Source organism: Massilia sp. CCM 8734, from assembly GCF_011682155.1.
Classification (GTDB): Bacteria; Pseudomonadota; Gammaproteobacteria; order Burkholderiales; family Burkholderiaceae_D; genus Telluria_A; species Telluria_A rubra.
Window position 1 is genome coordinate 55,926 of record NZ_WHJI01000028.1, and the last position, 48,195, is coordinate 104,120.

General features: G+C 62.1%; 43 protein-coding genes and 1 pseudogene (1 of these 44 cut by a window edge). 28 read left to right on the forward strand and 16 right to left on the reverse strand.

All coding sequences use genetic code 11. The annotated features are described in order from the left end of the window. Positions 1 to 311, reverse strand: partial view of an acylase gene (locus F2P46_RS23130; protein ID WP_166894584.1) — the 5' end (the start) only. The gene continues 2,119 nt to the left of window position 1, outside the view; 311 of the gene's 2,430 nt are visible here — the first part of the coding sequence; it begins with the start codon at positions 309 to 311; its stop codon lies beyond the left edge, outside the window. 355 nt (positions 312 to 666) lie between these two features. Between F2P46_RS23130 and F2P46_RS23135 the strand changes: the two genes are divergently transcribed. Beyond that, the gene (locus F2P46_RS23135) at positions 667 to 1,014 is read left to right on the forward strand and encodes a T6SS amidase immunity protein Tai4 family protein (RefSeq protein ID WP_166894586.1); all 348 of its coding nucleotides are present in this window, start codon (positions 667 to 669) and stop codon (positions 1,012 to 1,014) included. Positions 1,015 to 1,337: 323 nt separating this feature from the next. Here F2P46_RS23135 and F2P46_RS23140 read toward each other — a convergent pair whose 3' ends face one another. The 9 genes from F2P46_RS23140 to F2P46_RS23180 form a co-directional block, all read right to left on the reverse strand. Continuing rightward, entirely contained in the window at positions 1,338 to 2,555 is a 1,218-nt protein-coding gene (locus tag F2P46_RS23140) for a 6-phosphofructokinase (RefSeq protein WP_166894588.1), read from the reverse strand. Between the two features lie 92 nt (positions 2,556 to 2,647). Beyond that, positions 2,648 to 5,089 (reverse strand): acylase, encoded by a 2,442-nt coding sequence (locus F2P46_RS23145; protein WP_166894590.1) that lies wholly within the window; start codon positions 5,087 to 5,089, stop codon positions 2,648 to 2,650. Positions 5,090 to 5,243: 154 nt separating this feature from the next. Further along, entirely contained in the window at positions 5,244 to 5,609 is a 366-nt protein-coding gene (locus F2P46_RS23150; RefSeq protein WP_166894592.1) for an MmcQ/YjbR family DNA-binding protein, read from the reverse strand. 15 nt (positions 5,610 to 5,624) lie between these two features. Then, positions 5,625 to 7,658: an alpha/beta fold hydrolase gene (locus F2P46_RS23155; protein WP_166894594.1), complete on the reverse strand. Its 2,034-nt coding sequence runs from the start codon at positions 7,656 to 7,658 to the stop codon at positions 5,625 to 5,627. 83 nt (positions 7,659 to 7,741) lie between these two features. Continuing rightward, positions 7,742 to 9,820 carry a S9 family peptidase gene (locus F2P46_RS23160; protein ID WP_166894596.1) on the reverse strand — a complete coding sequence of 693 codons (2,079 nt, stop codon included), beginning with the start codon at positions 9,818 to 9,820 and terminating at the stop codon, positions 7,742 to 7,744. Positions 9,821 to 9,942: 122 nt separating this feature from the next. Next, positions 9,943 to 11,982: a sodium:solute symporter family protein gene (locus tag F2P46_RS23165; protein ID WP_166894598.1), complete on the reverse strand. Its 2,040-nt coding sequence runs from the start codon at positions 11,980 to 11,982 to the stop codon at positions 9,943 to 9,945. Then, a complete protein-coding gene (locus F2P46_RS23170) occupies positions 11,979 to 12,293 on the reverse strand; it encodes a sodium/substrate symporter small subunit (protein ID WP_166894600.1) in 315 nt (104 codons plus the stop codon). The genes F2P46_RS23165 and F2P46_RS23170 overlap by 4 nt, the downstream gene beginning before the upstream one ends. Beyond that, entirely contained in the window at positions 12,293 to 13,762 is a 1,470-nt protein-coding gene (locus F2P46_RS23175; protein ID WP_229509421.1) for a sensor histidine kinase, read from the reverse strand. The genes F2P46_RS23170 and F2P46_RS23175 overlap by 1 nt, the downstream gene beginning before the upstream one ends. Positions 13,763 to 13,824: 62 nt before the next feature. After that, positions 13,825 to 14,535: a response regulator transcription factor gene (locus F2P46_RS23180; RefSeq protein ID WP_166894605.1), complete on the reverse strand. Its 711-nt coding sequence runs from the start codon at positions 14,533 to 14,535 to the stop codon at positions 13,825 to 13,827. 174 nt (positions 14,536 to 14,709) lie between these two features. On the opposite strand from F2P46_RS23180, the gene recA reads away from it, so the two are divergent. The 13 genes and pseudogenes from recA (at position 14,710) to F2P46_RS37900 (ending at position 28,758) form a co-directional block, all read left to right on the forward strand. Next, a complete protein-coding gene (recA, locus tag F2P46_RS23185) occupies positions 14,710 to 15,792 on the forward strand; it encodes a recombinase RecA (protein WP_166877971.1) in 1,083 nt (360 codons plus the stop codon). 15 nt (positions 15,793 to 15,807) lie between these two features. After that, positions 15,808 to 16,263 (forward strand): recombination regulator RecX, encoded by a 456-nt coding sequence (gene recX, locus F2P46_RS23190; protein ID WP_166894607.1) that lies wholly within the window; start codon positions 15,808 to 15,810, stop codon positions 16,261 to 16,263. Between the two features lie 830 nt (positions 16,264 to 17,093). Beyond that, positions 17,094 to 19,487, forward strand: coding sequence for a DUF6531 domain-containing protein (locus F2P46_RS23195; RefSeq protein WP_208296741.1), 2,394 nt, complete (start codon positions 17,094 to 17,096; stop codon positions 19,485 to 19,487). Continuing rightward, entirely contained in the window at positions 19,484 to 21,835 is a 2,352-nt protein-coding gene (locus tag F2P46_RS38590; RefSeq protein WP_166894611.1) for an RHS repeat protein, read from the forward strand. The genes F2P46_RS23195 and F2P46_RS38590 overlap by 4 nt, the downstream gene beginning before the upstream one ends. A gap of 2 nt (positions 21,836 to 21,837) precedes the next feature. Beyond that, complete coding sequence (locus tag F2P46_RS23205; protein WP_166894613.1) at positions 21,838 to 22,452, forward strand: hypothetical protein; 615 nt, start codon at positions 21,838 to 21,840, stop codon at positions 22,450 to 22,452. Positions 22,453 to 22,842: 390 nt separating this feature from the next. Beyond that, a complete protein-coding gene (locus tag F2P46_RS23210; RefSeq protein ID WP_166894666.1) occupies positions 22,843 to 23,409 on the forward strand; it encodes a DUF2889 domain-containing protein in 567 nt (188 codons plus the stop codon). 72 nt (positions 23,410 to 23,481) lie between these two features. Then, positions 23,482 to 24,654, forward strand: a complete 1,173-nt coding sequence (sucC, locus tag F2P46_RS23215; protein ID WP_166894615.1) for an ADP-forming succinate--CoA ligase subunit beta — start codon at positions 23,482 to 23,484, stop codon at positions 24,652 to 24,654. 25 nt (positions 24,655 to 24,679) lie between these two features. Beyond that, entirely contained in the window at positions 24,680 to 25,561 is an 882-nt protein-coding gene (gene sucD, locus F2P46_RS23220; RefSeq protein ID WP_166894617.1) for a succinate--CoA ligase subunit alpha, read from the forward strand. A gap of 87 nt (positions 25,562 to 25,648) precedes the next feature. Beyond that, positions 25,649 to 26,242 carry an FHA domain-containing protein gene (locus F2P46_RS23225; RefSeq protein WP_166894618.1) on the forward strand — a complete coding sequence of 198 codons (594 nt, stop codon included), beginning with the start codon at positions 25,649 to 25,651 and terminating at the stop codon, positions 26,240 to 26,242. A gap of 216 nt (positions 26,243 to 26,458) precedes the next feature. Continuing rightward, positions 26,459 to 26,902: a pilin gene (locus tag F2P46_RS23230; protein ID WP_166894620.1), complete on the forward strand. Its 444-nt coding sequence runs from the start codon at positions 26,459 to 26,461 to the stop codon at positions 26,900 to 26,902. Between the two features lie 505 nt (positions 26,903 to 27,407). Continuing rightward, positions 27,408 to 27,542: pseudogene (locus F2P46_RS37890) on the forward strand (prepilin-type N-terminal cleavage/methylation domain-containing protein); the annotation flags it as partial. After that, positions 27,528 to 27,869, forward strand: coding sequence for a pilin (locus tag F2P46_RS23235; RefSeq protein WP_368737947.1), 342 nt, complete (start codon positions 27,528 to 27,530; stop codon positions 27,867 to 27,869). The pseudogene F2P46_RS37890 and the gene F2P46_RS23235, both read left to right, overlap by 15 nt. A 445-nt stretch (positions 27,870 to 28,314) precedes the next feature. Continuing rightward, positions 28,315 to 28,758 (forward strand): pilin, encoded by a 444-nt coding sequence (locus tag F2P46_RS37900; protein ID WP_166894622.1) that lies wholly within the window; start codon positions 28,315 to 28,317, stop codon positions 28,756 to 28,758. A gap of 241 nt (positions 28,759 to 28,999) precedes the next feature. On the opposite strand, the gene moaC is transcribed toward F2P46_RS37900, so the two are convergent. Further along, positions 29,000 to 29,500, reverse strand: coding sequence for a cyclic pyranopterin monophosphate synthase MoaC (moaC, locus tag F2P46_RS23245; RefSeq protein WP_166894624.1), 501 nt, complete (start codon positions 29,498 to 29,500; stop codon positions 29,000 to 29,002). Between the two features lie 172 nt (positions 29,501 to 29,672). On the opposite strand from moaC, the gene F2P46_RS23250 reads away from it, so the two are divergent. Continuing rightward, entirely contained in the window at positions 29,673 to 31,178 is a 1,506-nt protein-coding gene (locus F2P46_RS23250) for a M48 family metalloprotease (RefSeq protein ID WP_229509425.1), read from the forward strand. 103 nt (positions 31,179 to 31,281) lie between these two features. Here the strand turns inward: F2P46_RS23250 and F2P46_RS23255 are convergent, their stop codons facing one another. The 5 genes from F2P46_RS23255 to F2P46_RS23275 all read right to left on the reverse strand — a co-directional run bounded on the left by F2P46_RS23255 (position 31,282) and on the right by F2P46_RS23275 (position 34,681). Then, the gene (locus F2P46_RS23255) at positions 31,282 to 32,307 is read right to left on the reverse strand and encodes an Rpn family recombination-promoting nuclease/putative transposase (protein WP_166894626.1); all 1,026 of its coding nucleotides are present in this window, start codon (positions 32,305 to 32,307) and stop codon (positions 31,282 to 31,284) included. A 65-nt stretch (positions 32,308 to 32,372) separates the two neighbouring features. Continuing rightward, positions 32,373 to 32,999 carry a DUF2946 family protein gene (locus tag F2P46_RS23260; RefSeq protein ID WP_166894628.1) on the reverse strand — a complete coding sequence of 209 codons (627 nt, stop codon included), beginning with the start codon at positions 32,997 to 32,999 and terminating at the stop codon, positions 32,373 to 32,375. Then, entirely contained in the window at positions 32,992 to 34,005 is a 1,014-nt protein-coding gene (locus tag F2P46_RS23265) for a YheT family hydrolase (RefSeq protein ID WP_166894671.1), read from the reverse strand. Before F2P46_RS23265 ends, F2P46_RS23260 begins: the two co-directional genes overlap by 8 nt. Before the next feature lie 22 nt (positions 34,006 to 34,027). Next, entirely contained in the window at positions 34,028 to 34,453 is a 426-nt protein-coding gene (locus tag F2P46_RS23270; RefSeq protein ID WP_166894630.1) for a nuclear transport factor 2 family protein, read from the reverse strand. A 33-nt stretch (positions 34,454 to 34,486) separates the two neighbouring features. Beyond that, entirely contained in the window at positions 34,487 to 34,681 is a 195-nt protein-coding gene (locus F2P46_RS23275; RefSeq protein WP_099874977.1) for a zinc-finger domain-containing protein, read from the reverse strand. Positions 34,682 to 34,892: 211 nt separating this feature from the next. Between F2P46_RS23275 and F2P46_RS23280 the strand changes: the two genes are divergently transcribed. From F2P46_RS23280 to F2P46_RS23340, 13 genes are all read left to right on the forward strand, one after another. Continuing rightward, positions 34,893 to 35,669 (forward strand): AzlC family ABC transporter permease, encoded by a 777-nt coding sequence (locus tag F2P46_RS23280; protein ID WP_166894632.1) that lies wholly within the window; start codon positions 34,893 to 34,895, stop codon positions 35,667 to 35,669. Then, positions 35,662 to 35,991, forward strand: a complete 330-nt coding sequence (locus tag F2P46_RS23285) for an AzlD domain-containing protein (protein ID WP_166894634.1) — start codon at positions 35,662 to 35,664, stop codon at positions 35,989 to 35,991. The genes F2P46_RS23280 and F2P46_RS23285 overlap by 8 nt, the downstream gene beginning before the upstream one ends. A gap of 62 nt (positions 35,992 to 36,053) precedes the next feature. Beyond that, entirely contained in the window at positions 36,054 to 37,259 is a 1,206-nt protein-coding gene (locus tag F2P46_RS23290; protein WP_166894637.1) for a phosphoglycerate kinase, read from the forward strand. Positions 37,260 to 37,307: 48 nt separating this feature from the next. Then, positions 37,308 to 38,756: a pyruvate kinase gene (gene pyk / locus F2P46_RS23295; protein ID WP_166894639.1), complete on the forward strand. Its 1,449-nt coding sequence runs from the start codon at positions 37,308 to 37,310 to the stop codon at positions 38,754 to 38,756. A 170-nt stretch (positions 38,757 to 38,926) separates the two neighbouring features. Beyond that, complete coding sequence (fba, locus tag F2P46_RS23300; protein ID WP_166877905.1) at positions 38,927 to 39,991, forward strand: class II fructose-bisphosphate aldolase; 1,065 nt, start codon at positions 38,927 to 38,929, stop codon at positions 39,989 to 39,991. Between the two features lie 104 nt (positions 39,992 to 40,095). Then, the gene (locus tag F2P46_RS23305; RefSeq protein WP_166894641.1) at positions 40,096 to 40,455 is read left to right on the forward strand and encodes a GFA family protein; all 360 of its coding nucleotides are present in this window, start codon (positions 40,096 to 40,098) and stop codon (positions 40,453 to 40,455) included. A 17-nt stretch (positions 40,456 to 40,472) separates the two neighbouring features. Continuing rightward, positions 40,473 to 41,369: a phosphoribosylaminoimidazolesuccinocarboxamide synthase gene (locus tag F2P46_RS23310; RefSeq protein ID WP_166894643.1), complete on the forward strand. Its 897-nt coding sequence runs from the start codon at positions 40,473 to 40,475 to the stop codon at positions 41,367 to 41,369. 2 nt (positions 41,370 to 41,371) lie between these two features. Beyond that, positions 41,372 to 41,872, forward strand: coding sequence for a 5-(carboxyamino)imidazole ribonucleotide mutase (gene purE / locus F2P46_RS23315; RefSeq protein ID WP_166894645.1), 501 nt, complete (start codon positions 41,372 to 41,374; stop codon positions 41,870 to 41,872). Beyond that, positions 41,869 to 43,050, forward strand: a complete 1,182-nt coding sequence (locus tag F2P46_RS23320) for a 5-(carboxyamino)imidazole ribonucleotide synthase (protein ID WP_166894647.1) — start codon at positions 41,869 to 41,871, stop codon at positions 43,048 to 43,050. Before purE ends, F2P46_RS23320 begins: the two co-directional genes overlap by 4 nt. After that, the gene (locus tag F2P46_RS23325; protein WP_166894649.1) at positions 43,047 to 44,078 is read left to right on the forward strand and encodes an L-threonylcarbamoyladenylate synthase; all 1,032 of its coding nucleotides are present in this window, start codon (positions 43,047 to 43,049) and stop codon (positions 44,076 to 44,078) included. The genes F2P46_RS23320 and F2P46_RS23325 overlap by 4 nt, the downstream gene beginning before the upstream one ends. Before the next feature lie 12 nt (positions 44,079 to 44,090). Further along, positions 44,091 to 45,629: a prolyl oligopeptidase family serine peptidase gene (locus tag F2P46_RS23330; protein WP_166894652.1), complete on the forward strand. Its 1,539-nt coding sequence runs from the start codon at positions 44,091 to 44,093 to the stop codon at positions 45,627 to 45,629. Positions 45,630 to 45,842: 213 nt separating this feature from the next. Beyond that, positions 45,843 to 47,189 carry an SGNH/GDSL hydrolase family protein gene (locus F2P46_RS23335; protein ID WP_166894654.1) on the forward strand — a complete coding sequence of 449 codons (1,347 nt, stop codon included), beginning with the start codon at positions 45,843 to 45,845 and terminating at the stop codon, positions 47,187 to 47,189. 35 nt (positions 47,190 to 47,224) lie between these two features. After that, entirely contained in the window at positions 47,225 to 47,905 is a 681-nt protein-coding gene (locus F2P46_RS23340; protein ID WP_208296743.1) for an OmpW family outer membrane protein, read from the forward strand. The last annotated feature ends 290 nt before the right edge of the window (positions 47,906 to 48,195 follow it).

Consider the following 48,195-nt stretch of genomic DNA (forward strand, 5'->3'; position numbering starts at 1 on the left):
GCATCCTCGGTGATGCCGCGCGCCTCCGGACCGAAGTACTTGGCGCGTTCGCCGTTGGCGGTGACGATGCGCTCGGCCAGCAGGCACACATTGTCTTGCGCGTAGGCGTAGCCGATGCCGTAGCCGAGGCCGCCGTCATCATCGGCCTTGATGTGCGGGATGCCGTAGGCGGTGCGGCGGATTTCGGCGCTGTATTTGGGGGCCGGTTCGGCGGGCTTGCCGTCCTTGTCGCCGCAGGCGGCGAGCGCCAGCAGGATGGCGGCGCTGCTGGCGCGCAGCAGAGGGACTTGGGAACGAGGTAACAGGGTCATGGCGGTCCGGGCTTGGGAAGTTGACGGGACCGCAGTGTTGCGTTGTTGGCGTTGCTAAAACAATCAAAATGCGAAAAGGACAAGCGGGCGGGCCCGAGTGGTGCATCCGGCGGTACCTGGGGTGGCTTTCCGACATAGATGAGACGTTTTAGTCATTACGGCAACAATACAATATTTACTTTTTAATAAATATTCCTTATATAATCACAAGGATTGACTATGCCGACCGCATTATTTGCGGTGACATGGGCTGTATTGCAAAGAATTTTTAGGTCAAGCAAGCAAGCTGAAAAAGTTGCCTAAGTGAACCTGACGCAGCATACCGAACAAGCAAAGTGAACTATTGGGCGCTTCAATGAAAATAGCACTCGCATTCGCAGCTCTCTTGTTGAGCCTTTCCTTGCCGGCTGTTGCAGGGCAATCGACCATCACGGCCATCAGCCGTACTAATGCTGAGAACTACAAGGACAGGGCGCTGGCTGCGTGCATCGCCGAAGCCTACAAGGGTTCGCCAGCAGGCGAAGATACAAGCATCACCACGAGCGTGTTTTTGGATTGGACGAATTACGATTTAGATGAAGGCAATCCGGCTACAGAGCGGTTAACAGAGAAATACCTGCGCCGGGACTACTCGAAGCCGTTTGAAGGATACGTCGGCGCCGAATTCAAGCTGCTCAAGTGCCTGGACATGTACCACAGCTAGGGCTGCTAGTGTCCTGAGTTAGAAATTCGTTGAATAAATATGGCGATAATCGCGCTGATACCGCGTCACAAATGCTCGCCAGGCGCCTGCCTGTCTGCGCTTTGTTCCTTGTCTCAGCACGATTTCGCCATATTTATAATCAACGAATTTCCAACTCAGGACACTAGGAATTGCATGAACAAGTGCGTAAGTACGTCCCTCACCCCGATTGGGTAGGTGATAAGCCAACGAAGCGAAACAAGAAATAGAGCGGTCGTCGGCCCGCCATCTCGACGTCAGGAGAATCTTCCCGGAGGCCATACTTAGCGCGGCCGCTGTCTGCCCTATTTCTTGCCCAGGATCTTCTCGACCGGGGCCGGACGCAGGCGGAAGGCGTCCGGCATGCCCGAACCGAGCAGCGGGCGCAGGTACAGGCGGAAGGCATCGGTGACGTCGGTGCCGCTCTCGCTGATGAAGATGTCTTCCATCGTGCGCGTCTTGCCGGCCACGCTTTCCAGTGGCACCAGTTCGTAGTCGACCGAGTAGTAGCCGGTGCGCTTGATCGCCACCGAGCCGTCGCGGTCGCCCCACATGGCGAACTGCACCGCTTTTTCGCCCACTTCGCGCGCCTCGCGCTGGTCCACGTCCGACACGCAGCCGATAAAGGAGCGTTGCAGGTAGCCAAAGGTGTCGCCGCGCACGCGCTTGATGCCGAGCTTGGACTTGATTTCGTCGCACAGCAGGTCGGCCAGCGCGCCGGTGCCCGACAGTTGCACATTGCCGTGCGCATCGCGCTCGATGTCGCTTGAGAGCAAACTGGCGATCGGCTCGCCCGAGGCGTCGTGGATGCCTTCGGACACGGCGATCACGCAGCGTCCGTAGCGCGCGTACGTGGCCTTGACGTCAGCCAGGAATTGCTCGAGCACGAAGGTGCGCTCGGGCAGGTAGATCAGGTGCGGGCCGTCGTCGGGAAACTTCTTGCCGAGCGCGGCGGCGGCGGTCAGGAAGCCGGCGTGGCGCCCCATCACCACGCCCACGTACACGCCGGGCAAGGCCGCGTTGTCGAGGTTTGCGCCTGCGAAGGCTTGCGCCACGAACCGCGCGGCCGAGGGAAAGCCGGGTGTGTGGTCGTTGCCGACCAAATCGTTATCGATGGTTTTGGGAATGTGAATGCAGCGCAGCGGATAGCCGGCTTGTTGTGCTTCCAGGCTGACGATGCGCACCGTGTCGGAGGAATCGTTGCCGCCGATGTAGAAAAAATGCTCGATCTCGTGTGCGCGCAGCACTTCGAAAATCTTTTGGCAGTAGGCCATGTCGGGCTTGTCGCGGGTCGAACCAAGCGCGGAGGAAGGCGTCTTGCCGACCAGTTCAAGGTTGTGGCTGGTTTCCTGGGTCAGGTCGATGAAGTCTTCGTCGACGATGCCGCGCACCCCGTGCATGGCGCCGTACACGCGCGTGACGTTGCGAAAGCGGCGCGCTTCGAGCACCACCCCGACCATCGACTGGTTGATCACGGCGGTGGGTCCGCCTCCCTGTGCGACCAGAATTTTTCCTGACGACATGTGCATCTCCTTAAGTGATCAGCGGCGCTGAACAGGCAGTCTACCGCCGCGACGGCTGGCTGCCTGTTTCTTTACAACTTACAACTTACAACTTACGGCTTGGACGCCGGCTTGCCATCGGCCTTGCGCGTCACCGTCATCGTCGAGAACGCCGGATCGGCCTTGATCTGCGCTTCCGTGTACGGCTGGGTGATCCATTCCTTCTTCGAGAAGCGCTCGGTCTGGTCGGCGAAATGCTTCGAGGCCGGGTCGGTCGATTGCGAGTAGGCCAGCATGGCTTGCACTTGCGGGCCATCTTTGTTGAAGGACACGGTCTGGATGTAGCTGGTGCCGTAGATCACTTCGAGCTTGCCGTCGCCGCTTGGCACGGTGCCGATCGCGTTGTACACGCCATCGGTGCCCTTGCCGCCGTGGATAGGAATGCGGCGCGTGCCGCGCGTGGCCAGTTGCACGTCGCCCCAGCGCGCATCCTGCGACACGCCCATTTTCGCCACGTCCTGCGCCGCCGCCGCCAGCGCCTGGCGTACCGTGGTCGCGATGGCCGGGTTACCGAGGTTCAGGCCGCGCGGCGTGTTGACCGGGTCGGCCGGGTTGAACGGCACCGCCCACATGCCCGGCACGCGCAGGATGCGTTCCCACAGGCCGGTGAAGTACAGGTAGCCGATGTTGCTGTCGAGGTTGACGGTACGGTCCCACTGGTTCAGGCGCGCGCAGGCGGTCGTGATATCGCCGCTATCGGCCTGCGCGCCACGGCACAGCGCCAGCACATCGTCCATGATCTGCTCGGCGTAGTAGACGCGGTTGCTCAAAGCCAGAGCCTGCAGTTGCGCGACCGTCATTTTGCGTCCGGCCAGGCCATCGGTGCCGGCCAGGCGCTTCTGCACCTGGGTGATGCCGAGGCGGGTACGGCCGAACTGCTCGACATTGTCGACGCTGACGATGTCCGGATAGCCGGTGACCGGCGCCAGCGGATTGGAGAGCCAGGCGCTGTCGTTGGAGTTTTGCACGTAGTCGCTACGCAACAGGCGCGGCAGGCTGGTGCCGGCGAAGATGCCCGCTTGCGGCGCGTTGATGTCGGTGGCCGGCGCGCAGGCGCTGGTGGCGCCGTTGAGCACGAACAAGCCGCGCGCGGCCAGCGGTTTGAACGGCGCCGGCACGCAGGCCTCCTGCATGGCTTTGCTCACATGCGGCACCACGGTGACGTCCGCGAACAGGGCGGCGCCCTCTTTGTCGACGGCCAGGGTGTTGACCCACGGCAGGCCGACGGTGCGCTCGATCGAGGCCTTGAACTCGTCCATGTTGCGCGCGGTGTTCATGCCGTACCACTGTTCCAGCATGCGATGGTTGCCGAGGTTGGCGTCGTTGAGCGAAAACGCCATGCCGGCATTCCAGTCGAGCTGGCCGGGAATCACGACCAGCGGGCCGTACTGGGTGCTGTAGAAGGTGCGGCTCTGGGTGCTGAGCACGCCGTCGGCGCCCTTGACCTCGACATTGACGGTCTTGCGCGTCATGGCTTGCGGCTTGCCGTCGAGCAGGTACCTGGTCGGATCGCTCGGGTCGAGCGGCGTCATGTGCACCGTGAAGTGGGCCGAATTGTTGACCGTGTGGGTCCAGGCCAGGTTCTGGTTGAAGCCGATATTGACCATCGGCATGCCACCGAGGGCGGCGCCCATCGCGTCGAGCTTGCCCGGAATGGTCAGGTGCAGCTGGTAGAAACGCAGTGCGCCGCGCCATGGGAAGTGCGGGGTGCCGAGCAGCATGCCCTGGCCGTTGTCGGTGGCGTCCTTGCCCAGCGCCACGGCATTGCTGCCGGTGCGTTCGCGCATCGCGACCCAGTAATCGGGGTCCATCGGGTGCATGCCGGCCTTGGGCGGGACGGCCGGCATCAAGCCATTCTGGCCGGGCGGGGTGGCGCCGGCGATGGCGGCGATGAACTGGCCGGAACTCGCTTCGGCGGCGTAGCGGCGCAGCAGCTTGACCATGTCCTGCTCGCTCACCTTGCGCACCCAGGAACCGTTCTTGCAGGCGGCCGGCAGGTTGTTGATGCCGGTTTTTTCGAGGTAATCGTTGTAGCCGGCGACGTAGCCTTCGATCATCGCTTTCATCGGCGCAGGATGGGCGTTCCAGGCCGTTTTGACGGCCTCGTCGTCGTTGATGATGCGGTAAAAGAAGTCGGTTTGCAGGTTCGGAATATCCGAGGTCTGGCGCGTGGCGGTCGGGCCGAAGTGCTTCGAGCGCTCGCCGCTGACGGTGGTGAATTCGTCGGCCAGCAGGCAGACGTTATCTTGCGAGTAGGCGTATGCCACGCCGTAGGCGAGGCTGCCTTCGTCGCTGGCCTTGATGTGCGGCACGCCGAACGAGGTGCGGCTGATCTCGGCCTGGTATTTGGCCGCGGTGTCGCCCGGCTTGGCCGAATTGTTCGAATTGGAATCGGTGGAATCGTCGTTACTGCAACCGGCGCTAAGGGCCATGGCGACAGCGCCGGCGAGCGCCAGCAGGCGGGGCGCGCGGTGGTTCTTGAAAGGGATGGTCATGTAGGTCTCGTGTTAGAAGCAATGATGGCGCAACAGTGCGATATTTTATATCGAAATTACATCAAAATTGTAGAAATAATAACTTTGAGAAGCCGCTACGGACGTGGTAGAAATGGACCAGCGGCAGGCGTTTGGCAGACGCCCGCGCGCCTCTTCACAGGGTCTTGCCGTCCAGTGCAGCGAGCTCTGCTTTGGTAAGCGAGGAACGGGCTTTCTGGTACGACCAGGCCAGCAATTCGGCCAGCCACCCGGGCGGAAAACTGCCTGCATCGACCACCGTCACCCAATGAAAGCGGCCCATGTAGCGGGCCGGCTTTACACCAGGCATGGCGGTCAGCCCGAGGAACAGATCGGGCGCGACACGCAGACTGAAACGTCCCATTTCCGGTTCACTGGTCTTGAAGTAGGCAAACTTTTTCCCGCCCACCGCATACACCAGAATATTGCCCGGACTCGCATGCAAAGTCTCGGTCGCATGCGCAAAGGCGCGGCAACGCTGTTGTAATTGTTGCGTGTTCATGACAGTGGAATCGTTTCAGGGTGTGCCGATGTGGCGGCCGAGAAATTTTTCGACCCGTCCCCAGAAGTCGATGCGGTTTTTTGGCAACGCCCAGCCGTGCCCTTCTTCCTGGTACACCACCCATTCGACGTTCGGGTTGGTGGCGGTGACGGCGTCGCGGAATTTCTTGCCGTGATACAGAGGCACGCGCTTGTCGGCGGCGCCGTAGGCCAACAGCAGCGGCTGGGTGATGCGCGCGGCCTGCTGCAGCGGCGAGGTGGCGCGCAGCTGGGCCGCGTCTTTGTCGGGGTCGCCGATCAGGATCGGCGCGCCGTACTTGAGGTAGCCGGCGGTCATGTCGGAGGCAAAGCTCCAGTGGCCCGTGTAGAGCAGGTTGATGTCGGTCACGCCGACCCAGTTGATGCCGCACTTGTACAGGGCCGGATCGTTCGCCAGGCCCATCAGGGTGGCGTAGCCGCCGTAGCTGGCGCCGGCGATGCAGATGCGCTTGGGGTCGGCGATGCCCTGGGCGATCGCCCATCTGGTGGCGTCGGCAATGTCGTCCTGCATCTTCAAGCCCCATTGCTTCCAGCCGGCCTTGTAGTGTTTGTTGCCGAAACCGGTGCTGCCGCGAAACTCGGGTTCCAGCACCGCGTAGCCGCGCGAGGCCAGGAACTGGCTGTCGGCCGACCAGCCCCATTCGCCGCCGCGCACGTAAGGCCCGCCGTGCACCAGCACCACCATCGGCAGGTTCTTGCGCTTGTCCTTGCCCACGCTGCCCGTATTCGGCAAGGTGAGCCAGGCCGGCAGCGGCAAGCCGTCGCGCGCCGCCACACGCACTAATTCGCGCTCGGCCATGTTGGCCGGCACGATGCGCTCATGGGTGCCGCCGACGCCAGTGAACTTGCCGGTCTCGCTGTTGTACAAGGCGTAGTACGCGGGTTGCCGGTCGGAATACGACTGCACCAGCACCCAAGGACTGTCGGGGCGCGCCGCCGGCTTGACCAGGTTGACGGTCGAGGGCAGGGCGGCGTCGATGCTCGCCTGCAAGGTTTTCATCTTGCTGTCGAACCACACCGTGGCGCGCGCGTCGCTCAGGTAGCGCACCCCGAGCAGCTTCTCGCCCGAGGTGACCAGGCTGCCGTTGAAGTCGTAGTCGGTCAGCGACACCAGCGGCTCGGCACTGATGCGCTTGTTGACCAGGTCGAAGGTATGCAGCGCCTGCTTGTCCTTGCCGGCGTCGCTCCTCACGTACAGGGTGCCGTCCGGACCGAAGGCCAGCGGCGTGAAGGCATCTTCGTCGCCCGCGTAGGCATCGAAGGAGGCCAGGGTGCGCCATTCATTGTTGGACGGATCGCGATACCAGATGGTCTGGATATTTTTTTCCAGCGTGATGCACAGGCGCGGTTCGCCCTTGTGGTCGAGCAGCCAGCCCTGGGCCGGCCCCGGCCGATTGACCGTCTCGGTCCGTCCGGTCACGGTGTTCAGGCGGATCAGGTTGACGTACTTGATGTCGCCGTTCTCGCGGATGCCGTCGCGCTGGGGATTGATCACGTACACATCGTCGGAAGCTTGCGCGCCTTTCTGCCGCACCAGGTAATGGTTGGGCGGCAAGGTAATCCGGGTCACGCTGTGTTGCTGGAGTGCCGCCCAGTTGACGTGCACCAGTTGCCTGAAATTAGTGCCGTCCCGGTTCACCGCGAACAGGCCCGGGCCGCTGACGACGTCGCCCTGGCCGATGGTCTTGTCGGTCGAGTTCAGCACCAGGCGCTCGTTATTGACCCATTGGAAGGCGTTGACATCGCGATCGTCGAACTGGGCCACGACCTTGGTGGCGTTGCTGGCCAGGTCGATCACGATCAGGCGGTCGCGCTTGTTGTCGTTGGAAAAGCGCACGGCCAGGGACTTGCCGTTCGGTGAGAGTTCGGCATCGCTGAAGACCGAGTTGTCGAAAAAATCGGCGATCGGGGGCGGCGCCTTTGCCACCGGCTCGGCGGCAAAGGCGGGCGCGGCCAGGGCGCAGACGAGCAGGGCGGCAAGGTGCAGGAGGGAGGGGCGTAAAACGGGCATGGATTGGCTCGCTAAAGGGAGGGGGAGACCTTGTTTCTGTCTGTTCTGTCAATACTATCGTTTTGCCAACCGCCGCGCCAGTGCTATCGGTCGCCGGCCTCGCGCGGCGTACCGATATGGCGCTGCAAGAATTGTTCGACCCGGCCCCAGAAATCGATGCGGTTCTTGGGCAAGGACCAGCCGTGCGCTTCCTCCTGGTACACCACCCATTCGACGTTGGGATTGTGCTCCTTGAGCGCCTCGACGAACTTCTTGCCGTGGTACAGGGGCACGCGCCGGTCGACCGCGCCGTAGGCCAGCAGCACCGGCTGGCGGATGCGCGCGGCCTGCAGCAACGGCGAGGTGGCGCGCAACTGGGCCGCATCCTTGACCGGGTCGCCGATCAGGGTCGGCGCGCCATACTTCAGGTAGTCGCTGCTCATGTCGGAGGTAAAGCTCCAGTGGCCCGTGTAGAGCAGGTTGATGTCGGTCACGCCGACCCAGTTGATGGCGCACTGGTACAAGGTGCCATCGTTCACCAGTCCCATCAGCGCGGCGTAGCCGCCGTAGCTGGCGCCGGCGATACAGATGCGCTTGGGGTCGGCGATGCCCTGGGCGATGGCCCAGCGGGCGCCGTCGGCGAGGTCGTCCTGCATCTTCAAGCCCCATTGCTTCCAGCCGGCGTGGTAGTGCGCCCGGCCGAAGCCGGTGCTGCCGCGGTATTCGGGTTCGAGCACCGCGTAGCCGCGCGAGGCCAGGAACTGGCTCTCGGCCGACCAGCCCCATTCGCCGCCGCGCACCCAGGGGCCGCCGTGCACCAGCAGCACCAGCGGCAGGTTCTTGCCCGTGCCCAAGGGCGCGCCGAAGGGCGAGCCGAACGGCGAGCCGTTCGGCAAGGTCAGCCAGGCCGGGATGGTGAGGCCGTCGCGCGCCTTGTAGCGCACCGCTTCCTGCGCGGCCATGCTGGCCGGCACGATGCGTTCATGGGTGCTGCCGACCGGGTTGAACTTGCCGCTCTCGAGGTTGTACAACAGGTAGCGCTCGGGCTGGCGGTCGGAATACGAGTGCACCAGCACCCACGGCGCCTCGGCGTGCGCCGCTACCTCGACCAGATTGACGGTGGCCGGCAGGGCGGCGTCGATGGCCGCCTGCAGGGTTTTCATGCGGGCGTCGAACCACACCGTCGAGCGGGCGTCGCTCAGGTAGCGCACGCCGAGCAGCTTGTCGCGCGTGGTGACCAGTTCGCCGCTGAAATCGTAGTCGGCCAGCACCACCAGCGGTTCCGCGCTGATCTGCAGGGTGCCCAGGTTGAAGGTATGCAGGGCCTGCTTGTCCTTGCCCCTGGCGCTCCTAACGTACAGGCTGCCGTCGGGGGCGAAGGCCAGCGGCGTGAAGGCATCCTGGCCGCCCAGGTAGGCGTCGAAGGCGGCGATCTCGCGCCATTGATTGTTGGCCGGGTCCAGGTACCAGGTGGTTTGGATATTCTTGTCGAGCGTGATGCAGATGCGCGGCTCGCCCTTGTGGTCGAGCAGCCAGTCGATCGCCGGGCCGGGCCGGCGCACCGTCTCGCTGCGCCCGGTCACGGTATTGAGGCGCAGCAGGTTGACATATTTGAGGTCGCCGTCGCCGTGCAAGCCTTCGCGCTTGGGATTGATGACGTACACATCGTCTGAGGTTTGGGCCCCGGTCTGCCGTACCAGGAAATGGTTGGCCGGCAAAACGTTGCTGGCCACGACGCGCTGCTGCAGAAAGGATCCGCTGGCCTGCACCAGTTGGCGGAACCTGGCGCCGTCGCGGTTGACCGCGTACAGGCCCGGCCAGTAGCGCTCGTCGCCCGGCCCGACGGTCTTGTCGGTGGTGTCGAGCACCAGGCGCTCGTTGTTGACCCACTGAAAATTGCGGACGTCGCGGTCGCTGAAGCTGGCCACCACCTTGACGGCCTGGTTGGCCAGTTCGATCACGATCAGGCGGTCGCGCTGCTTGTCCTTGTTGTAGCGCACCGCGAGGAACTTGCCGTCGGGCGAAAGAAGCGCCGCGCTGAAGGCCGGGTTGTCGAAGAAGTCGGCCAGGGGCGGTGGCGGCGCGGCCGGCCCGGCGGCGCCGGCGGCGGGGATCAGCAGGGTCGCGGCGCACAGGAACGCGACACGCAACAAGTGCAGCAGGTGCGGCAGGTGGGCGGACATAAAAACTCGCTGGTCGGAAGACGAAACGCGCGGCGTGGCGCCGTCGCCCGATCAATCCTAGGCGCGTGCCGCAGCGGCCGCCAGCGCGTTGCGCGGCGCCGCTGCGTTGTTACGACAATTCGTCATTCGGGCGCGCGTACATGGTCGACCAGGCCGTGCGCGCGCGCATCCGGCGCCCGCGTGAGCAGGCTGGCCACGACCAGCACCAGCAAGCCGGCCGGCACCCCGAACACCCCAGCCGACATGGGCGCGATGTGGAACCACTGGCCGGCCGCGTTGCCGCCGAGGATGGGGTTGGTGTGCAGCATGTAGTACAGGCACACGCTGAAACCGGCCGCCATGCCGGCCAGCGCGCCGGCGTGGTTGGCGCGCTTCCAGAACACGCCCAGCACCAGCGCCGGAAAGAGGGTTGAGGCCGCCAGCGAAAAAGCCGCGCCCACCAGGGACAGGATGTCGGCCGGCTTTTGCGAGGCGGCGTAGGCGGCGATGAAGGCCACCCCTAGCAGCAGCAGCTTGGAAATGGTGACCCGCTTCTGGGTCGAGGCGCCCGGGTCGAGCACCTTGTAGTAAAAATCGTGCGAGAGCGCGTTGGAAATGGCCAGCAGTAGCCCGTCCGCGGTCGAGAGCGCCGCCGCCAGCCCGCCGGCCGCCACCAGGCCCGAGATGACGTAGGGCAGGCCGCCGATTTCGGGCGTGGCCAGCACCAGCATGTCGCCGTCGATGGCGATTTCGGCCAGTTGCACGATGCCGTCGCCGTTGATGTCGGCAATGCTGATCAGGGGATGGAGCTTGTCGACATTGGCCCAGTAGCTGATCCAGCTGGGCAGGTGGGAAAATCTGGTGCCCACCAGCGCGCTGTACAGGTCGTACTTGATCAGCACCGCCAGCGCCGGGATCGACAGGTAAATGAGCAGGATGAAGAACAGGGTCCAGAACACCGACACGCGGGTGTCGTGCACCGAGCCGGTGGTGTAGGAGCGCATCAGGATGTGCGGCAGCGCGGCCGTGCCCAGCATCAGGCAAAACACCAGCGCCAAAAAGTTGTTGCGGCGAATGTCGGAAGCGTCGCGGTCGGCTCCCGGAAACGGCGTGGCGTGCGGCTGGGGCGGCAGGGAACGGGCCAGGTTGGCCGCGCGCGCGCTGCTCCACAGGCGCGCGGCGTCTTCGGCGCTCTTGGGATAGAGCACCAGGGCCCGCTCGGCGGCGCGGATATCGCCCATGGTGGCATTGCGCAGGCGCACCGCGTCGAGCCGGTGTTGCACATCCTGGCGCCCGCTTTCCCACGAGCCGGGCAGGCTGGCCGCGAGCGCGCCGTAGGCGGCGGCGCGCTGGGCGAAGATGGCGCGCACTTCGCGCTCGCGCGGGTCGCGTTCCAGTTCGGCCTCGCGCGCGGCCAGCTTGGGCATGACGGCGCCGTACGCGACCTGCGGCACCGGATTGTCGGCATGCTTGAGCGAGAGCCACATGGTGGGCAGCAAAAACGCCACCAGGATGATGATGTACTGCGCCACCTGGGTCCAGGTAATGGCGCGCATGCCGCCCAGGAACGAGCACACCAGGATGCTGGCCAGCCCGAGGAAGATGCCGACCGAAAAGTCGACCCCGGTAAAGCGCGACGCGATCAGCCCGACCGCGTAGATCTGCGCCACCACGTAGGTGAACGAGACGATGATGGTGGCGGCCACCGCCATCACCCGCACCGGCCCGCCGCGCCCGCCGGCGCCGCCGCCGTAGCGCGCCGCCAGGAAATCGGGAATGGTGTACTGGGCGAACTTGCGCAGGTAGGGCGCGATCAGCAGCGCCACCAGGCAATAGCCGCCGGTCCAGCCCATGATGTAGGCCAGGCCGTCGAAGCCGTGCAGGTACAGCCCGCCGGCCAGGCTGATGAAGCTGGCCGCCGAAATCCAGTCGGCGGCGGTGGCCATGCCGTTGAACAAGGCCGGCACGCGCCGTCCGGCCACATAGTATTCGGTCACGTTCGAGGTGCGGCTGATCACGCCGATGGCGGCGTACAGCACGATGGTGGCGAACATGTACAGGTAGCCGAGCCAGACGCGCGGCATGCCTTCGCGTTCGAGCAGGGACAGCGCGACGATGAAGGCGACGAAGCCGGCCGTAAACCACAGGTAGTAGCGGCTCAGGCGCCGGAACGCGGCGCTCACGAGCTCGCCCCGGGCGCGGCTTTGAGCAGGGCCAGGAAGCGGCGGTCGGCGCGCCGCATCGCCAGCACGTACACGCCGAGGATGGCCAGGTACACCAGCGAGGCGCCCTGGGCGGCCAGGTAGAACGGCAGCGGCCAGCCGGCCAGCGACCAGGCGGCCAGTTCGCGCGCGAAAAACACGGTGCAAAAGGTGCTCGCCAGCCACACCAGCAGGAGGATGGCGGTGAGGCGGCGCGTGCGGCGCCAGTGAATGCGGCGCGCGGCCACCAGGCGGCGGCGCTGCTCGGCCAGGGAGCCAAGGGCGGTCGGCATCAGCTGTTGTCCTCATCGGTGACGCGCGGCGGCGGGAAGGTCAGGCGGAACAGGCAGCCGGGCGATTTTTTTTGTCCGCTGCGCGGATTGTTGACAATGTCGACCTCGGCCCCGTGCTGCTGGGCGATCTCGCGCACGATGGCCAGCCCGAGGCCGCTGCCGGGCGCGCTGTTGCCGAGGATGCGGTAGAAGCGTTCGAACACGTGGGCGCGCTCGGCCGGGGCGATGCCGGGACCGCTGTCTTCCACTTCCAGGATCGCCAGATCAAACTCGCGCCGCACGCGCACGGTGACGCTGCCGCCGGCCGGGGTGTAGCGCAGGGCGTTGTCGATCAGGTTAGAGAGCATTTCGCGCAGCATCATGGCGTTGGCGGCGATCGGCACCGGCGCGTCGGGCTGCTCGAAGCCAAGGTCGATACGGTGCGCGAACGAGGCTTGCACCCAGTCCTGCACGGTGTCGCGCGCGCTGTCGCGCAGGTCCAGCACTTCGTAGGCGAGGCCGGCGTTGGGCTGGTTTTCGGCGCGCGCCAGGGCCAGCAACTGGTTGACCAGGCGCGTGGCCGATTCCGAGCTCTTGGCCAACTGCTCGAGCGAGCGGCGGATTTCTTCGGGGTCGAGCTGGCGCAGCGCCAGTTCGGACTGCATGCGCATGCCGGCCAGCGGGGTTTTCATCTGGTGCGCGGCGTCGGCGATGAAGCGCTTTTGCATTTCGATGGTTTGCGACAGGCGTTCGAGCATGTCGTTGAGCGAACCGACCAGCGGCGAGATTTCTTCCGGCACCTGGCGCGAATCGATGGGCGAGAGATCGTCGGGACGGCGCGCGCGGATGCGTTCCTGTAACTGCGCCAGCGGCGACAGGCCGCGCGCGAGCGCGAACCAAACCAGGGCCAGCACGATCGGCAAGATGATGAACTGGGGCAGGATCACGCCCTTGATGATTTCGTTGGCCAGCTGGGCGCGCTTGTCCAGCGTTTCGGCCACCTGCACCAGGGCGGCCCAGGGTTCGTCGCCGCGCTTGGCCAGCGGACGCAGGTTGACATAGGAAAAGGCGATGCGCACCGGCGTACCGTGCATCAAGTCATTGCGGAAATGCACGCGGCCGTTGCGCAGGCGCTCGTCATCTGGCGGCAGGGGCAGGTCGCGGTCGCCATCGATGTGCTCGCGGCGCGGGCCGCTGATCTGGATGAACACCTGGTCCACATCGTCGGCGCGCAGGATGTCGCGCGCGCTGCCGGGCAGGCGCGAGAACACCTTGCCGTCGACTTCGCGCACCTGCTGGGCCAGCACGGTGATGCTGTCTTCCAGCGCATGGTCGAAGGGCTGGTTGGCGATCGACTTGGCCACCAGGTAGGTGATGGCGATGCTCATCGGCCACAGCAGCAGCAAGGGCGCCAGCATCCAGTCGAGGATTTCGCCGAACAGGGAATGCTGGATGTTTTCTTCCAGCTCGGCGCCGGGCGGCACATACAAGGTGTCGAGGGCGTCCGGCGCCTCCGGCGCCTCCGGCGGCGCCAGGGCGGCGTCGCGCACGCTCACTTCGATGCCGCGCCCGTGTCGGGAGCGCCGCGTCCGGCGTCAGGGAATTTTTCCAGGCAGTAGCCCAGGCCGCGCACGGTGGCGATGCGCACCCCGCCCACCTCGATTTTCTTGCGCAGGCGGTGCACATAGACTTCGATGGCATTGTTCGACACTTCCTCGCCCCATTCGCACAAATGGTCGACCAGTTGTTCCTTGGACACCAGGCGCCCGGCGCGCGCCAGCAAAATTTCGAGCAAGCCCAGTTCGCGCGCCGACAAGTCCAGCATCTGCTCGTTGATATAGGCGCTGCGCCCGACCTGGTCGTACGCCAGCGGGCCGTGGCGCACCACGGCTGCGCCGCCGCCGGCGCCGCGCCGGGTCAGGGCGCGCACGCGCGCTTCCAGCTCGGACAGGGCGAACGGCTTGGCCATGTAATCGTCGGCGCCCAGGTCGAGGCCGTTGACCCGCTGCTCGATCGAGTCGGCCGCAGTGAGGATCAGCACCGGCAACAGCGAGGCGCGCGCGCGCAGGCGGCGCAGCACTTCCAGCCCGGACAGGCGCGGCAAGCCCAGGTCGAGGATCAAGAGGTCGAATTCCTGGGTGGACAGGGCGGTATCGGCCTCCTGTCCGTTCTTCACACAATCGATGGCGTAGCCGGACTGGCGCAAGGAGCGCGTCAATCCATCGGCAAGCACGCTATCATCTTCGGCAAGTAAAATACGCATGGGGGCACCGGGACGTCTAATTAGGGCTATTGTGTTTCATTTGCCGCAACGCCGGGAATTTTTTTGAAACTGAGGCGTGTGCCGCTTGCATAAACCACTGTTTATTTGTACAGTAGTGCCTGTGACGTGCTACCCGCCCTTGATCTGGACCACTCTCTGGACTGAAAGAAAGTTATGGACGATAAAAAAACCGTATTAAATGCTGGCGAGAAGGGCAAGGCGCTGGCCGCTGCCCTGGCGCAGATTGAAAAGCAGTTCGGCAAGGGCTCCGTCATGCGCATGGACGCCAACGCGCCGGTCGAAGATGTGCAGGTCGTCTCGACCGGCTCGCTTGGCCTGGATATCGCGCTGGGTGTGGGCGGCCTGCCGCGCGGCCGCGTGGTCGAGATCTACGGTCCTGAATCGTCGGGTAAAACCACGCTGACCCTGCAGACCATCGCGCAAATGCAAAAACTGGGCGGCACCTGCGCCTTTATCGATGCCGAGCACGCGCTGGACGTCGGCTATGCCCAAAAACTGGGCATCAACCTGTCCGAACTGCTCATTTCGCAGCCGGACACGGGCGAACAGGCGCTGGAAATCACCGACGCGCTGGTGCGTTCGGGCAGCGTCGACCTGGTCGTCATCGACTCGGTGGCCGCGCTCACCCCGCGCGCCGAGATCGAAGGCGACATGGGCGACTCCCTGCCGGGTTTGCAGGCACGCTTGATGTCCCAGGCCCTGCGCAAGCTGACCGGTTCGATCAACCGCACCAACACCCTGGTGATCTTCATTAACCAGATCCGCATGAAGATCGGCGTCATGTTCGGCAGCCCTGAGACCACCACCGGTGGTAACGCGCTCAAGTTCTACGCCTCCGTGCGCCTGGACATCCGCCGTACCGGTTCGATCAAGTCCGGCGACGAAGTCATCGGTAACGAAACCAAGGTCAAGGTCGTCAAGAACAAGATCGCGCCGCCGTTCAAGGAAGCGCACTTCGACATCCTGTATGGCGAAGGCACGTCGCGCGAAGGCGAGATTTTGGATCTGGGTGCGGATAACAAGATCGTCGAGAAGTCGGGTTCCTGGTACAGCTATAACGGCGAACGTATCGGCCAGGGTAAGGATAATGCGCGTATTTACCTCAAGGAGCGTCCGGCTCTGGCGCGCGAGATCGAAAACAAGGTACGTGTCGCTCTCGGCGTGCGCGAACTGCCGCCGGTCGCTGGCGAGGAGCCTGCCGTCAAGGCGGCCAAGCTGAAGGCTGTCCCCGAGTAATCGGCGGGCCTGGCGATGGCAGCACCCCATTTGAGCCTGAAAGGCCGTGCCCTGCGCTATCTGTCGATGCGCGAGCACAGCCGGCTTGAGCTGGGGCGCAAGCTGGCGCGCCATGCGGAGGAGGGCGACGATGTCGAGGCCCTTCTCGATTTTCTCGAGAAAAACAACTGGCTGTCGCAGGAACGTTTTTCCGAATCCCTGATTCACCGCCGCTCGGCGCGCTTCGGCAACAGCCGCATCATGGCCGAGTTGCAAAGTCACGGGGTCAGGGGGGAAGCCTTGCAGGAACTCAAGGCGGGTCTTGCCGACAGCGAGATGGCGCGCGCCCGCGAGGTGTGGGAGCGCAAGTACGGCACGGTGGCGACCGATCCCGCCGAGCGCAACAAGCAGATGCGGTTCTTGATGCAGCGCGGTTTTTCGCAGCGCGCGGTCAAGGCGGCGATGCAGGGGCGCGATCCGGATGATGATTAAGCCGGTCCGGGTGATGAATATGCATTATCGGTAATTAATATATCCCCTTGTTTGCGGGTTGTTTTTACAAGTGCGCCGCAACGCTGGCGCCACGTCTCTGGGTTACGCCCGTGGGCGGAAAAGCGGAGCGCCTTTCGCCGTATGCCGGGCTGGTACGCCCGTCATACTCCTCAACGGTGGAAGGCGCTACGCTTTTCCGCCCTGTTGTTTTTTGCCGCCCTTTAGTGGTGGGCATCGCTCCTATTCCGCGCCTATTTCTTTAGCTGAAGTGACGCCACGCTGCGTCGTTCGCTAAGGGAAGCGCCAACGCTTCTCAGATTGTTTCCTCGCTAGACATGCAACGCCATCAATGGTTTTGCCGGGTGTCCCCATATCGGCTCAAGCATGACCGGAATGCTTACTCAGCTGGATCCGTAAGGAAAAAGCAAGATGAAAAATCGTTTTGAGAGCGATTTCCACTAACGTTACCTGTGGGCGACAAATTTTTCTAAATTGAAAAAATTTACAAAAGTATATGAGATAATCGAGCCTTGAATGATCTTGAAAGCTTGTGAATGTCTATATTTTCGAAGTGTCAGCTGTTTCGTGCATGGGCAACTGTCCGGCAAATCGTGAACAGCACCATAGCAATTCTACTTATCTGCACTAGCTTCAGTGCCCACGCTGGAGGGCCGGACTATGTAGGCCCTTTTAGGTACGGGGCGCCGGGGTATCCTGCCACAGCAATGCCTACCTTGGAGGGGTGGCTTGCGTTCGTTCGCGGTAGCATAAATGAAACCAGAAAAGATAGTAATCTATGCAATTTTTACTTGGAGCACCGTCAACCGGGGGTGAGCTGGTATCCTGACGGGGTAACAGCCGACGGCATAGAATACGAGGGGTCGACAAGCTGGAGTATTCGTGGCTATTTGAAGTACCAATCCGGAGGGTGTTCAGGCCAACTGGATGAAGCGAACGCTGGCGCCGTGTCAGTTGTCCGGACAAGGACTGTGTGCAGCTTAGCTGAAGGCTATCGCTATTTCACCCCTGCCGGGCAGTGCCGTCATGGTCGTTACGAGCCCCGCCCAGATGCGGATGCCGGCAATGTGGGGCCGCAGTGCCCCGACTGCGACGCTGGTCAGCCAATCACACCAGCAACGGGCAATATGTGGCATGTGATCACCGACTACCAAGCTCCAAAGTCTGCGAGCGACTTGACGCTGAATCGCATTTACAACAGTTCGCCAATTTATGCTGATCCCACCACTATTCGTGGCTTCGGGGTCCGCTGGACCCACTCATTTAATAAGTCTCTCAGGGCGGAACTGAAAGATATCGACCCAAAAAGCGGCCAATGCTGGCGCTTCGACAGTGGCGAACTCGAGTGCGTAAGTGGTTTCCCAAGCGTGGAGAAGATACCTTCGGCTGTATCAATCGCGCTCCCGGATGGGAAGCAAATTCTGTTTTCAAAAAGCGGCGTTGGCAGCTATACAAGCAAAGCGAACGTCAATGAGCAACTGGTGGCCATCATGGCCACTGACGATGTTGCCGTGCAAGAATGGATTCTCACCAGCGGGAAAAATGACCGTATCGAACGTTTTAGCCGGACCGGTTCATTATTATCGACCACCGAGCGTAATGGACTTCAGCAAGTCATGACCTACAGTGACGGGGTCAGCAATGACACCGCGACCAGCCGATTTCCTATCAATGCCCCAGCGTGTGCCAGCGCCCACCCTGGCGTTCTTCTACCTGCCGGCCGTCTGCTGTGCGTGACAAATCATTGGGGACGGCAGCTTCAATTCAGGTACGACAATAAGGGAAGGATCAGCGAAATGATCGATCCGGCTAATCAGTCCTATCTCTACGAATACGATGGCCTGTCGGGCGGCTGCGTCCCTGGCAATGAAAAAACGCTTGCCTGCAAGGCAAACAACCTGACCAAGGTCACTTACCCTGATGGTAAAAGTCAAACCTATTTTTACAACGAAGACAGCAAAATCAACGGCGGTGGAACGTGCACCAACTTAAAAGAGAAAATCGGTAATGGCTTTGGCCCCACGCCGTTTATCAATTTGATGACCGGTTTGGTTGACGAAAACGAAGAACGTTACATCACCTGGACCTATGACTGCTCGGGCCGCGCAACGTCGTCGCAAGTTGGCGAATCAATGGACAAGGTAACGCTTGCGTACCCCGCCACTGGCAACGCGACAGCAACAGTTACGCATCAAGTCGGTGCTCAGGAAAAACCGCAGGCGTCGGTACGGACTTACAACAACACGTATGTGCTCGGTATCGCAAAAACCACTGCTATTGACGGTCCTTGCGTGGAATGCGGAACAATTGCCGAGCGTGCGTACGATAGTATCGGCAATGTGACGAAAACCAAGGATTTCAATAACAATTACAGCTGCTTTGCTTACGAAAACGCCCGCTACCTTGAAACGGCTCGCGTCGAAGGCGTCGCCAACGCAGATTGTTTCCCGCTGCTGACCGCACAAACGCTCGCACTGCCAGTACGTAAAACGACTACCAAATGGCACGCGCAATTCCGCCTGCGTGAAGCAATCGCCGAACCCAAGCGTATTACGAAATACAAATACGACGCGGCCGGCAACCTGATCAGCAAGTCCGAGCAGGCCACCACCGACTTGACAGGCGCTCAGGGATTGAGTGCGCCGGTCACGGGCAGCATCCGGACCTGGACGTACACGTACAGCAACATCGGGCAACTGAAAACAGTAACCGGCCCGCGTACCGACATCGTCGACCGCACCACCTATGACTACGATCCGACCACTGGCGAGCTGATCAAGGTAACGAATGCCGCCAACCAGGCGACCACGTTCTCGGACTACGACGCCCATGGCCACGTTCGCACGATTCGCGCACCGAACGGCGTCACGACAACCCTGAGCTACACCCCACGGGGATTGGTTGCCTCGCAAGCCATATCGAACGGCACCTCGACGCAGACGACCAGCTATGACTACACGCCTTCCGGCCAGGTCAAAACGGTCACGCTGCCCGACAACAGTGTCACGACGTATGCCTACGACATCGCACAGCGCTTGACGTCCATTTCCAACAACCGCGGCGAGAGCATCATTTACACGCTCGACCTGACCGGCAACAGGATCAAGGAAGAAGTGCGCGACCCCAACGGCAACCTGGCGCGCCAGATTACCCGCACCTATGACATTACAGGCCGTTTGACGAGCCAAACCGGAGCAGCACAATGACCCGCCGTATCTTCAGCCGTTTGACGTCCGGCGCAATGATCGTAGTGATGACCTATACGCCCCTGCTGGGCGCCTATACCGGAACCGTGGCAGCGGCGCAGACAGTGCCAGCCGAAGCCACCCGCTACCAGTACGACCTGGGCGGCAACCTGACGGAGATCACCGATCCCCTCGGACGGGTAAGCAACCAGGCCTACGATCCGCTCGACCGTGTAAAGCAGATCCAGCAACCGCTAACCAACGGCGCACGCCCGACCATCAAGCTGGCCTACGACGGCATCGACCAGCTGGCAACGGTGACCGATCCGCGCAATCTGGAGACGCGCTATGCGGTCGACGGCCTGGGTAATCAAGCCGAGCTGGGCAGCCCCGACACGGGCCTGACCAAGTCGACTTATGACGCCGCAGGCAATCTGAAAACGAGTGTGGACGGCCGAGGTAAAACGAATACCTACACCTACGACGCGCTCAACCGCCTGACCCGGATCGACTACACCGGTACGGTCAGCACCACATTTGAATACGATGGCGGGGCTACCCCAATTCCTAACGCGATCGGCAAACTGAGCCGGATGACGGACGAATCGGGCAATACCAGCTATACCTACGACGAATTGGGGCGGCTGGCGACCAAAACGCAGAATACGATCGGCGGGGTCTACAACACCACCCATACGCTAAGCTATGCCTACAATGCCGTCGGCCAGTTAGCAAGCATGACGTACCCGAGCGGCAACCGCGTCAATTATGGCTACAACAATGCGGGGCAAGTCACCAGCATTGTGCTCAATCCCGTTCAGGCTAGCGGTAGCGGCACAAACACTGGCAGCAGCATCGTTTTGCTGAGCAATATCACCTATGCGCCGTTTGGTGGAACGACTGGTTGGACGTGGGGCAACAGCGTACCGGCAAGCCAGTACGCGCATCAACGCGCCTATGACCTCAACGGCCGCATCAGCAGCTATACATTGGGAAGCCCTTCGGCTAACGGCATCGTGCGTACGGTCAGTTACGACGCCGCCAGCCGCATCAAAGGTTATACGCATACGGGCACCGGCACGGCGCCCAGCCCCGCCAGTCTTAACCAGACCTTCGGCTACGACGAACTTGATCGCCTGATCAGCTATGGCGGCAACGGCGTTAGCCAGACATATGCCTACGATGCCAGTGGCAATCGCATCAAAGCGGGGTTTGGGGCGAACAGCTACACCAACACCATCGATCCTGCCAGTAACAAGCTGACCGCCACAACAGGTCCGGCGCCAGCCAAGACCAATACCTATAACGGTGCCGGCAATCTGACTGGCGATGGTACCCTTGTCGTGACCTACAGCGGACGAGGTCGTCCGTACAGCATCCAGAATGGTGCGATGACCATTTACCAGCTCTTCAATGGGCTCGACCAGCGTGTTTTCCAAGGCTACAGTGGCGGGGTGTTCGTCTATGATGAGCAAGGGCAACTGGCCGGCGAGTATACTTACACCAATGGCAAGCCGACCCGCGAGACAGTATACTTGGGCAATCTGCCGGTGGCAGTATTGACTCAGACAGTCACGGGTACCGCACCCGCGCAAAGCACGGCGACCAATGTGTTTCATATTCATCCGGATCATTTGGGAGCGCCACGGATGATTACACGTACGCCCGACAATAAAATTGTCTGGCGCTGGGACAATGGTGATCCGTTTGGCTTGACGCCGCCGAACGAGAATCCAAGCGGAGCTGGTGCCTTTACCTTCAATATGCGGATGCCGGGGCAGTATTACGACAAAAATACAAATTTGTTCTACAACTACCACAGGGATTATGATCCGCAGACCGGACGGTATATCCAGTCTGATCCGATTGGGCTAAAGGGGGGGATCAACACGTATGGCTATGTTGCGGGTAATCCATTATCATTTTCTGATTCAACGGGATTGTCACCTGTTGGTGCGGGAGTCGCTATCGGTGTTCGGGTAGTCGGTGGTCGGGTTCTTGTCGCTGCAATCGGGACTGCAGCACGCAAATATGGGATGGCAGGAACAATCGCGGCATGTGTATTGGCTTTGGTTTGCAACGTCCAAGACTCGGATTACGATGAGTTTGGCGATCAATGGGGCGAAGATGGGTTTAGAGACCATCCTGATCATCTAGATGAGCAAAGTGCGCTCGACACACAGTCGTGGAGTGGCTGTGCGGCGATTCAGTGGGCTATTAAAACACTTAAGGCAGCGATAGCATGGCGATCTGGGGATCTAAAGCTATGTGACGTCAATAATTCGAGAGGAAAAGGACATCGTGACAGAATTAAGGCTCTCGAGGCTAAATTGCTTCAACTTGAACTAGCACTCGCTAGTTGCGCCTGATCATGTCAAAAATAGAAGAATTTGCACAGAGATGGCGTGATAAATATTATTACGTCGATATGCAATGTCGTGAGGTAAAGCCGAATTTCTGGATTGTTAGAGTTGAGGTAAAGCGTATCGATTCAAACGAGGTTGTCGGAGGTTCGCAGCGATCGGGCGAGAGCAGGGAAAGTGCATTCAAGTTGATTATAGAAAACTTCGACAAAAACTTTAGCCTTCTTCCACGGCCTCCTCCAGAGTGGGAACGGATGGATTTGCGGAGTCTTTTGATTGATTACAAAGTATTTAGTGATAAATTAACAGCATTCCTCGTTCAACTGGAAAAATTAAGGAGAAGTGGCAGTCTATCTGAATCCGATTTGCACAGAAGTTATTGGGGAAGCAGAGATTTATTGATTGACTACACTAAGGTTTTTTCAAGGAAATTGAACGAAATTTCTGAGGTCGACAGAATTGCTTTGATGACTTCGTACGATGATGCCTATAAAAATAGAACTGATCCTTGGAACCTCGAAGATTTACAACGACGATCCGACTTATTTAGATTTATTGAAAATCCATCGCAAGAAGTTGTTAGAGCACATGAAATTCATGATGCTCGCCGAGGGGGCGAGTAATAAAGGTGACAGGGGCAGGTCCGACACCCGCACACGCAACAGGGCAGGGTCGGAACGGGGTCAGGTCTGACAAACGGAACGGGGTCAGGTCTGACAAACGGACACGGGCTGATGCGTCGCTGGACGGGCCGTCCCCAAGCTCTTCTTCATTGAAGCGGCCACATGCGCCCCGCGCAACCGATACCAAAATCGCCCCGACTGATGAAATTTCGCGCATCTTGCCCCAAAAAACCATGTTGCAGCGCAACTGGCCTCCCGCATGTGCTAAACTTTTGTGGTTTAAGCAGCGCCGCATGAGCGGTTGTTGCCGTAGAAGCTGCGGCAACGTGCACGATGTGCACACCGGCTGCAACTATTTACGCCGCATTTTCCGGCATTGGTCTTGTCTTCATGCCCCTGTCTTCACCCGTCCCTCGCGCCCTGCGGCATACGCGCGCCATCGAAGTCGCAGCGTACGCGCGCGATGATGGCCTGTGGGATCTCGACGCCCGTATCACCGACATCAAAGTACGCGACGTCACCTTGGCCTCGGGCGTCAGAAGCGGCGGCATGCCCCTGCACAACCTGCACCTGCGCATCACCATCAACCGCGAGCTGACCATTGTTGATGCCGAAGCCGCGTCCGATGCGGTTCCCTACCCGGGCTATTGCGATACCATAGCGCCGGCTTACAAAAAATTGATCGGTCTGTCCTTGATGAAGGGCTTTCGCCTTGGCATCAAAGAGCGGCTGTCCGGCGTGCTTGGCTGCACGCACCTGAGCGAACTGGCCCAGATCCTGCCGACGGCGGCGATCCAGGCTTATGCCAACGACGTGATCCAGACCCGCGACGGGCCGGGTCACGATCCCTTGCCGGAAAAGCCGTTCCAGATCGACAAATGCCATGCCCTGCGGGCCGAGGGTCCTGCCGTCGCGGTGTACTATCCGCGCTGGGTGGCGAAAGCTGTACCGGGTTAGCCTCGCTTTCCCGTTTTTTTCCGCATTTCAACCGTATTTCTACAAATCAGTATCAGAAGAAGGGAAGCCAGCATGAAAATCCATGAGTATCAAGGCAAAGAAATCCTCCGGCAGTATGGAGTGACGGTACCGCGCGGCATTCCGTGCTTGTCCGTGGAAGAGGCTGTAAAAGCAGCCGAGACGCTCGGCGGTCCGGTCTGGGTAGTCAAGGCACAGATCCATGCTGGCGGTCGCGGCAAGGGCGGCGGCGTGAAGGTCGCCAAGTCGCTGGAACAAGTCAAGGAATACGCAGAACAGATCCTGGGCATGCAGCTGATCACGCACCAGACCAGCCCGGAAGGCCAGAAAGTACGCCGCCTGCTGATCGAAGAAGGCGCGGACATCAAGAAAGAACTGTACGTGTCGATGGTCACCGACCGCGTCAGCCAGCGCGTGGTGCTGATGGCTTCCTCCGAAGGCGGCATGGACATCGAAGAAGTTGCCCATTCGAACCCGGAAAAAATCCACCAGATCGCGATCGACCCATCGGTCGGCCTGACCGACGCCGAAGCGGACCAGATTTCGGCCAAGATCGGCGTGCCGCCTGAATCGATCGCCGACGCGCGCGTTCAGCTGCAAGGCCTGTACAAAGCCTACTGGGAAACCGATGCTTCGCTGGCCGAAATCAACCCGCTGATACTGACCGGTTCCGGCAAGGTCATCGCGCTCGACGCCAAATTCAACTTCGACTCGAACGCCCTGTATCGCCAGCCGAACATCGTCGCTTACCGCGACCTGGACGAAGAAGACGCGGCCGAAGTCGAAGCTTCCAAGTTCGACCTGGCTTACATCTCGCTCGACGGCAACATCGGCTGCCTGGTCAACGGCGCCGGCCTGGCCATGGCCACCATGGACACCATCAAGCTGTTCGGCGGCGAGCCTGCCAACTTCCTCGACGTGGGCGGCGGCGCAACGGCTGAAAAAGTCACCGAAGCGTTCAAGATCATGTTGAAAAACCCAGGCCTGAAAGCCATCCTGGTCAACATTTTCGGCGGCATCATGCGTTGCGACGTGATCGCCGAAGGCGTGATCACCGCATCGAAAGCCGTTTCCCTGACCGTGCCGCTGGTTGTGCGCATGAAGGGCACCAACGAAGACATCGGCAAGAAGATGCTGGCCGACTCCGGCCTGCCGATCATCGCCGCCGATACGATGGAAGACGCAGCCAAGGCCGTGGTAGCGGCTGCTGCTGCTCATAAAGCCTAATCCGGCCTAATTCGAAGGAACAAACATGTCGATTCTGATCAATAAAGATACAAAAGTAGTCACCCAGGGGATTACCGGCAAGACCGGTCAATTCCACACCCGCATGTGCCGCGATTACGCGAATGGCAAGGAATGCTTCGTTGCCGGCGTGAACCCGAAGAAGGCCGGCGAAGATTTCGAAGGCATTCCTATTTTCGCTAACGTTGCTGAAGCGAAAAAAGAAACCGGCGCCAACGTGTCGGTGATCTACGTGCCGCCGGCAGGCGCGGCCGCCGCGATCTGGGAAGCCGTCGAAGCCGAACTCGACCTGGCAATCTGCATCACCGAAGGCATTCCTGTGCGCGACATGATGGCGCTCAAGGACCGCATGGCCAAGGCCGGCTCCAAGACCCTGCTGCTCGGTCCTAACTGCCCGGGCCTGATCACGCCAGACGAAATCAAGATCGGCATCATGCCGGGTCACATCCACCGCAAGGGCCGCATCGGCGTGGTCTCGCGTTCGGGCACCTTGACCTACGAAGCGGTTGGTCAGTTGACGGCGCTGGGCCTGGGCCAGTCGTCGGCAGTGGGCATCGGCGGCGACCCGATCAACGGTCTGAAGCACATCGACGTCATGAAGATGTTCAACGACGATCCGGATACCGACGCGGTTATCATGATCGGCGAAATCGGCGGTCCTGACGAAGGCAATGCGGCTTACTGGATCAAGGACAACATGAAAAAGCCGGTGGTGTGCTTCATCGCCGGCGTGACCGCGCCTCCGGGCAAGCGCATGGGCCATGCCGGTGCGTTGATTTCCGGTGGCGCCGACACCGCGCAAGCCAAGCTCGACATCATGGAAGCCTGCGGTATTAAAGCGACCAAAAACCCGTCGGAAATGGCGCGTTTGCTCAAAGCCATGCTGTAATTTGTAAGCAAGGGCAAAGGTAGTGAATAATGACGGGGAGCGCAAGCTCCCCGTTCTCGTTGGCGGGTCACCCACCGGAGGGCAAGAGTGGCGAAAATTATCATATCGCGCAATCAGGCGGTGATACGAGAGGTCGAGCTCGACAAGGACCGCATGACGCTCGGGCGCAAGCCCGACAACGACATCGTCCTGCCGCACCCGGCCATGAGCGGTTCCCACGCGGCGTTCAACTTCATCATGGACGATGTGTTCGTGGAAGACCTGGGCAGCACCAACGGCACCTATGTCAACGGCAAGCGGGTGGCCAAGCATATGCTGGAAGATCACGACACCATCGTCGTGGCGCGTTTTCAGCTCGAATTCATTGGCGGACCGCGGCGCGCAATGCCGGACGCGCTTGCCGATACGGGCAACCTGCTCGGGTCGATCGAGGTCAAGACTGGTCCCAACGCCGGCAAGCGGCTGGCCTTGACCAAGCCGCTGTCGACCTTGGGCAAGCCCGGCGTGCAGGTGGTGGCCATTACGCGCCAGAACGGCGCCTATTACCTGGCGCATGTGGATGGCAATGTGGCGCCGCTCATCAATGGAGTGTCTCCCGGCAAGACGCCACGCCGCCTTCAGCATGGCGACGCCATCGAGCTGGCCGGTGCCGATATGGTGTTTTCCTTGACGCCTGAATAGGAGACGCGAGCGCCGCTGACGCATCCCGAGGCGGCAGCATGGCAAAAATTGTCCGTAGAAAGTGACAATTTTTGTATTCCAGTCGCGGAAATTGGCGTTTTTTTGCCACTAAGATCCTTGAGCCGGCCCAAACTTCGCTAAAAACGCTGGCACGGCAATTGCAACTACTCCAGAATAATTTACTGTAGGCAATTATGTCTGCGCTGGGGGAATGAGATGACACCGACAAACACGCGCCACCGCATCCAGGCTGGTTTTACCTTGATCGAATTGATGATTGTTGTGGCAATTATCGGAATTTTGGCCAGCGTTGCGCTGCCGGCGTATCAAAATTATGTCTCGAAAGCACAGGCAATGACGGGCCTGGCGGAAATCAGCGCTGCCAAGGTCATCGTTGAGACCAAGGTTGCGGAAGGGATTGAGACGGTCATGACGGTTCCGGAAGACTTGGGCATGGCGTCCGCGACCAAGCGCTGCGCTATTACGATGTCGATCGCCCCCAACGGTGGAAGCAAGCTCGAATGCACATTGACGGGCAACAGCAATGTGGATGGTTCTCTCATCACCCTCACGCGCAGCGAGGACAGTGGCGGGGTGGCCGGCACGTGGACCTGCACTTCCAACCTCCCTGCGACGATCAAACCGAAAGAATGCACCTGATGTGCCGTTAAGCAGCCGAGCCCCCTTGTTAAGGGGGCTTTTTGCATTCTGGTGATTGTCGATTGTCGATTGCTCAGTGCCCTCGCCGCGCCCGGCTGCCAAGCGGCTGCACTTGATGCCACCTTCTCTATATAGAGCTCGCGCGAGCTTGCCCGCCTATCCTGATCGGCCCATAAACTGCCGAGTCAGGATGACGAACAAGACTGCGGATTGCCTGCGCTCTGTCTTGCTACTTGATGATCTTCCCGGCAGAGGCGCCCGGCATGCGGTTTTTGTCACTGCGGAAGGCCATCGTCAGGTTTTGACGCAAAAAAGCGGCCAAAAAGGTCTGTGCTGACAAAAAACGGCACTTCGAGCTGGCAATCCCTGTCATCTAGGTGCCGAAAATTGGCAAAATTACATGCTTTGACGTCGATTGATGGGCGGAAGCGAGCTGGCACGGCGCTTGCATATACTCAAGTGCGGTTCACAAATTTCGAATTAATCACAACTAGGAGTAGTAAAAATGAAATCGATGAAAATGATGAAAAAAGCCCAAGCCGGTTTTACCCTGATCGAACTGATGATCGTTGTGGCAATTATCGGTATCTTGGCTGCTGTTGCACTGCCAGCTTACCAGGACTACGTGTCGAAGTCGCAAGTCGTTGCTGGCTTGGCTGAAATCACCCCAGGTAAAGTTCAAGCAGAAACGAAATTGGCTGAAGGTACCTTGACCGCCGTCGTTACCGACTTCGGCTTAACCACCCCTACCAAGCGTTGCGCTATTACCGCTAAGACCGAAGCCTTGGGCGTGTCGGTAATCGCCTGCACCCTGAAAGGTAACTCCCTGATCGACGGCAAGCACATCACTTGGACGCGTGCCGCCGACGTTTCTGGCGTCAGCGGCGCATGGACCTGCTCGACCAACGTTCCTGTCAAGCTGCAACCTAAAGAGTGCGCAACCGCCGCACCAGCACCAGCACCTTAAGTTGGTATAGGCAAGTCCTCAGTCCGGATACGCCTTAAAAAGCCCCGCAGCGTGCAGCGCTGCGGGGCTTTTGGTTTTTTGTCCGGCGTGAGCGCGGCCTGGCCGATCCGGCACGGCACCGATAGAAAAAATTTCCGCGTCATCGGCGGAATCGGTCGATGCCGCCAGCACGTGTAGTGCTACATTAGCATCAGTGAAGCGTTTGAGGGCTGGTCTCGATGCTGATTGATACGCGGCCACGCAGCGATTGGGCCGGATCCGATATCCGCCCAGGATGGGCAAAATTGCTTGGGCGCGCCATGGCATGATCTGGCACAAGGAAAAGCAGACTACCTAAATAACCAGCTGAACCTTCAGTAGAGGATGGGGTCGAACTTGCGTGGTCATCAGGTTTTCGCAAGTCTTCACTCTTTTCTCTACAAACAGCAATAACTTTGGAGGTCTTATGACATCAACAGGAAAGTGCGGCCGGTCGCCGCAATGCGGCTTTACGCTCGTTGAATTGATGATCGTGGTCGCGATCATTGGCATTCTGGCGGCGCTGGCGCTGCCCGCCTATCAGGATTATGTGGCAAAGGCGAAGGTCGGCTCGGCAATCGGGGAGTCGGCCGCCGGCAAGACCGGTATCGACGTCGAGCTCGTACTGAAACCTAGCTTACCTGCCGCCGAGATATTTTCGGCAACGCGACTGCCAGCTTCAACATCCAACTGTGTCTATACTGCCACTGATGCGGCCGTTGGCGTTACCACGCTGATATGTACAATCGTAGGGGGGCCGGCCAGCGTTGATGGAAAGAAAATCACTTGGGCGCGCGATACCAACGGAGGCTGGCTATGCTCGACAGAAGTCCTGAAAAAACACGCGGGGGTGGCGTGTACCGGGGTATAAGCTTTCTTTCGTGCGGTTCCGCTGCGCGGCATGTCAACTGTACGGCGCGTTCACTCACCATGGTACCGGCCACATGCCGCGATGGGTGAGGAAGGGAGAATCGGGCTGCAAATGCATGGGCTCACATCCCCGCCGCCGCGAATACGCCAGCCCGTCCCGATACCCTGCACGCCACACGCGCCTGTTGCAGTGCCAGGAGAACCGGCTTTTCTTCATGCAAAGCGGTTTGCGGTTGGCGTGATTACGTTTCCAGGGCGGCGTGCCAGTCGCCCGATTTCCCCCCCTGCTTCTCCAGCACCCGCACATTGGTCATCACCATGCCGCGGTCTACCGCCTTGCACATGTCATAAATGGTCAGCAGGCCGACCTGGACCGCAGTGAGCGCTTCCATTTCGACCCCAGTCTTGCCGACCGTTTCGACCTGGGCGCGGCAGTGCACGCTGTTGGCCGCCTGGTCGACCTCGAAATCGACGGCGACCCGGGTAATCGCCAGCGGATGGCACAGCGGCACCAGCTCGCTGGTTTTTTTCGCCCCCATGATGGCGGCGATGCGCGCAATGCCGAGCACATCGCCCTTTTTGGCGCTGCCCGACAGCACCAGCGCCATGGTGGCCGGCTGCATGCGGATGGTGCCGGCGGCCACCGCGATGCGGTGCGTGTCGCTCTTGCCTGCAACGTCGACCATATGGGCCTGGCCGGTGGCGTCGAAATGGGTAAGCTGGTCGTTTTGTGAGGTCGTCATCGGTTCAAGGGGGAAGTAGGACTGTTCAGGTTATCGCTAATGCGAGCCCGCTGCTTTGCGGCGCACTTGCGGTTATCATAGCACCGTGAAATCCAAAACCGCTCCAGCCAACCCGCGCCCGCCGCGCCGCTCGTCCGCGCGCACGCTGCTTTCCATCGCCCTGGCGACGACGCTGGGCGCCCTGGCGCCGTCAGCTCCCGCCCAGAACAATCTCAATGCCACCAGCCTGCCGACCCTGGGCGACACCGCGCGCGAAGACCTCTCGCCGGTGCTCGAACGCCGGCTCGGCGAAGAAATCATGCGCGACATTAGGCGCGACCACGATTTCCTCGACGACGATCCGATCCTGGAATACCTCAACGAATTCGGCAGCGGCCTGGTGGCGTCGTATCCTGGCGCGCGCGGCGAGACCAACGCCGATTATTACTTTTTCGCGGTGCGCGATCCGATGCTCAACGCTTTCGCGCTGCCCGGCGGCTTCATTGCCGTGCACTCGGCGCTGCTGCTGGCCGCCCAGAGCGAATCCGAACTGGCGTCGGTCATGTCGCACGAAATCGGTCACGTGGCGCAGCGCCATATCGCGCGCATGCTGGGCCAGCAAAAGCAGGATGCGTTGATTCCGCTGGCGGCCATGATTTTGGCCGCGCTCGCGTCGAAGGGCGGCTCGGACGCCGCCATCGGCGTATTCATGGGCGGGCAGGGCTTGCAGATCCAGCGCCAGCTCAATTTCAGCCGCGATGCCGAACGCGAGGCCGACCGTATCGGCTTCCAGATCATGGGCGCCGGCGGCTACGATACCTCCGGCATGGTGGCGTTTTTCGGGCGCATGCAGGCGGCCAGCCGCGTCTACAGCGACCTGATGCCGGCCTATCTGCGCAGCCATCCGCTGACCTCGGAGCGCATTTCCGACATCCAGGCGCGCATCCGCGAGACCCCCTACCGCCAGCGCGTCGACAGCCTGGAATTCCACCTGGTGCGCGCGCGTGCCCGCGTGCTGCAGGACGAAAGCACGCAGGGACGGGTGGATGCGGCCGCGTTTTTCGATGCGCAACTGACCCAGCAAAGCCGCCAGCAGCAGGCCGGCGCCCAGTACGGACTGGCCTTCCTGGCGCTCAAAAGAGGCGAACTGGCCAAGGCCCAGACCTGGTTTGAAAAGGCGCGCGGCACCATGCGTCCGACCGAGGGCGCGGTGTTTTCGACCGGGCAAGCCAGTTCCGACGGCGCCGCCATGTTTGCCAGCATGGCGCTGGAAATCAAGCTGGCGGCCGGCCAGCCGGCGTCGCTCAAGCAACTGGCGCTCAAGGAGGCCGAGCAGGCGCATCTGCGCTATCCACTGTCGCGCGGCATTGCGCGCCAGTACGCCGACGCCATGATTGTCAACGGCAAGCTCGATGAGGCCGCGCGTTTCCTGCGTGACCAAGCCCAGTTGTACCGCGAAGAACCGAAGTTGCACGAGTTGCTGGCCAAGACCTACGCTGCGCAGGGTAAGATTGCCTTGCAACACCTGGCGTTGGCCGAATCGTACGCGCTCAGCGGTGGCATGCTGGCCGCGCTCGACCAGTTGACCATTGCGCGCAAGGCCAGCGATGCCTCGTTCTACGACATGGCCGTGATCGACGCGCGCGAACGCGAATTGCAGGCGCGCCGGCGCGAAGAGATGAAAGAAGCGAAGAAGTAGCAGGGCGAGGCGGTCGAGCCCTCATGCGCTGCGGCCATGCCGAGCGCCGCCGCACACGGCACCCTGCGCAGCCGTCATCGCTGCCTTTTGCACAGAGGGGAGGTCAGCCGGACGTGCCTTCGACGGTCCCCGCATCCTCGTCAAATACCGCAAACAAGTTTGGCGCAGTAAGGCTGCGCTCGCACCACTGTTCAAGCTGCGCTTGCGAGGCTTGGCCAATACGCTCTGCAGCCGGCACCGGAAGGTTGCCGAAGCGCCCGTGCAACAGGCTCCCCAGTATCCTGCGTAGCGCGATTGCTTGCCCTTCCTCAATGCCTTGCGCGCAGCCCTTTTGAAAGCCGATGTGCTGCATCTGCTCGCCCCAGGTTAACGTTGACAGGTCCAGGTCCAGATCCAGATCCAGATCCATGTTGGCCTCCTCTGCACTATCCAGGTTAAATAATTGCGTACCGTTCGCTTTGCGCCCCAGTAGCGCTTTCCACCATGCCCAGACCGAGGTCCGCAGGCTGGTCAGGGGCGTTGTCCTGAACCAGGTCTTCAGCGCCGGCACATGCGTCGTTAAGACATCGGGGAACAGCGAAAGTTCAATCCGGAACAGCAGCGCCAGCAAATCGTCATTGGCATCGAGCGCGGCCCGGTCCAGGCGCCGCTGGTCGATCAGCGCGTAGCGCTGCGATGGCTGCAAGGCCGCCAGCTCGGCGGGCGGCGCCGTCAGCAACTCGGCCAGATCCATGGGCGCTCTCCAGGGCGGCGCGCCGTTGTAGAACACTAGTGGCAGCACTGGCGGCAACAGCAATTCTGGTGACAATGCATGGCGTTTGACCAGGTCCTGGCACAGCAAGCCCACGTAAGTCTGCATGCGCAACGCCATGCAGCGGTCCACGCCCGACTGGAATTCGAGTAGGATGACCACGTCCATCACCTGCTCGCCGAGCTGAACGCGCCAGACTACGTCGCCCTGGCGTGCCGACGGCCGCTCGCTCACGTAGTCCGCATTGACCCGTTCGAAGGCCGAGAGGGCGACCCCGTCAAGCAGCTTGACGGGAGTAAAGCCGGTGATCAGTTCACGCACCATTTCCGGATGGGCGAACAGCGCGCGGTATCCAAGGTCGTGTTGTTGGGTAGGCATGGGGCATTGTAGCGAGCCAAACTGCCCAAGCTTTGCGCTGCGTCAGTCGTGCGCCGGGTGCGCCGTCAATCTGCCGGGACGGAATTCGTGCCGGCCGCGCCGCTCGATAGCGCCGGCATCCTGACAAAGCGCATACGCGTCGCCACTTCCTCGCGCGCGATGCGTTCGACCGGCGCCGCGTGGCCCTTGTAGCGCAGCGTCAGCTGGCCGGCGCCGCCATCGAGCCAGCCCATCAGCGCATCATCCGAAGCAAGCGCGCCGTCGATGTCCAGCGTCGCCATCAACTGCGCCACGTCGCGGTCGTCGACCTGCGCGATCTTGCCGGCGGCTTCAATAATCAGCTCGCCCTTGTCGGTCATCCACGCGCGCGCGATCGACGCCACCGGTTCGCCCGTGTGCAGCACCAGCCCATGCGCCGGATCGGTGCGCGCAATGAACGGCGTCGCTTCCAGGTTGACGAACACGCGCTGCGGCCCGTTCTGGAAATACCAGCAACCGCGCTCATCAAACAGGTAGTTGCGATTGATAAAACCCAGCAGCGCCACCTGCACCACCTTGTCGCCCGCCAAGTTCAGATGCTGCGCGCGCTCGTCGCGCATGCGCCAGTTGCCGCGCGCGTCGAGCGCCAGCCAGCCGTAGCAATGCGGCACGTCCGGCCATTTGGCCATCGCTTTTTTTACAATATCATCCATGGGCCGCAGCTTCGCATAGTTCATCCCCGTCTGGCGCGCGCGTCGCATAGTGCATCGCCTCGCGTTTCGCTGCGGCGGCGTCGAAAAAGCCCAGGATGCGGCGCGGCAGCCAGTCCAGCCGTCCCGGCGGATTGCCGACCGCAAAGCCGACATGCCCGCCCTGCGCCGGATACTCCAGGGTCACCGCGCGCGCGGCGCTGGACGGCAGATACTTCCCCGGCAAGAACGGATCGTTGCGCGCATTGAGCACCAGGGTCGGCACGGTGATGTCGCCCAGCACATGCCTGGCGCTGGCCCGGTTCCAGTAATCGTCAGTATCGCGGTAGCCGTGCAGCGGTGCGGTCACCACGTTATCAAAAGCGTACAGGTCGCGCGCGCCCAGCAGCGCGTCGCGCTCGAACAAGCCCGGAAACTGTTCCAGCTTGGCCAGGCACTTGGGCTTGAGGGTCTTGAGAAACATGCGCGTATAGACCATGTTGATGCCAGACGAGAGCGCCTCGCCGCCGCGCGCCAGGTCGAGCGGGGCCGACACCGCCACCGCCGCATCGACGATCTCGGCCTGGTGCTGCGACTCGCCCAGCCAGCGCAGCAGCGCGTTGCCGCCGAGCGAGACGCCGGCCGCGTACAGCTTGCCTTGCGTGCGTGCGCGCAAACGCCGCACGATCCAGTCGACCTCGTTCGCGTCGCCCGAATGATAAAAACGCGGCGCCCGGTTCGGTTCGCCCGAGCAGCCCCGAAAATGCGGCACCGCGCCCGACCAGCCGCGCGCGGCCACGGCCGCCATCAGGGCGCGCGCATAGTGGCTGGCGGACGAACCTTCCAGCCCGTGAAACAGCACCACCAGCGGCTGGCCTGGCTCCCCATCGACGAAATCGACGTCAACGAAGTCGCCGTCCTGCGTTTCCCAGCGCTCGCGCCTGAACGCCACCGCCGGCTTGGCGATGGCCACGGCCGGCACCATGGTTTGCAGGTGCCCGCCGGGCAGCCACAGCGGCGCTGTATACATACTCAAAGTGGGCAAGGTCAGATCAGTGCAGGCTGGAAGTCGGATGCTCGTGCGCCGGCACTACGCCGGGCGCGACCGACACATGGTGCAGCACGATGCGCCAGCCCTGCGGCGTCTTGATGTAGACATTGGTGGCGATCAGGTGCGCCGGTTCGCCGCCGCTCGAGGTCACGCCTTCGATGACGGTATGCACCGAACTCATCAAATTATGGGTCTCGTGCAGCTGCGACGGCCGGATCTGCAAGCCGCCGCGCTCGAGGATCGCTTCCCACGAAGCCTGGATCGCCGCATGCCCGTGCAGGCGCGGCCCGCCCGGGTGGATGCAGACGATTTCCTCGTCGTCGGCCCACAGCTGCATCAGCGTGTCGATGTCGGCGCGGTTGAGCGCTTCGTAGAAGGCGGCTTCGACCTCGGTCGCGCTACCATTGAGTTGTTTTCCTCGTTTCATGCGGCCTCGGCGACGTGGGGGAAGGGGGGATTTCTAGTGGTGCGCCATCACCGTACCCGGCTTCAGGCGGTATTCGGTGCCGCAGTACGGACACTTGGCCAGGCCGTCATGGCCGAAGTCGAGGAAGACGCGCGGATGGGACGACCACAGCGTCATCGCCGGATTCGGGCAATGGGCCGGCAAGTCTTTGTCGCCGAGTTCTACCGCTGGCGTTTTCGTGGCGTTCATGGATTCTCCGTCAGGCATGCAAAACCTCGATTTTAGCGGATTCGGGCAATTAGCCGAAATGATCGGTAAAATAGTCTCACGACTTTACGGCCGCGTTCGCTTCTTTCCCTATGAAAACAGGCATTCCGGCGCCCACACTGATTGCGCTTCATGCCAGACCGCACTGTTTCATTTGTACCACCGCCGCATCCATGTGTGGCAAGAAAACCACATGAATGACGTGATTCCGCCCCCGGCCGCGCTGCGTCCTCCCGATGAAGATCAGGCCATCTGGCGCGAAGCGTTCAAGACCGGCCTGCCGACCCTGTTCGGCATCGGCGCCTGGGGCCTGGTGGTGGGCATTGCGATGGTCAAGAGCGGCCTGACCGTGCCGCAAGCGCTGGGCATGACCCTGATCGTCTTCGGCGGCTCGGCCCAGCTCGCCTCGCTCCCGCTGATCGTGGCCGACGCGCCGATCTGGGTGGTGTTCGCCACCGCGCTGGTGGTCAATTTACGTTTTGTCATCTTTTCCGCCTTGCTGGCCCCGCACTTTGCCCATTTGCCATGGCAAAAGCGCTTTTTGCTTGGCTACACGGCGGGCGACCTGACCGTGGCCCTGTTCCTGCAACGCTTTCCGAGCGAAGAACCGGCCCTTGGCAAGGTGTCTTACCTGAAAGGCTTGCTGTATCCGAACTGGGTTTCCTGGCAAGTCGGCTCGATCGCCGGCGTGTTCCTCGGCAGCGCCGTGCCGACCGAGTGGGGCCTGGGATTTGCCGGCACCCTGGCGATCCTGTGCATCATGATTCCCCTGACAGTCAATCGGGCCGCCCTGTGCGGCGTGCTGGTGGCCGGCGCCACCGCCGTGCTGGCCTACGAATTGCCGTACAAGCTGGGCTTGCTCGCTGCCGTGCTGCTCGGCATGCTGGCGGCCATGACGGTCCAGGCGTTGAATGAACAGCGCGAAAAACGCGAAAAGCGCCTCGCCGGCCGGGGAGAGCCGCGTGTCTGACGTCGAGATCTGGATCACCATCATCGCGCTGGCCTTTGCCACCGCCGCCACGCGCAGCTCGTTCTGGCTGATCGGCCACCACATCACCATCCCCAAAAAAGTCCAGGAAATGCTGCGCTTCGCCCCGGCCTGCGCGCTGGCCGCCATCATCGCGCCCGACTTGGTGCTGGGCAACACTGGCCAGTTGCAACTGGGCCTGGATAACTTCAAACTGATCGCCGGCATTGCCGCCACGGGCTATTACCTGCTGAGAAGAAATATGCTTGAAACCATCATTTTCGGCATGCTGTTCTTTACGGTTCTGCGGATCTGTTTACAGTAGGGTTTTCGGGCTGGGCTTGCGGTAAAATAGCGTTCTTTCATCATTTGACTCGTGGATCGCCAATGCACGCTGTTCTGAACTTCACCCGTTTGCAAGACTTGATCGACCAACACGCCCTGCAAGGCAAGCGCGTCTTCATCCGCGCCGACCTCAACGTGCCGCAGGATGACGCCGGCAACATCACCGAAGACACCCGCATCCGCGCCTCGGTGCCGGCGATCGCCGCCGCCATCAAGGCTGGCGCCGCCGTCATGGTCACCTCGCACCTGGGCCGTCCGACCGAAGGCGAATTCAAGCCGGAAGACAGCCTGGCGCCAGTCGCCGCGCGCCTGTCCGAACTGCTCGGCCAGCCGGTTGAACTCAAGCAAAACTGGGTCGATGGGGTCGAGCTTGCACCGGGCCAGGTCGTGCTGCTGGAAAATTGCCGCGTCAACAAGGGTGAAAAGAAGAATGCCGACGAGCTGGCCCAAAAGATGGCCAAGCTGTGCGATATCTACGTCAACGACGCCTTCGGCACCGCCCACCGCGCCGAAGCGACCACCCACGGCCTCGCCAAATTCGCGCCGGTCGTCTGCGCCGGTCCGCTGCTGGCCGCCGAACTCGATGCGCTGGGCAAGGCGCTGGGCGCGCCCAACCGTCCGCTGCTGGCCATCGTGGCCGGCTCCAAGGTCTCGTCCAAGCTGTCGATCCTCAAAGCCCTGGCCGACAAGGTCGACAACCTGATCGTCGGCGGCGGCATCGCCAACACCTTCATGAAAGCCGTCGGCCTGAACATCGGCAAGTCGCTGGTCGAAGCCGACCTGGTCACGGAAGCGAAAGCCATCATCGACATGATGGCCGCGCGCGGCGCCCAGGTGCCGATCCCGGTCGATGTCGTGTGCGCCAAGGAATTCTCGCCAACGGCGGCGGCCACCGTCAAGGACGTCGCCGACGTGCAGGACGACGACATGATCCTCGACATCGGCCCGAAAACGGCGGCCATGCTGGCCGCGCAGATCGCCAAGGCCGGCACCATCGTCTGGAACGGCCCGGTCGGCGTATTCGAATTCGACCAGTTCGGCGAAGGCACCAAGACCCTCGCGCTGGCGATTGCCGATTCGAACGCGTTTTCCATCGCCGGCGGCGGCGACACCCTGGCCGCGATTGCAAAATACGCGATCAGCGATAAAATTGGCTATATCTCCACGGGCGGTGGCGCCTTCCTCGAATTTCTCGAAGGGAAAACCCTGCCGGCAGTCGAAATCCTGTTACAACGCAGTTCCCAGTAAGCCCACAGCGCAGCCTTCCCGGCTGCGCTTTCACTTCAAGGACTCTCTATGTTTCGTGGTACCAAGATCGTCGCAACGATTGGCCCGGCTTCGACCGATTTCGATATTCTCGTTCGCATGATTGAAGCGGGTGTCGATGTGGTCCGGCTGAATTTTTCGCATGGCAAGGCGCAGGATCACATCGACCGCGCCAACCTGGTGCGGCGCGCCGCCGCCCAATGCGGGCGCGAAGTGGCGATCATGGCGGACATGCAGGGTCCCAAGATTCGTGTAGGTAAATTTGAGCAGGGCAAGATTATCCTGGAAACGGGCGACAAGTTCATCCTCGACGCCAAGTGGGGCGAGAACGGCGAACTGGGCAACCAGGAACGCGTCGGCCTCGACTACAAAGCCTTGCCGCGCGACGTACGCACCGGCGACAAGCTCTTGCTCAACGATGGCCTGATCGTGCTGGTGGTCGAGCGCATCCTGGCGCACGAGATTTTCACCGTGGTCAAGGTCGGCGGCGAGCTGTCCAACAACAAGGGCATCAACCGCCAGGGCGGCGGCCTGACCGCGCCAGCCCTGACCGCCAAGGACATGGAAGACATCAAGACGGCCATGAGTTTCCAGGCCGACTATCTGGCCATTTCCTTCCCGAAAAGCGCGACCGACATGGAAATGGCGCGCCAGCTGGCCAATATCGCCGGCGAGCCCTACCACCATAAACCGATGATGATCGCCAAGATCGAGCGCGCCGAAGCAATTCCTGTGCTGCAAGAAATCCTGGACGCATCCGATGGCATCATGGTCGCCCGTGGCGACCTGGCCGTGGAAGTGGGCAACGCCGCCGTGCCGGCCCTGCAAAAACGCATGATCCGCATGGCGCGCGCCTCCAACAAGCTGGCCATTACCGCGACCCAGATGATGGAGTCGATGATCGTCAACGCCGTGCCGACCCGCGCCGAAGTGTCGGACGTCGCCAACGCCGTGCTGGACGGCACCGACGCCGTGATGACCTCGGCCGAAACCGCGTCCGGCCGCTACCCGATCGAAACGGTCGAAATGATGGCCGCGATCTGCCTGGAAGCGGAGCAGTCCGAATACAACAAGCTCGACGCCGACTTCCTGAACGTCACCTTTACCCGCATCGACCAGTCGATCGCCTATGGCGCCCTGTTTACCGCGCATCATTTGCGCGTAAAAGCCATCGTGGCGCTGACCGAGTCCGGTTCGACCGCGTTGTGGATGAGCCGTCACAGCATCGACACGCCGATCTACGCGCTTACGCCGAGCACCACCACGCACCGCAAGGCCGCGCTGTACCGCAATGTGCGCGCCTACAACCTGATGCAGGAAGGCGACAGCACGGCGGTGCTCAAGCAAGCCGAGGATTTGATGGTCGCCAAGGGAATCGTCAAAAAGGGTGACATGATCGTTGTCACCTGGGGCGAACCGATGGGGCAGGTCGGCGGCACCAACGCACTGAAGATCGTGCGCGTTGGCGAATTTAGTTAATGTAATCTGTGTAACCTGGCCGCGTCCTTCGGTGGCGCGGCATGCAGCGATTTTTGCGGCCTCGGCTGAATCACAGCCTGTCGCCGCCGCCGTCCACACGCGTTGCGCGCTACCCGCGCGGTCTGCGCTCCCGTGGCGGCACCCCGCTTTCTATTGTTTGGAGTATTACCATGTCCCTCGTATCCATGCGTCAACTGCTGGACCATGCCGCCGAAAACGGTTATGGCCTGCCTGCGTTTAACGTCAACAACCTCGAACAGGTGCAGGCCATCATGGCTGCCGCCGACGCGGTCGGCTCCCCGGTCATCATGCAAGCGTCCGCAGGCGCGCGCAAGTATGCCGGCGAAGCGTTTTTGCGCCACCTGATCGACGCCGCTGTCGAAGCCTACCCGCACATTCCGGTCGTCATGCACCAGGATCACGGCCAGTCGCCGGCGGTCTGCATGACCGCGATCCGCTCCGGTTTCACCTCGGTGATGATGGACGGCTCGCTCGAAGCGGACGGCAAGAGCGTCGCTTCCTACGAGTACAACGTCGATGTCTCGCGTGAAGTGGTCAAGTTCGCGCACTCGATCGGCGTGACCGTCGAAGCCGAACTGGGCGTGCTCGGTTCGCTCGAGACCATGAAGGGCGACAAGGAAGACGGCCACGGCGCCGACGGCTTGATGACCCGCGAACAGCTGCTCACCGACGTGGCCCAGGCCGCCGACTTCGTGCAGCGCACCCAGTGCGACGCACTGGCCATCGCCATCGGCACCTCGCACGGCGCCTACAAGTTCACGCGCAAGCCGACCGGCGACATCCTCGCCATCGACCGCATCAAGGAAATCCACGCGCGCATCCCGAACACCCATCTGGTAATGCACGGTTCCTCGTCGGTGCCGCAGGAATTGCTGGCGATCATCCGCGAATTCGGCGGCGACATGAAAGAAACCTACGGCGTGCCGATTGAAGAAATCCAGGAAGGCATCCGTCACGGCGTTCGCAAGATCAACATCGACACCGACATCCGCCTGGCCATGACCGCCGCCGTGCGCAAGTACATGTTCGAGAACCCATCCAAGTTCGACCCGCGCGACTTCCTGAAACCTGCCCGTGAAGCGGCGACCGAGATTTGCAAGGCGCGCTTCCTGTCGTTCGGCTGCGAAGGCCAGGCCGCCAAGATCAAGGTCATGACCATGGACCAGATGGCCGAGCGTTACAAAAAAGGCGAACTGGCACAGATCGTGAAGTAAACAAGTAAACTGTAGGCTGAACAAACGTACCACCCGCACGCGCCTTTTGGGCGCGTGTGTTTTTTGTCCTGTCATTATTGCTGTTTTTTTGACCATCTTTCATCATGTACACAGGCAGCTGCCTCTGCGGCGCGGTCCGCTACGAAATCCACGGCGACGTTGACTACGCCAGCATCTGCTGGTGCACCATGTGCCAGAAGCAGCACGGCGCCGCCAACGGCCCGTACGTCAATGTGGCATCAAGCGACCTGCGCATCGTCGCCGGGCCTGAGGCGATCACGCGCTACGCGTCCTCGCCTGGCGTTGAACGCGCGTTCTGCGGCGTGTGCGGATCGAACCTGACCTGGCAGATGGCGGAGCACAGCGACCGTATCGCCGTCACCCTCGGCACCTTCGACACGCCCTACGAAGGCCGGGTGACGCATGAATTGCACACCGATAGCAAGCCGGGCTGGCTGCCCTAACCACCTCAAGGATTCACATGTCTGGCGTTCTCGAAACAAACCTGAAGTCCCTGCCTTTCCTGCACCGTGGGAAAGTACGCGACATTTACGCCGTCGGCGACGACAAATTGCTGGTCATCCAGACCGACCGCCTGTCCGCCTTCGACGTCATTTTGAATGAGCCGATCCCCGAAAAGGGCAAGATCCTGACGGCCATGTCCAATTTCTGGTTCGCCAAGTACAAGGACCTGATGCCTAACCACGACACCGGCATCGACCCGGTCTCGCTGGTCTCGCTTGACGAACGCGCTCAGGTCGACGGGCGCGCCATCGTGGTGAAAAAAATGACCCCGCTCGGCATCGAAGCGATTGTGCGCGGTTACCTGATCGGTTCCGGCTGGAAGGATTACCAGAAGACCGGCAAGGTCTGCGGCATCGACCTGCCGGCCGGCCTGCAGGAAGCGCAAAAATTGCCGACCGTGCTGTTCACGCCATCGACCAAGGCCCCGGCCGGCGCCCATGACGAAAACATTTCCTTCGACGAAGCCCAGAAGATCGTCGGCGCCGACATCGCCACCCAGGTGCGCGACTACGCGATCAAGCTCTACACCGCCGCCGCCGAATACGCGGCCACGCGCGGCATCATCATCGCCGACACCAAGTTCGAATTCGGCCTGGACGAGCACGGCACCGTGCACCTGATCGATGAAATCCTCACGCCGGACTCGTCGCGCTTCTGGCCGATGTCGAGCTACCAGGTCGGCATGTCGCCGCCGTCGTACGACAAGCAGTTCGTGCGCGACTACCTGGAAACCCTGACCGACTGGAACAAGGCCGCACCGGCCCCGGCCGTACCAAGCGAGGTGATCGCCAACACCCGCGCCAAATACGTCGAAGCGCTCGAGCGCCTGACCGGCGAAACGCTGAAGGCTTGATGATGAGCAATACTGAAAACAAGCCCCTGGTCGGCATCGTCATGGGTTCCTCGTCGGACTGGGAAGTCATGCAGCACGCCGTCAACATGCTCAAGGACTTCGGCGTACCGTTCGAAGCCCAGGTCGTCTCGGCCCACCGCATGCCCGATGAGATGTTCTCGTATGCCGAGAGCGCCCGCGCGCGCGGCCTGCGCGCTATCATCGCCGGCGCCGGCGGCGCCGCCCACTTGCCCGGCATGATCGCGGCCAAGACCATCGTGCCGGTGCTCGGCGTGCCGGTGCCGTCGCGCTATCTGTCGGGCAAGGATTCCTTGCTGTCCATCGTGCAGATGCCAAAAGGCATTCCAGTGGCCACCTTCGCCATCGGTGAAGCGGGCGCGGCCAACGCGGCGCTGGCCGCCGTTGCCATGCTGGCCTGCACCGATGACGCCCTGGCTGCGCAACTGGAACAATTCCGCGCGCGCCAGACGGCCGCCGCCAAGGCATCGGTATTGCCGGTATGACGCAACCGCATTCTCCCTTCCTGCCGCCGGCCCGGCTCGGCGTCATGGGCGGCGGCCAGCTTGGCCGCATGTTCGTGCACGCCGCCCAGGCCATGGGTTTCAAGGTGGCCGTGCTGGAAGCGGCGCCCGACAGTCCCGCCGGCCACGCCGCCGACAGCCTGATCGCGGCCGATTACAGCGACGCCCAGGCGCTGGCCCGGCTGGGCCAGTCCTGCGTGGCCGTGACCACCGAATTCGAAAACGTGCCGGCCGACAGCCTGCGCCTGCTGGCTACGCACGCCTTTGTCGCCCCCGGCGCCGATTGCGTCGCGATTGCCCAGGACCGGATCGCCGAAAAGCGTTTCCTGGCTGGCTGCGCGGCCCGTTCCGGCGTGCCGCCGGCGCCGCACAAGACCATCGCCGCGCTGGACGATATCGACAGCATCGACGACTTGCTGCTGCCAGGTATCCTGAAAACGGTGCGCATGGGCTACGACGGCAAGGGCCAGGCCGTGGTCCGCACCCGTGACGATGTGCGCGCGGCATTCAATGGCATGGGCGGCGTGACTTGCCTGCTCGAAAAAATGCTGCCGCTGGCCTACGAAGTGTCGGTCCTGACCGCGCGCGGCGCCGATGGCGAGTCGGTGGTCTACCCGATCGCCGAAAACGTGCACCGCGACGGCATCTTGTTCACCACCACCGTGCCCGGCCCGAATGTGTCGGCCGGCAGCGCCGCCAGGGCGCAGCAGGCCGCCAAGGTCATCGTCGACGAACTCGCCTACGTCGGCGTGCTGTGCATCGAATTTTTCGTGCTCACCGACGGTTCGCTGGTGGTCAACGAAATGGCGCCGCGTCCGCACAACAGCGGTCACTACACGATGGACGCCTGCGTCACCAGCCAGTTCGCGCAACAGGTGCGCGCCATGGCGCGCCTGCCGCTGGGCGAGGTGCGCCAGCACTCGCCGGCCGTGATGCTCAACCTGCTTGGTGACATCTGGTTCGCTGACGGTTCGGACACGCCGCTTGAGCCGGCATGGGCCGAGCTGCTGGCGCTGCCCGGCGCCTGCCTGCACCTGTACGGCAAGGAAGATGCGCGGCGCGGCCGCAAGATGGGCCATGTGACCTTCATCGCGCCGACCCTGGCGCAAGCGCAGAGCCAACTGGCCGCCGCCTGCGCCATTCTCGGCATCGCGGCATGAGCGACCTTGCGCTGGACCTGGCCGCCATCGACGCGGCCGCCCGCCTGCTCGAACAGGGCAAGCTGGTGGCCCTGCCGACCGAGACCGTCTACGGCCTCGGCGCCGACGCCGAGAACCCGGATGCGGTCGCCCGCATCTACCAGGCCAAGGGACGTCCGCAAGACCATCCGGTGATCGTGCATGTCGCGCCCGATGCCGACCTCGGCTACTGGGCGACGGACATCCCCGCCGAAGCCGGGCAACTGGCGGCCGCCTTCTGGCCCGGTCCCCTGACCATGATCCTCAAGCGCGCCGCCAACATTCCAGACGCGGTCTCGGGCGGGCAGGATACGGTCGGCCTGCGCTGCCCTTCGCACCCGGTCGCCATTGCGCTGTTGCAAGCGTTCAAGGGCGGCAGGGGAGGGGTGGCGGCGCCCTCGGCCAACAAGTTCGGCCATGTCAGCCCGACCACGGCCCGCCACGTCATCGACGAGTTCGGCGCCGACGGCACGGTTGACGCCGTGCTCGACGGTGGACAGAGCGCGGTCGGGATCGAGTCGACCATCGTCGACCTGTCGCGCCTGGCCACCCACGGCCCGGTGCTGCTGCGCCCCGGCCACATCAGCGCTGAAGCGATCGCGGCCGTCATCGACGCCATGCCGGCCGCGCTTGATGCGGCCGCGCCGCGCGCGTCCGGCACCCTGGAATCGCACTACGCGCCGCACACGCCGGTGGCCATGCAGGCCAGCGCGGAACTGGCCGATACCCTCGCACGATTGAAGAACGCGGGAAAGAAAGTAGCTTTGATACACTACTCGCACTTCCCGGATGTGTTCGCTGAGACTCAGTTACCCACAAGCCCGGAAGGTTTCGCACACGCACTGTATGCGGCGTTGCGTGCGATGGATACGGCCGGGGCCGACCTGATTCTGGTCGAAGCACCGCCGCAGGACGATGCCTGGCTGGGCGTAAACGACCGTTTGCGCCGCGCGGCGCATGGATCGACCGGCATCGTACACGGCCTGCTCAACCACGAACCCTTTTCCTGACGGACTAAAACCATGCGCCTCGCTTTCGCTGCTCTCCTCACCCTATCATTAACGGCTTGTGGAGGCAGCGACGACGCGCCCACCCCCACGCCGACCCCGACCCCGACGCCCACCCCGGTGCCGACGCCCACGCCCACGCCAGCCGCGCGCGGCAGCGTCATCGGCGGCGGCGCGGCCGTCATGCCGGTCAGCGCCAACGGCGCCAACGTCACCACCCTCGACCCGGCCGTGTTCGGCAAGCTGCTCGACTCGCTGCAGGTGGGCACCACCGCCATCACAGGCGAACTCAAGTGCGCTGTGACGACCTACAAGGTACGCTACAACACCGTCGGCGGCGCCAGCGAAGCGACCGACGCCAGCGCCGCCATCATGGTGCCGTCCGGCGCCGGCCCGGAATGCAGCGGAGCGCGCCCGGTGCTGCTGTACGCGCACGGCACCTCGGCTGAACGCAACTACGACATGTCGACCCTGGCCAACACCGAGTCGCGCCTGGTCGCCGCCATGTTCGCCGCGCGCGGGTTCATCGTGGTGGCCCCCAACTACGCCGGCTATGCCAGCTCCTCGCTGGCCTACCATCCCTACCTGGACGCCGCCCAGCAATCGAACGACATGATCGACGGCCTGCGCGCCGCGCGCAGCGTGTTCGGCGCCATCAAGACCGCCGACTCCGGCAAGCTGTTCCTGACCGGCTACTCGCAGGGCGGTTACGTGGCCGTGGCCACCCAGCGCGCCATGCAGGGCCTGGCCGGCGAATTCAAGGTCACCGCCGCGGCCGGCATGTCGGGTCCGTACGCGCTCGGCCAGTTCGGCGACGAGATGTTCAACGGCAAGCCAGGCAAGGGCGCCAGCGGCTTCCTGCCGGCGCTGATCAATGCCGGCCAGCGCGCGGGCGCCGGCGTGTACGCCGCCTCCAGCGATCTGTACGAAGCCCCGTTCGCGGCCGCCGTCGACCAATTCGCCAGCGGCGCCATCACGGTGGAAGCATTGCTGAAAACCCCGGGCTGGCCCGACAACGCCCTGTTCGCCAAGGAGTCGCAGCCGCAGGCGGACGGCTACGGCGACTATTTCGGCGCCGGCAACCTGTTCAAGACCAGCTATCGCAACGCCTACCTGGCCGACCTCAAAGCCCATCCATGCAACGTTACCGCCGGCGCGCCGTTGGCCTGCGCCCCCGAGCATCCGCTGCGCAAGCTGTTCGTCAAGAACGACCTGCGTACCTTCGCGCCGAGCGCGCCGCTGCTGCTGTGCGGCGGCCATGAAGACCGTACCGTCGCCTACAGCAACACGCGCGCCGCGGTCGATTATTTCCGCGCCGGCAGCGGCAGTGCGCTGGTCACCGAAGTCGACCTCGACGACACGCCGGGCAGCACCGATCCTTACCGCTCGGTCAAGACCAACTTCGCCACCGCCAAGCTGGCCGTCAAGCTCAACGCCATCAAGAGCGGCGACTCGGGCGACCGCGCCGTGGCCGACACCTACCACGCCGGCCTGGTGGCGCCGTTCTGCCTGAGCGCCGCGCGTGGTTTCTTCAACGCCGCGCTCGCGCCTTGAGGGTGACTTAACCCCGCCTTAAATGTCCACACGGTTGCCGGGAACGATTGATATAATCCGGCAACTTTTTTATAGCGTGATCTGTTGCGTTCAACTGACGTTTTGCCAATGTGTTTTCCTATACAAGTAGGGGGAAGACTGGCATATTAGTTGGGTAGGGAAAAGCACGGCCGTTCGTTTATAAAAACTATACAAATTTCACCAGGAGACACAATGCGTCACATCAATTTTGCGCTGACTTTGCTCACCGCAGCCGTCCTGACTGCCTGCGGCGGCAGCGAGACCGGCAATCAAGACCTCAAAACCAAATTCTCGTCCCAGGTCTCCTTCGGCGACAGCCTGGCGGACGTGGGTACCTACAACGTCGGCACGGTCAAGACACTGGGCGGCGGCAAGTTCACGATCAACGGCGACAACACCGCCAAAAACCCTGCCCTGAACGGCAAGAACTGGACCGAATACATGGCTGCCCAGTTCGGCCTGCCCGCACCGTGCCCGGCCCAGACCGGCCTGGATGGCGACGCCAGCAAAGGCTTCTCGGTACCCGTGGTCAACAACAACGCTTGCCTGGGCTATGCCCAGGGCGGCGCGCGCGTGACCAATCCTGTCGGACCCGGCAACAAACTGACCGGTTCGGCCATCGGCCAGCTGACCGTGCCGATCGCGAGCCAGGTCGCCAATCACCTGGCGCGCAACGGCGGCAAGTTCAAAGGCGATGAAGTGGTACTGATGATTGGCGGCGGCAACGATGCGCTGGCCATGATGGGCGAGTTGTCGGCCTACGCCACGGCGGAAGGCAACAAGTTTTTCGCCGGCAATTTGACCGCCCAGCTGGCCGCTGGCGCGACCAATCCGGCCACTGCCGCGCAAGCCATCGGCGGCGCCATCCTGGCCGAGTCGCAGCGCACCGGTTCGACCCAGGAAACCATCGTCGGCGCTGCCGTCCAGGCCGCCGCTACCCAGCCAGGCAACCAGATGGTCGGCCAGCAAGCCGTGTACGGCCCGATGGTCGCCAAGGCCCTGGCTGCCGCGAAAATCGAAGGCGCCAAGGCTGGCGCCGCGTACGTCACCGCCCAGGGACCGAAAATGATTGCCGCGATGGGCGTGGCGGGCGACGAAATGGCGGCACTGGCAAAAACCCAGGTGGTGGGCAAAGGCGCCAATTATGTCGTCGTCAACAACCTGCCGGACCTGGGCCATGCGCCTGCTTCGAAGAAGGAAGGCGTGCCGCAGGCGCTGGTAATCGCCATGGTCGACAAGTTCAACGCCCAGCTCAAGGCGGGCGTGGCCGGCGAAGCCAAGATCCTGTACGTCGATCTGTGGGCCATCAGCAACGACCAGATCACCAATCCGGCCCCGTACGGTCTGAGCGAAACCGGCAAAGCGGCGTGCGGCGACAATGCCCTCGGACACACCTCGCTGGCATGCAACGGCAGCAACACGATCGCTGGCGATGTCAGCCGCTACATGTTCGCCGACGACGTCCATCCGACTCCGTTCGAAAATTCGCTGATCGCGAAATACGTGGCCGAGCAGATGATCGTCAAGGGCTGGCTGTAAGCCGGACGCACACATAATAAGAACCTGGAGAAAAAATGAAATTACGTATGAGTAGTGTCGGCAAGGCTGTCGCCGCAGCGGCCGTGATGGCAGTCGCGTCGGGCGCATCGGCGCAGTCGGCCGGCCAGTGGACTGCCAAGGTCGGCGTCGCCGAAATCACGCCGAAGGTCAAGAGCGGCGACGTCAGCGCCCCCGCGCTGCCGGGCACCAAGGCCGAGATCGGTTCCGACACCAAGCCGATCTTTTCGTTCTCGTACAGCCTGACCGATAACGTCTCGGCCGAGCTCGACCTGGGCATGCCGTTCAAGCACACCCTGTATGGCGACGGCGCCATCAAGGGCACGGGCAAGCTGGGCACGGTCAAGGCACTGCCGCCGACCTTCCTGGTGCAGTACCGTTTCTTCAAGCCGGACGCGATGCTGCGTCCCTACATTGGCGCGGGCGTGACGTACGCGTATTTCGCCAAGGAGACCGGTTCCGGCCAGCTGACCGCGATCAGCGACATCGGCGGTCCTGCCACCACCTTCAAGGTCAAGAACAAGCTGGCCAGCAGCCTGCAGGCTGGCCTGGTGTACAACATCAACGACCGCTGGTTCGCGGACGTGGCGTACATCAAGAGCTTCCTGAAGACCAAGGTTGACTTCTCGTCCGGCCAGACGCAGGACATCACGCTCGACCCGCAGGTGATCAGTGTCGGGATCGGCTACAAGTTCTGATGTAGAGAACCATCCGCTTGAGCAAACATGCCGCCCTGGTGCAAGCCGGGCGGCATTTTTTATTGGTGCGCCCGGCAGGGCGCTGGTCTGGCGCTGAAAGTCCCTGGCTGAACGGCAAGGGTGTCGCCCTATGTAATCATCGACGAAGTTCCGGCCCGGCGCACTAGCCTGAATTTTGCATAAAAAAGGGCAAGAATGCCGTAAGTGATTGATAAAATGTGAGTTATCCCTAAAACACAATTTCAACACGAACGCACCTTGCCCGGCATGAATTCTACCTCAGAGCAGCT

Coding starts and splice junctions, on each gene's coding strand:
- F2P46_RS23135 (WP_166894586.1), top strand. CDS start 667: ATGAAAATAGCACTCGCATTCGCAGCTCTCTTGTTGAGCCTTTCCTTG.
- F2P46_RS23140 (WP_166894588.1), bottom strand. CDS start 2,555: ATGTCGTCAGGAAAAATTCTGGTCGCACAGGGAGGCGGACCCACCGCC.
- F2P46_RS23145 (WP_166894590.1), bottom strand. CDS start 5,089: ATGACCATCCCTTTCAAGAACCACCGCGCGCCCCGCCTGCTGGCGCTC.
- F2P46_RS23150 (WP_166894592.1), bottom strand. CDS start 5,609: ATGAACACGCAACAATTACAACAGCGTTGCCGCGCCTTTGCGCATGCG.
- F2P46_RS23155 (WP_166894594.1), bottom strand. CDS start 7,658: ATGCCCGTTTTACGCCCCTCCCTCCTGCACCTTGCCGCCCTGCTCGTC.
- F2P46_RS23160 (WP_166894596.1), bottom strand. CDS start 9,820: ATGTCCGCCCACCTGCCGCACCTGCTGCACTTGTTGCGTGTCGCGTTC.
- F2P46_RS23170 (WP_166894600.1), bottom strand. CDS start 12,293: ATGCCGACCGCCCTTGGCTCCCTGGCCGAGCAGCGCCGCCGCCTGGTG.
- F2P46_RS23180 (WP_166894605.1), bottom strand. CDS start 14,535: ATGCGTATTTTACTTGCCGAAGATGATAGCGTGCTTGCCGATGGATTG.
- recA (WP_166877971.1), top strand. CDS start 14,710: ATGGACGATAAAAAAACCGTATTAAATGCTGGCGAGAAGGGCAAGGCG.
- recX (WP_166894607.1), top strand. CDS start 15,808: ATGGCAGCACCCCATTTGAGCCTGAAAGGCCGTGCCCTGCGCTATCTG.
- F2P46_RS38590 (WP_166894611.1), top strand. CDS start 19,484: ATGACCCGCCGTATCTTCAGCCGTTTGACGTCCGGCGCAATGATCGTA.
- F2P46_RS23205 (WP_166894613.1), top strand. CDS start 21,838: ATGTCAAAAATAGAAGAATTTGCACAGAGATGGCGTGATAAATATTAT.
- F2P46_RS23210 (WP_166894666.1), top strand. CDS start 22,843: ATGCCCCTGTCTTCACCCGTCCCTCGCGCCCTGCGGCATACGCGCGCC.
- sucC (WP_166894615.1), top strand. CDS start 23,482: ATGAAAATCCATGAGTATCAAGGCAAAGAAATCCTCCGGCAGTATGGA.
- sucD (WP_166894617.1), top strand. CDS start 24,680: ATGTCGATTCTGATCAATAAAGATACAAAAGTAGTCACCCAGGGGATT.
- F2P46_RS23230 (WP_166894620.1), top strand. CDS start 26,459: ATGACACCGACAAACACGCGCCACCGCATCCAGGCTGGTTTTACCTTG.
- F2P46_RS37900 (WP_166894622.1), top strand. CDS start 28,315: ATGACATCAACAGGAAAGTGCGGCCGGTCGCCGCAATGCGGCTTTACG.
- moaC (WP_166894624.1), bottom strand. CDS start 29,500: ATGACGACCTCACAAAACGACCAGCTTACCCATTTCGACGCCACCGGC.
- F2P46_RS23255 (WP_166894626.1), bottom strand. CDS start 32,307: ATGCCTACCCAACAACACGACCTTGGATACCGCGCGCTGTTCGCCCAT.
- F2P46_RS23260 (WP_166894628.1), bottom strand. CDS start 32,999: ATGGATGATATTGTAAAAAAAGCGATGGCCAAATGGCCGGACGTGCCG.
- F2P46_RS23265 (WP_166894671.1), bottom strand. CDS start 34,005: ATGTATACAGCGCCGCTGTGGCTGCCCGGCGGGCACCTGCAAACCATG.
- F2P46_RS23270 (WP_166894630.1), bottom strand. CDS start 34,453: ATGAAACGAGGAAAACAACTCAATGGTAGCGCGACCGAGGTCGAAGCC.
- F2P46_RS23275 (WP_099874977.1), bottom strand. CDS start 34,681: ATGAACGCCACGAAAACGCCAGCGGTAGAACTCGGCGACAAAGACTTG.
- F2P46_RS23280 (WP_166894632.1), top strand. CDS start 34,893: ATGAATGACGTGATTCCGCCCCCGGCCGCGCTGCGTCCTCCCGATGAA.
- F2P46_RS23290 (WP_166894637.1), top strand. CDS start 36,054: ATGCACGCTGTTCTGAACTTCACCCGTTTGCAAGACTTGATCGACCAA.
- pyk (WP_166894639.1), top strand. CDS start 37,308: ATGTTTCGTGGTACCAAGATCGTCGCAACGATTGGCCCGGCTTCGACC.
- fba (WP_166877905.1), top strand. CDS start 38,927: ATGTCCCTCGTATCCATGCGTCAACTGCTGGACCATGCCGCCGAAAAC.
- F2P46_RS23305 (WP_166894641.1), top strand. CDS start 40,096: ATGTACACAGGCAGCTGCCTCTGCGGCGCGGTCCGCTACGAAATCCAC.
- F2P46_RS23310 (WP_166894643.1), top strand. CDS start 40,473: ATGTCTGGCGTTCTCGAAACAAACCTGAAGTCCCTGCCTTTCCTGCAC.
- purE (WP_166894645.1), top strand. CDS start 41,372: ATGAGCAATACTGAAAACAAGCCCCTGGTCGGCATCGTCATGGGTTCC.
- F2P46_RS23320 (WP_166894647.1), top strand. CDS start 41,869: ATGACGCAACCGCATTCTCCCTTCCTGCCGCCGGCCCGGCTCGGCGTC.
- F2P46_RS23325 (WP_166894649.1), top strand. CDS start 43,047: ATGAGCGACCTTGCGCTGGACCTGGCCGCCATCGACGCGGCCGCCCGC.
- F2P46_RS23330 (WP_166894652.1), top strand. CDS start 44,091: ATGCGCCTCGCTTTCGCTGCTCTCCTCACCCTATCATTAACGGCTTGT.
- F2P46_RS23335 (WP_166894654.1), top strand. CDS start 45,843: ATGCGTCACATCAATTTTGCGCTGACTTTGCTCACCGCAGCCGTCCTG.
- F2P46_RS23340 (WP_208296743.1), top strand. CDS start 47,225: ATGAAATTACGTATGAGTAGTGTCGGCAAGGCTGTCGCCGCAGCGGCC.